Source organism: Lewinella sp. W8, assembly GCF_004375085.3.
GTDB lineage: Bacteria > Bacteroidota > Bacteroidia > Chitinophagales > Saprospiraceae > Neolewinella.
Map to the genome: position 1 here is coordinate 346029 of NZ_SNAQ03000002.1, position 57671 is coordinate 403699.

General features: G+C 57.0%; 48 protein-coding genes (1 of these 48 only partly in view). 20 read left to right on the forward strand and 28 right to left on the reverse strand.

Annotated elements, in window-relative coordinates; genetic code table 11:
• Positions 1-179 precede the first annotated feature (179 nt).
• The 9 genes from E1J53_RS03850 to E1J53_RS03890 all read right to left on the reverse strand — a co-directional run bounded on the left by E1J53_RS03850 (position 180) and on the right by E1J53_RS03890 (position 8783).
• Entirely contained in the window at positions 180-1286 is a 1107-nt protein-coding gene (locus tag E1J53_RS03850; protein ID WP_173021355.1) for a two-component regulator propeller domain-containing protein, read from the reverse strand.
• Positions 1287-1400: 114 nt separating this feature from the next.
• Complete coding sequence (locus E1J53_RS03855; protein WP_134271480.1) at positions 1401-1979, reverse strand: hypothetical protein; 579 nt, start codon at positions 1977-1979, stop codon at positions 1401-1403.
• Between the two features lie 560 nt (positions 1980-2539).
• Positions 2540-3928: a hypothetical protein gene (locus tag E1J53_RS03860; RefSeq protein WP_134271479.1), complete on the reverse strand. Its 1389-nt coding sequence runs from the start codon at positions 3926-3928 to the stop codon at positions 2540-2542.
• Between the two features lie 357 nt (positions 3929-4285).
• A complete protein-coding gene (locus E1J53_RS03865) occupies positions 4286-4723 on the reverse strand; it encodes a hypothetical protein (RefSeq protein ID WP_134271477.1) in 438 nt (145 codons plus the stop codon).
• A gap of 142 nt (positions 4724-4865) precedes the next feature.
• Positions 4866-5465 carry a hypothetical protein gene (locus tag E1J53_RS03870; RefSeq protein ID WP_134271475.1) on the reverse strand — a complete coding sequence of 200 codons (600 nt, stop codon included), beginning with the start codon at positions 5463-5465 and terminating at the stop codon, positions 4866-4868.
• An 84-nt stretch (positions 5466-5549) separates the two neighbouring features.
• Positions 5550-6194 carry a hypothetical protein gene (locus E1J53_RS03875; RefSeq protein WP_134271473.1) on the reverse strand — a complete coding sequence of 215 codons (645 nt, stop codon included), beginning with the start codon at positions 6192-6194 and terminating at the stop codon, positions 5550-5552.
• Positions 6195-6199: 5 nt separating this feature from the next.
• Positions 6200-6700: an RNA polymerase sigma factor gene (locus E1J53_RS03880; protein WP_134271472.1), complete on the reverse strand. Its 501-nt coding sequence runs from the start codon at positions 6698-6700 to the stop codon at positions 6200-6202.
• Between the two features lie 212 nt (positions 6701-6912).
• Positions 6913-7731: a DUF1415 family protein gene (locus E1J53_RS03885; protein ID WP_134271470.1), complete on the reverse strand. Its 819-nt coding sequence runs from the start codon at positions 7729-7731 to the stop codon at positions 6913-6915.
• Entirely contained in the window at positions 7728-8783 is a 1056-nt protein-coding gene (locus E1J53_RS03890; RefSeq protein ID WP_134271468.1) for an RluA family pseudouridine synthase, read from the reverse strand. Before E1J53_RS03890 ends, E1J53_RS03885 begins: the two co-directional genes overlap by 4 nt.
• A gap of 300 nt (positions 8784-9083) precedes the next feature.
• Between E1J53_RS03890 and E1J53_RS03895 the strand changes: the two genes are divergently transcribed.
• Complete coding sequence (locus E1J53_RS03895; RefSeq protein WP_134271466.1) at positions 9084-11462, forward strand: TonB-dependent receptor; 2379 nt, start codon at positions 9084-9086, stop codon at positions 11460-11462.
• 116 nt (positions 11463-11578) lie between these two features.
• Here E1J53_RS03895 and E1J53_RS03900 read toward each other — a convergent pair whose 3' ends face one another.
• Positions 11579-13123, reverse strand: coding sequence for an amidohydrolase family protein (locus E1J53_RS03900; protein ID WP_134271464.1), 1545 nt, complete (start codon positions 13121-13123; stop codon positions 11579-11581).
• Between the two features lie 1217 nt (positions 13124-14340).
• Here E1J53_RS03900 and E1J53_RS03905 point away from each other — a divergent pair.
• From E1J53_RS03905 to E1J53_RS03925, 5 genes are all read left to right on the forward strand, one after another.
• Positions 14341-15522 (forward strand): PLP-dependent aspartate aminotransferase family protein, encoded by a 1182-nt coding sequence (locus E1J53_RS03905; protein WP_134271462.1) that lies wholly within the window; start codon positions 14341-14343, stop codon positions 15520-15522.
• Between the two features lie 76 nt (positions 15523-15598).
• The gene (locus E1J53_RS03910) at positions 15599-16342 is read left to right on the forward strand and encodes a hypothetical protein (protein WP_134271460.1); all 744 of its coding nucleotides are present in this window, start codon (positions 15599-15601) and stop codon (positions 16340-16342) included.
• A 176-nt stretch (positions 16343-16518) separates the two neighbouring features.
• Positions 16519-17169, forward strand: a complete 651-nt coding sequence (locus E1J53_RS03915; protein WP_134271458.1) for a hypothetical protein — start codon at positions 16519-16521, stop codon at positions 17167-17169.
• A complete protein-coding gene (locus E1J53_RS03920; RefSeq protein WP_134271456.1) occupies positions 17166-17489 on the forward strand; it encodes a transcriptional regulator in 324 nt (107 codons plus the stop codon). The genes E1J53_RS03915 and E1J53_RS03920 overlap by 4 nt, the downstream gene beginning before the upstream one ends.
• Before the next feature lie 76 nt (positions 17490-17565).
• A complete protein-coding gene (locus E1J53_RS03925) occupies positions 17566-19071 on the forward strand; it encodes a DUF4153 domain-containing protein (protein WP_134271454.1) in 1506 nt (501 codons plus the stop codon).
• Between the two features lie 31 nt (positions 19072-19102).
• Here the strand turns inward: E1J53_RS03925 and E1J53_RS03930 are convergent, their stop codons facing one another.
• Both E1J53_RS03930 and E1J53_RS03935 read right to left on the reverse strand, forming a co-directional pair.
• Positions 19103-19795: a hypothetical protein gene (locus E1J53_RS03930; protein ID WP_134271452.1), complete on the reverse strand. Its 693-nt coding sequence runs from the start codon at positions 19793-19795 to the stop codon at positions 19103-19105.
• 32 nt (positions 19796-19827) lie between these two features.
• A complete protein-coding gene (locus E1J53_RS03935; RefSeq protein WP_134271450.1) occupies positions 19828-22050 on the reverse strand; it encodes a DUF6851 domain-containing protein in 2223 nt (740 codons plus the stop codon).
• Between the two features lie 275 nt (positions 22051-22325).
• On the opposite strand from E1J53_RS03935, the gene E1J53_RS03940 reads away from it, so the two are divergent.
• Positions 22326-23309 (forward strand): TerC family protein, encoded by a 984-nt coding sequence (locus tag E1J53_RS03940; protein WP_134271448.1) that lies wholly within the window; start codon positions 22326-22328, stop codon positions 23307-23309.
• Between the two features lie 3 nt (positions 23310-23312).
• Here the strand turns inward: E1J53_RS03940 and E1J53_RS03945 are convergent, their stop codons facing one another.
• The 10 genes from E1J53_RS03945 to E1J53_RS03990 form a co-directional block, all read right to left on the reverse strand.
• Positions 23313-24422 carry a TRAP transporter substrate-binding protein gene (locus E1J53_RS03945; RefSeq protein ID WP_134271446.1) on the reverse strand — a complete coding sequence of 370 codons (1110 nt, stop codon included), beginning with the start codon at positions 24420-24422 and terminating at the stop codon, positions 23313-23315.
• 40 nt (positions 24423-24462) lie between these two features.
• Complete coding sequence (locus E1J53_RS03950) at positions 24463-25053, reverse strand: hypothetical protein (protein ID WP_134271445.1); 591 nt, start codon at positions 25051-25053, stop codon at positions 24463-24465.
• A complete protein-coding gene (locus E1J53_RS03955) occupies positions 25050-25715 on the reverse strand; it encodes a YigZ family protein (protein ID WP_134271443.1) in 666 nt (221 codons plus the stop codon). Before E1J53_RS03955 ends, E1J53_RS03950 begins: the two co-directional genes overlap by 4 nt.
• Positions 25716-25972: 257 nt before the next feature.
• On the reverse strand, positions 25973-26581 hold the full coding sequence (locus tag E1J53_RS03960) for a YdeI/OmpD-associated family protein (protein ID WP_134271441.1): 609 nt from the start codon (positions 26579-26581) through the stop codon (positions 25973-25975).
• Between the two features lie 53 nt (positions 26582-26634).
• Positions 26635-27747, reverse strand: a complete 1113-nt coding sequence (locus tag E1J53_RS03965; RefSeq protein WP_253929854.1) for a P1 family peptidase — start codon at positions 27745-27747, stop codon at positions 26635-26637.
• 50 nt (positions 27748-27797) lie between these two features.
• The gene (locus E1J53_RS03970) at positions 27798-28499 is read right to left on the reverse strand and encodes an ABC transporter ATP-binding protein (protein ID WP_134271439.1); all 702 of its coding nucleotides are present in this window, start codon (positions 28497-28499) and stop codon (positions 27798-27800) included.
• A 9-nt stretch (positions 28500-28508) separates the two neighbouring features.
• Positions 28509-29771, reverse strand: coding sequence for an FtsX-like permease family protein (locus tag E1J53_RS03975; RefSeq protein WP_134271437.1), 1263 nt, complete (start codon positions 29769-29771; stop codon positions 28509-28511).
• Positions 29772-29775: 4 nt separating this feature from the next.
• Positions 29776-30879 (reverse strand): efflux RND transporter periplasmic adaptor subunit, encoded by a 1104-nt coding sequence (locus E1J53_RS03980; RefSeq protein ID WP_134271436.1) that lies wholly within the window; start codon positions 30877-30879, stop codon positions 29776-29778.
• Between the two features lie 291 nt (positions 30880-31170).
• Positions 31171-32427 (reverse strand): T9SS type A sorting domain-containing protein, encoded by a 1257-nt coding sequence (locus tag E1J53_RS03985; protein WP_173021356.1) that lies wholly within the window; start codon positions 32425-32427, stop codon positions 31171-31173.
• A gap of 7 nt (positions 32428-32434) precedes the next feature.
• Positions 32435-33919, reverse strand: a complete 1485-nt coding sequence (locus E1J53_RS03990; protein ID WP_134271432.1) for a hypothetical protein — start codon at positions 33917-33919, stop codon at positions 32435-32437.
• 213 nt (positions 33920-34132) lie between these two features.
• Between E1J53_RS03990 and queE the strand changes: the two genes are divergently transcribed.
• On the forward strand, positions 34133-34774 hold the full coding sequence (gene queE, locus E1J53_RS03995; RefSeq protein ID WP_134271430.1) for a 7-carboxy-7-deazaguanine synthase: 642 nt from the start codon (positions 34133-34135) through the stop codon (positions 34772-34774).
• Between the two features lie 5 nt (positions 34775-34779).
• Here the strand turns inward: queE and E1J53_RS04000 are convergent, their stop codons facing one another.
• Positions 34780-35490 (reverse strand): flavodoxin family protein, encoded by a 711-nt coding sequence (locus E1J53_RS04000; protein ID WP_134271428.1) that lies wholly within the window; start codon positions 35488-35490, stop codon positions 34780-34782.
• 198 nt (positions 35491-35688) lie between these two features.
• Here E1J53_RS04000 and E1J53_RS04005 point away from each other — a divergent pair, with 198 nt between their 5' ends.
• Both E1J53_RS04005 and E1J53_RS04010 read left to right on the forward strand, forming a co-directional pair.
• Entirely contained in the window at positions 35689-37458 is a 1770-nt protein-coding gene (locus E1J53_RS04005; RefSeq protein WP_134271426.1) for a sodium:solute symporter family protein, read from the forward strand.
• Positions 37459-37473: 15 nt separating this feature from the next.
• A complete protein-coding gene (locus tag E1J53_RS04010) occupies positions 37474-37953 on the forward strand; it encodes a DUF2306 domain-containing protein (protein WP_173021357.1) in 480 nt (159 codons plus the stop codon).
• A gap of 138 nt (positions 37954-38091) precedes the next feature.
• Here the strand turns inward: E1J53_RS04010 and treF are convergent, their stop codons facing one another.
• A complete protein-coding gene (treF, locus tag E1J53_RS04015; RefSeq protein ID WP_134271422.1) occupies positions 38092-39711 on the reverse strand; it encodes an alpha,alpha-trehalase TreF in 1620 nt (539 codons plus the stop codon).
• Positions 39712-39869: 158 nt separating this feature from the next.
• Here treF and E1J53_RS04020 point away from each other — a divergent pair, with 158 nt between their 5' ends.
• The 3 genes from E1J53_RS04020 (at position 39870) to E1J53_RS04030 (ending at position 45836) form a co-directional block, all read left to right on the forward strand.
• Positions 39870-42206 carry a CARDB domain-containing protein gene (locus tag E1J53_RS04020; protein WP_134271420.1) on the forward strand — a complete coding sequence of 779 codons (2337 nt, stop codon included), beginning with the start codon at positions 39870-39872 and terminating at the stop codon, positions 42204-42206.
• Between the two features lie 24 nt (positions 42207-42230).
• On the forward strand, positions 42231-43526 hold the full coding sequence (locus E1J53_RS04025) for an amidohydrolase family protein (RefSeq protein WP_368671724.1): 1296 nt from the start codon (positions 42231-42233) through the stop codon (positions 43524-43526).
• Between the two features lie 138 nt (positions 43527-43664).
• Positions 43665-45836, forward strand: coding sequence for a glycoside hydrolase family 3 N-terminal domain-containing protein (locus E1J53_RS04030; protein WP_134271418.1), 2172 nt, complete (start codon positions 43665-43667; stop codon positions 45834-45836).
• 418 nt (positions 45837-46254) lie between these two features.
• Here E1J53_RS04030 and E1J53_RS04035 read toward each other — a convergent pair whose 3' ends face one another.
• A complete protein-coding gene (locus E1J53_RS04035; protein ID WP_134271416.1) occupies positions 46255-47685 on the reverse strand; it encodes a flotillin family protein in 1431 nt (476 codons plus the stop codon).
• Between the two features lie 249 nt (positions 47686-47934).
• Entirely contained in the window at positions 47935-48468 is a 534-nt protein-coding gene (locus E1J53_RS04040; protein ID WP_134271414.1) for a hypothetical protein, read from the reverse strand.
• A gap of 871 nt (positions 48469-49339) precedes the next feature.
• Here E1J53_RS04040 and E1J53_RS04045 point away from each other — a divergent pair.
• Positions 49340-49714 (forward strand): BlaI/MecI/CopY family transcriptional regulator, encoded by a 375-nt coding sequence (locus tag E1J53_RS04045; RefSeq protein WP_134271412.1) that lies wholly within the window; start codon positions 49340-49342, stop codon positions 49712-49714.
• 3 nt (positions 49715-49717) lie between these two features.
• The gene (locus tag E1J53_RS04050; protein WP_134271410.1) at positions 49718-51829 is read left to right on the forward strand and encodes a M56 family metallopeptidase; all 2112 of its coding nucleotides are present in this window, start codon (positions 49718-49720) and stop codon (positions 51827-51829) included.
• 108 nt (positions 51830-51937) lie between these two features.
• On the opposite strand, the gene E1J53_RS04055 is transcribed toward E1J53_RS04050, so the two are convergent.
• Both E1J53_RS04055 and E1J53_RS04060 read right to left on the reverse strand, forming a co-directional pair.
• Entirely contained in the window at positions 51938-52540 is a 603-nt protein-coding gene (locus tag E1J53_RS04055; RefSeq protein ID WP_134271408.1) for a trimeric intracellular cation channel family protein, read from the reverse strand.
• A 1-nt stretch (position 52541) separates the two neighbouring features.
• Positions 52542-53486: an NAD(P)-dependent oxidoreductase gene (locus E1J53_RS04060; protein ID WP_134271407.1), complete on the reverse strand. Its 945-nt coding sequence runs from the start codon at positions 53484-53486 to the stop codon at positions 52542-52544.
• A gap of 278 nt (positions 53487-53764) precedes the next feature.
• Here E1J53_RS04060 and E1J53_RS04065 point away from each other — a divergent pair, with 278 nt between their 5' ends.
• The 5 genes from E1J53_RS04065 to E1J53_RS04085 form a co-directional block, all read left to right on the forward strand.
• Entirely contained in the window at positions 53765-54223 is a 459-nt protein-coding gene (locus E1J53_RS04065; protein ID WP_134271405.1) for a PA2169 family four-helix-bundle protein, read from the forward strand.
• Between the two features lie 152 nt (positions 54224-54375).
• Positions 54376-54927: a helix-turn-helix domain-containing protein gene (locus E1J53_RS04070; protein ID WP_368671725.1), complete on the forward strand. Its 552-nt coding sequence runs from the start codon at positions 54376-54378 to the stop codon at positions 54925-54927.
• 54 nt (positions 54928-54981) lie between these two features.
• Positions 54982-55839 (forward strand): formyltetrahydrofolate deformylase, encoded by an 858-nt coding sequence (purU, locus tag E1J53_RS04075; protein ID WP_134271401.1) that lies wholly within the window; start codon positions 54982-54984, stop codon positions 55837-55839.
• A 7-nt stretch (positions 55840-55846) separates the two neighbouring features.
• Entirely contained in the window at positions 55847-56497 is a 651-nt protein-coding gene (locus E1J53_RS04080; RefSeq protein ID WP_134271399.1) for an ABC transporter ATP-binding protein, read from the forward strand.
• 8 nt (positions 56498-56505) lie between these two features.
• Positions 56506-57671, forward strand: partial view of a DUF389 domain-containing protein gene (locus E1J53_RS04085; protein ID WP_134271397.1) — the 5' portion only. It continues 307 nt past the right edge of the window; the window shows 1166 of its 1473 coding nt (coding positions 1-1166); it begins with the start codon at positions 56506-56508; its stop codon lies off the right edge, out of view.

A 57671-nucleotide genomic window follows, 5' to 3' on the forward strand; every position in this document is an offset into this window, starting at 1 on the left:
ACGGAATCGCAGATCACCAGGTACCCTAACGACCATACCACGGCCCTACCCACGTCTTGGCACCTGCGCGCTGCGGCAATTAATGAACTAAACCGAAACTCACGTCCCCACCTACTGACCAACAGTGTTCGGACGCCGCTTCACTCGGCGAGGCCTTCGTAAAGCAGGCTTCCGACCAATTACCGCAAAAAGAAGCCTACGGGCACGTTCTCGACCCCGTCGCCCCGCAGCCGGAACAGGCCACCCGAGCAGCCGAACCAGTGGTTACCCCGGCTATCCTCGAGCATACTCTGGATCCCCATAAAGGCCACCTCGGGTCCGAGCGGATTAAGGTCCTTGCACTGCCGGTAATTCGTAAAGTCAGTGCCATCGTAGCGGTAGACGCCCTCCCCGATGGTGGAGACCCAGAGATCCCCGGCCCGGTCTTCGTAGAGGGAGTAGGTATCCGCGTGGTGGAGGCCGGGGTGGTCCGGAAAACCCTGCATGCTTTTCCCGTCGTAGCGGATGAGACCACCCTCCCCCTTACGTTGCTCCGGATCGGGGTGATCGCGTTCGGCCACCCGGGTACCGAACCAGACATTGCCCGCCCGGTCGTGGTGGATTTCCTGCACGTTATTGGAGGGAAGCCCGTCGGCTTCCGTAAAGTGGGTCCAGGACTGCCCGTCGTAGCGGGCGGCGCCGTAGCCGTCCCGACCGAACCAAAGATTGCCCGCCGGGTCCTCCTTCATGACGGTGACCCAGTCCATGGTCGTTTGGTAGTCCAGTAGTTCCACGTTATCGGGAATGGGCAGTTCGAGGGGGACAAAAGTCTCTCCGTCGAAGAAGGCCACACCGCCCCAGGTGCGTACCCAGAGGATGCCCTCCCGGTCCAGGAGCAAGCCGGAGAGGCGGAAGTGCGGCAGTCCGTCGGCCTCCCCGTAGTTGGTGAAGGATTCTCCGTCGTAGCGGGACAAACCCTCGTGGGTGGCAAACCACAGGTCACCCTCCCGGTCTTCCACGATGCTGACCACGGCGTTGTCGGCCAGGCCGTCGGCCTTGGTCCAGTACACCAGCGTATCACCATCGTAGCGCGCCACGCCCTTAGACAGCGTGCCGAACCACAGGGTTCCCTGCCGGTCCTCGAAGATTTCCACCACGTACTTACCGACTTGCTCCGGAGCTGCCGCCGCCACCGGAGCGGGGGCATCATCGGACTCGGTGGAAACCGCCGCGGGGCCGCAGGAGAACAGGGTTGAAATGAATAGACAGACGAGTAGGGCCAGGCGCCCGCAGGAATCGAAGTTCATGGAAAATTGATTTGCGCCAAACCTACGGGATGCCCGGGTAAAGGGATGTAAAAGCTTGTAAAGGGCTTCTTCAACACTATGCTGAAGGCGGAGAACCACCGCCCGAAGCATCCGTCATTTACCAACGGCAATCTGCCCGCAGGGCAGGGCGTCTATTTGCGGCAAAAGATTGTAAAACAGCTCCTTCCCCCGCAAAATAAATTCTGCCCGGTTGCCGCCCCGATCTTCGTTGAAGGCCCCCGGGTTGGCCTGGTAGAAAAGGGCTACCGAATAGAACAGGCAGTCTTCGTGGGGACCGATTGTCCTATCGAAACTTGTCGGCTCATCGAACGACGCGAGTTGGGTTATTCCGTAGCTAAATTTATCCCGTTTGTCCAGGGTCATCGTGTCCGACGGCAGGAAGACCTTGACGAAGGTATTCGGGGAGTTGGGGATGGAGATGGAGTCGGCGGAAAAACAAACCGACAATTCGATCGGGTGCTCCGTCTCGTTCACTATCCGCGAATAGAATACGAGGTAGCTGTAATTGTGGTGCTTATCCGTGGGTCCGGGATAGGGTCCGCCACGGGGATAGCTGTTTTGGATGGTGACGCCATCGTATTCCCGCTCGCTGTACCATTTCATGCCAAGGCTTTGGCCCTTAGCAAAGGTGCAGAAGAGCAGTAAAAAGAGTGTAGCGAAGGTGAATTTCATGGCCGATCAGTAAGGATGAACGAGACTTCAACTGCCGCAAGCAGCAATGGAAACGATTTCCCCAAACCTACGGCGGATGGTCGTAAAGGGGTGTAAAAGCTTGTAAAGCCGGGGCTGGGGGGCTATTCTTCCAGTCCCCGCTTGCGAAACTCCCCCAGTTTCAGCGCCATGTCGCTGACCGAGATGCCCTGTTCGTAGCGATTGGCGCAGTAATGATCTGCGTCTCGCTAAATCGTTTATTTTTCATAACAACTCGAATTTAAAGATTTTCAAAAAACGAGCTGTCCAGTTTTTGGGGAAGGCTACATAAGGTGCTCTGCGCAGTATTGAAATTATAAAAATTGTGTCGAGCGAAGCTCGAAAAAAAATTTGTAATTTGGAAATTGCCGCAGGCATGATGTTGGCGGAAGGGCGCAGCAGCGCTCTTCCGCTGACTTCATGCGCAGAGCTCCTTACTGCTAGAGAGAAGGGCGGAGCGCAGGGGAGACTTTTTCTTCAACTCCCAGCCGCAACGCAGTGCGACTGAAAGGAGCATTGTCGATGCGGCAAAGTTCTGCGTTTTATATATCAATTCTCATGCTTTTAAACTCCTCCCTAAAGTGTGACGTCCAATTTCCTGTATCCCAGCTAGTGTTTTCTCTAAACACTATAACCAAACGGTCTTTATCTAAAAAAGCCAGATGAGGCTTTAGTAATTCAAGTATATTGAACATTCGAAATGCGTATCGGCTCGACCTAATCTGTTCTATCAATGCATTTAGGAGGTACTTAGAGGGGACTTTAATTGATTCACTTAGCATTTGAAGAGAGTACAAATCATGAGAATTCATATTTCTCGCGCTGTTGATAATTACTTCAGCCTTAATACTATCAGGAAGGTATTTTAGTTCTTGGAAAAAAGCCGTCTTCAAATCAAACTCATAGTCTGAACAAACAAAACTAAATTCTCCCTTACCATTTATTACCCCGTCAAGCAGAATCTCTTGTATTTCCTTATCCTTATTTGACTTCAAATGTCTAAATCCCGCGTCATCGATTTCTCTATAATTTCTCCAATTATACTCAATTAAAGCATTAACTGGCTTACTAAAAGTATACATAGCACTTGAAATAAGTAAATTACGAATCTGGATATGAGTACATTCACTTGTTAGCTTGGTGATGATTCTATCAAATGAGTTTCCTGTCATTAAATACCCGGCCAAAGTACGGCTGTAGCCTTCTTCACCGCACTCATAAGTATTCATCTCATTATTTAGAATTTCACGGAAAGAATGATGAGGGAAATGAACTACAATTTCAGGGATCAACTCTTTCTGTTCATGCAAAAACTCTAAATCATGTTCTTTTTGAAATCGGGCTAAGTGAAAAATGGCAGTTCTATTACCAGAATAAGCTATTTCCTTGATCAAGCTATAGGATTTTCTCTGTTCTCCACTTTTCTGCATTACCCTGTAAAACAATCTGTCTCTAAGAGAACTACTCAAGATTATACTATCAATCGAATTAATTGTAGTTGAGATATAGCCTAGTTCATTGTCATCATAACTTTCTATGATTAGCTTATCGTACAAGATATTACTTAATACATCATCACTCACAATACAACCTGACATCATAGCTACTCTGGTTGTATCAATTCGAACCTTTTCAAAAAAATCCACAAATTGATCGTAGCGCTTATCAATCAATGCCCACCCCAAATATCCTTTAAAGACTGGATTATTCGTTTCTTCATAATAAGTTAACAACGCTTCAACTGGTAATTTCTTTAACTTTTCATAATCTTTATATGATCTGTCAGTAGTACCAGCATATCCTGTGAATTGATATGATAATAAATTGACTCCCTTTAACCGCAACACTGAATCTTCAGTTGACTGACACCCCTGGATTATTACAGAAGACAACAACAATACAGTTAATAAAAAGCCTGGCAATCTACACATAGGTTACTAATTACTGTGGTTTCACGATATTATTATTGACTTTCATTATCTAGTTTCGCAGAACGTTGTTATATGCGCATTGCGTAAACACCGGCTATAGGCGCGAAATAATTGCGCATATCCCAACCTGCGGTCACCAAAATACGCAACTCTGCAGTTAACAATGACCCAATTGACGTATTTACCCAAATTAACGTGTATCCCCCGCCCGGGCGGGGGATACACGCAACGCATAAATCTTCAATATCCTCGCTTCATCCGTCCCAAGCCTTCATAAACGCCTCGCCCGAAAACACCTCCCGCATCCTTTGAATATTCCGCTTACTACCCCACAAACTAAAGGTCAGCAACTTCCAATCACGGAAAATTAAAGAACCACTCAACCAAAACACCTAGCACTACACTGATCGTGGCCGTCAAATAAGACAACCGCTTCAATTTAAATGGATTGGCAAACGCCAACCATAGGCACAGCAGTCCACAAACCAACAGCGTGATGGTTCCGTACAGGGGCACGAGGCTATCGAACAGCCCTAAGTGATCAAAAATCGGATCCAGTAAAGCCGTAAATCCAAAGAGGGCCAGCGTGAAGTTGGTCTTTTCATCTCCAACCAATAAGTAGTAGCCCGCAATGAGGAGTTCGACGCTAATGACTAATGGGCCAAATTGGCCGTAGTACTCCCGGCTAAGGTAGGCCTCCAGTCCCTGAGGAAATTCAACCGCCCAAAAAAAGGCCATACTCAAAGAAAGCCCCACAGCCAACAGCAACCATGCGATAATTTTTCTATTCCCCATAAGGCTTTTTACGTTTTTGGCGTACCGATCGGGCTATGCGCAGCACCGCGAAAGGTTTTGTTGAAGGACTTCTCTAGTTTAACGCTTGGTGTTCAATGAAGAAGATTGGGTCCGTACGCTGAACGTGAAGCGTCCTTCGTTTTTATTTTGGCTTAGCGTAGTCAATCAATTCCTCCACGTACCGAAAATCACCCTGGATTTGCGTTAGCTTAATGAAATTCTTTACTGCCGGAGCGTACAACCAGACTTCCTTTTCTTCCGCACGGTAACCTCTGGAATTAGAAATCGTCCCGGTATACTCAATCGTGTAGGCCATAAAGGTTCCCGCGCCCACCGTTTCTTCTCGGTACGAAAGTACTTTGGCGGTTTGACTTTGGTTCCCGGTGGTTCCATCCTGACTCGTCCAATTGTTTTCGTATTTCCATTGCTTACCCACTTCGAGCGGCCAGTCGTACTTCGGGGTTTCGCTGTCCTCCGGGGTAACAATTTGGGCCACGGGGGTGGTATCCCTGCCGTTACCGCTAACCATACTTAAAGCCCCGTCAAGCCGGATGACTTCACTCGTATCCGTTCCGTCCGAACGCACTTCTCCTGCGGTGGTTACGCCCTGATATTTCCAGACCCATTTTTCGCCCACCGCATAATCAGCTAAGGTAGGTTGCGGGGTAATACTGGATTCATTGTTGGCAGTACAGCCACTAAGCATGGCCAAAGCAGCCAGGATAAAAAACGTATTTCTCATCGTTAATTTTTTAGTTTGAAACGAACTAAGCGGATTAAAAAAATTGGCAAAGGTTGCTAAATTCCTCATCGCTTACCGTTGATTTTATTGTTCGAATTCCTTTATCTGCTCCAGTATGGCTGCCGATTTGGTAATTGGCTCCCATTCACTCCCCGACAGAAAGAAATCCCTAACCTTTGACGCTCCCTGATGGTCACTTAGCTGCCGGAACAGCCAGAAAGAAATAAAGGTGAGCACAAGGAACGCCAGTAAGTTGACGCCGCCGTAGACATATGGACTGGCCTTCAGCGCTTCGATGCTTATCCAGCATACCGACCAAAAGGGCAGCTGAAAGACGGAGAAGTTCAGGGCGTTGAAACTCGAAATCCTCAGTTTCGATAATTGCTTCTGTGTAAAGAGCACATCCTCACTGTTTCGGATTTCACTAATCAAGTGCAACTGATAGAAATAATTCCCGAGCACTACTGCCATAATCAGGGATATCGCACCAAAACCAATGGCCACGAAGTAGGCCTCGGAAAACGCCGCGACTACCGTAATGCTGAACAATAGCATTGTATAGGGCACGCCAATCAGCACCCCCGTCCATTTCGGACGGTTGAGTTTACTGATTTGTCTATCCAGCTTCTGCCGCGAAAGATTTAAAGCAATCTCCTTATTTATGGTGAGGACACTTTGCATCTTCTGGTCGTAGGACCGCCAAATGTTTTGCAATTCCATGCTATCCATTCTCTTTACTTTTTGTGATTTTGAAACTTGAGTTTAAGCTTCTTCCTGATTCTGGAAATTTTGGTGGTTACGTTGGTTTGGGTGGTGGCCATAATGTCCGCAATCTCCTGGCTGCTCAGTCCTTCGAGATGCAGGAGGATTAAAGCCTTATCAATTTCTCGGAGTTCCCGGATGAATTTTCTTAGCAAGACAAAATTTTCGTCATCGGGAGATTCGTCATCCGCGTTTGGCACTTCAATTATTTGGCCAAGGCCTACCGTTCTCGCCCTACGTGTGCTGTTCTTCCGATAAAAAGAAATTGACGTATTCAAGGCGATCCGATAAATCCAGGTCGACCACTTATACTCTTCGCGATAATTGTCGATTGACCGCCATATCTGCAGAGTGATTTCCTGAATTAAATCATCCCGGTCGGATGCATCATTACAGTAGGTGTTAGCAACCTTGTAGATGATGCCCTTGTGACCGTCAAGAACCGATAAGAATATTCTTTCTTTTTCGTCCAAACTGGATGCTGTTTAGTCCATTATTCGGCCCAACGATAGATTTGTCACACTTCTCCCCCTTTTTCTTCCCGCTACCGGGATGGGCGACGCCTTCCGTGACCTTTCGCTGTAAGCACAAATTACTGCATCGAGCACCACCAGTGCATCCCACGCCGCACGAACCTGCGGCCCAAGTGCTTCAACCACCCCCTGACCAGACTTACCCTAAAACTCTACTCCTCCTCCCTAAACACCTCCCGCATCCGCTGAATGTTCCGCTCGGGGATGGCCTCCACGTCGGGGTAGTGCTCAATGGCGCGGGCTACGCCCGCGACGCGGAGGAGTTGCACCACCGGATAGGGAGCCCGGTTCGTGCGGTTGGCCGCATCCTTGAAGGAAAGGTCCGCAAACTGGTACTGGGGATGAAAATGGGCCAGCTGCACCAGCTGATCGGCCCCGGTCTCGGCCAGCACGTCTTCGAGGGTGGCGACAAAATCCAGAAAGGTGGGAAAATCCCGGAGGGTGCGGGAGAAGACCAAGAGCGTAGTTTCGGGCGCTGCGGGCCGCGATACATCGGATGACCCTTCGCTGCGCCCCGGAGACATCCGATGAACGCTACTTTCGTCTTCCTTCTTTTTTCTTCCTTCTTCTTCCTTAACCTCCGTTTCCCTAAATCCTGAATCCTGAGTCCTCAATCCTTCCTCTCCTCCCCCGCTCGGCCGACCAGTCAGCTCGTGCCTCGCGCCTGGGCGGACGAGCTCTCCTCCCTCTTCTTCCTTCTTCTTCTCTACTTCTTCCTTCTTCCCTCTTCCTTCTTCTCCCTCCGTTTCCCTAAATCCTAAATCCTCAATCCTAAATCCTAACCCTGGCTCCTGAGCCAGGAAACTTTGCACCTGCGTCATCGCCATCTCAAAAGCCGTCGGAATGTCCGGTGCATCGATTTCCAGAAAGGCGACCTGACCGTTGCGTAAGGGATGGGCGGCGAAGGGACAGAGGCCGAAGCCGACCACCACGGTGTGCACCCAGTCCGTGACCGCCGCAGTGGGACTCATGATAACTGGTCGTTCTGCCGGCGGGGGCCCACGTAGGCGCGCCAGCGATCCAGGCAGGCGGTCATGTCTTCGGGCAGCTCACTGTCGAAGGCCATGCGTTTGCCCGTCTTGGGGTGGGTGAAGGCCAGACTCTTGGCGTGCAGGGCCTGCCGCGGACAGAGCTCGAAACAGCGCTCGGCGAAGGTCTTGTACTTGCTGTAGATGGTGCCCTTCACGATCCGGTCGCCACCGTACCGACTGTCGTTGAACAGCGGGTGCCCCATCCACTTGAAGTGGACGCGGATCTGGTGGGTGCGGCCCGTTTCCAGCTTCAGCTCCACGAGGCTGACGTAGTAGAGGGGCTCCAGCGTCCGGTAGTGGGTGATGGCGTGTTTGTGGTGCTCCTCGGGCTCCTCGTAGACCCGGTAATTCTGCCGGTTCTTCACGTCCCGCCCCAGGTGGGCGTTGATGGTGCCGGTGGGTTCCTCCGGCTCGCCCCAGCAGATAGCCTGGTAGGTGCGGTCGATGGAGTGATCGAAGAATTGGCGCGCCAGGTGCGTCATGGCGAAGTCCGTCTTGGCGATCACCAGCAGGCCGGAGGTGTCCTTGTCGATGCGGTGTACGAGGCCGACGCGGTCGTTGTCGTTGCCCGGCAGCACGGGCAGGTCCTCCTTCTGCAAGTAGCCGGCCAGGGCGTTCACCAGGGTGCCGGTCCGGTGCCCCACGCCCGGATGGACGACCATGCCGGGGGGCTTGTAGACGACCATGACGTCGTCGTCTTCGTAGCGGATGTCCAACGGGATGTCTTCCGGGATCAGGCTCGGCTCCCCCTCGGCGCGGTAGCGCGGCGTAACGACCGTGATCAGCTGCCCGGGCATGAGCTTGTGGTTGGGGCGCACGGAGCGGCCGTCCACGCGAATGGAGCCCGCCTTGATGCCGTTCTGCACCCGGCTGCGGCTGACGCCCGCCAGCTTATCGGCCAGAAACTTGTCGATCCGGACGGGCTTCTGCTTGGGGTCCACCAGAATCTGGCGGGAATCAAAAAGTTCGTCTTGTTCCTCCTCTTCGGACATGTTGGGATAAATAAGGCTGCAAAGTAGATAATTTATTTGCGTCCGAAAGGTTGAATCATGCCTCCGAGCCTCCGCATCGTTTGGGCGCGACGTCTTTAGGTTGGGGGCAACAAGTGCAGGTGCCAAGAGTCTCCTCCAAAGCCAGATTATCCGGTTGCTCCCCGGCGGGAAGCGGTCGTTCACCCGGGACCGCTGCTCACGCCCCGTTGATCACCAACCCAAATTCGTCGTTCACCGATTTTAGTGGTTTGCTAGCCGCCGAAACCGGTTCTTTGCCCCATCGTTTTAAAGTGCAACCCCATGAAATCACTGGTCCTTACGTTCTTTACGCTTATTCTCGTAATCCCCGCTGGCCTCTTCGGCCAGGCCACCGACATCACCCTCACCGGCCAGGTCGTGGACCCCGCTTCGGGCACGCCCGTGGAGTTCGCCACCGTCATGGTCGGCGACCGGAACAATCGCCAGGCCATCACCGGCACCACCACGGACGCTGACGGACGCTTTACCGTGGCCACCGACCGCCAAAATATCTTCCTCGAAATCTCCTTCATCGGCTACGACAAACTCACCATCGAAGAGATCCCCGCCGGGCAGAAGGTGGTGGACCTCGGGACGCTCTCCCTGGCCAGCCAGTCGGCCATGCTCGACGAAGTGACCGTCCGGGCCGAAAAGTCCTCCACCGAGTTCAAGCTCGACCGCCGGGTCTTCAACGTCGGTAAGGACCTGAGCAGCACCGGCGCCAGTGCCCTGGAGGTGCTCAATAACGTCCCCTCCGTGAACGTCAGCATCGAGGGCGACATCAGCCTGCGCGGCAGCACGGGCGTGCAGGTACTGATCAACGGCAAACCCTCCGTCATCGCCAGCGAGCAGGGCAACGCCCTGGGTACCCTGACGGCCGACATGATCGAGTCCGTGGAAGTCATCACCAACCCCTCTGCCAAGTACGACGCCGAGGGCACCTCGGGCATCATCAACATCGTCCTGAAGAAGGAAGAGCGCAAGGGCATGAACGGCTCCATGACGCTGAACGTCGGTGCCCCCCACAACCACAGCCTCGGCCTCAGCCTGAACCGCCGCACGGAAAAGTTCAATCTCTTCAGTCAGCTCGGTGCCGGCTACCGGGAACTGCCCAACGACACCCGCTCCATCAACCGCGACCTCACCACCGGTAACGTTCTCTTCTCCGAAGGGGAGGAATTCCGTAACGAGCAATTCTACAACTTCGTGCTGGGCACGGACTACTACATCGACGAACGTAACGTCATCACCCTTTCGGGCAACTTTGCCTACGAGGTGGAAGACCAGCCGTCCAGCACCGAGTTCCGCCTGGAAGACGTCAATGGCGACGAGATTTCCCGCTGGGCCCGCTCGGAAACCACCGAAGCCACCAATCCCAAATGGCAGTACGAGCTGAACTACAAGCGGGACTTCAAGGACGACAAGGACCACGATCTCGTTTTCAGCATCCTCGGCCGCTACTTCGGTAAGGATCAGACCTCGGCCTTCCTGAACACCACCATCGAAGGACAGGACCGCGACGGCGAGCAACAGACCCGCACCGACTTCCTCGAAGCCGAAAACACCTTCAAGCTGGACTACACCCGCCCCTTCGACGACAAGTGGACGCTGGAAACCGGAGCGCAGTACGTCATCAAGGACGTCAGTAATGACTTCGCCGTCCGGAATCTCGAAAACGGCGTTTTCGTAGACAACCCCGACCTGACCAACGTCTTCAACTGGAACCAGAACGTGCTGGCCCTCTACGGTACGGGAGCCTACGAATTCGGTAAGTGGGGCCTCAAGCTCGGTATGCGGGTAGAGAATACCGACCTGCGTACCCTCCTCGAAACCACCGGGGAAAGCAACAACCAGAATTTCACCGACCTCTTCCCCAGCGCCCACAGCAGCTACAAGATCAACGAGGGTTTCTCGGTGCAGGCGGGCTACTCCCGGCGGATCTTCCGTCCCCGCCTCTGGGACCTGAACCCCTTCTTCAACATCCGTAACGATTTCAACATCCGCGTCGGCAACCCGGACCTCCAGCCCGAGTACACCGACAGCTACGAACTCACCAGCATCTTCATCTTCGGGGAAGCCTCCCTGAACGCCGGTGTCTATCACCGCTACACCACCGACGTAGTGGAGCGGGTTTCTTCCTTCGCCAACAACGTCAATACGGTGATGCCCATGAACATCGGCACCAATGCCTCGACGGGACTGGAAGTGAACGGCAAGTACAGCCCGGGCAAGAAGGTCTCCTTCATGGGCGATTTCAACTTCAACTTCTTTCAGCGGGTCGGGGAGCTCGAAGGGCAGTCCTTCGATTTTTCGGCCGACCAGTGGTCGGGCCGCATCACGGCCAAGATGAAGCTACCCGCCGATCTGGAGGTTGAGGTGACCGGGCAGTACCAGTCCGCCTTCCAGACGGTACAGAGCACCGTGTCCGATCAGCTCTTCGCCGATATGGGGGTCCGCAAGAAGCTGCTGAAGGGACGGGGCGCCCTCAACCTGAGTGTCCGCGACGTCTTCGTTTCCCGCATTCAGGAGAGCCAGATTATCCAGGAGGACTTCACCATCTACAACCGCCGCTTCCGCGGACGCTTCATCACCCTCGGCTTCAGCTTCGGCTTCGGCAAGGGGGAAGCGATGGAATTCTCGGCCCAGAAACGGCACTTCTAGCGCAGCATTTGGCCGTTCTTTCCGCAATGCTTCGCAAACCTTGAAGCTGTTTTAATTGGGCCGTTGGACCAAAATGCTGCTCCCGGGTCTCGGTGGGTGAGACGCAAATCACGTAGCTAACGCTCACCCCGCCGAACGACCTCTCCCGCCAATTCGCCCGTAAATTCTCCTGCTTCCACCACCACCTGACCGTTCAGGACGATGTACTCCATACCCGTACTGAGTGCGTTGGGGTCGGTAAAGGTGGCGTGGTCGCGGACCGCTTCGGGACGGAAGACCAGCAGGTCCGCAGAATACCCGTCCTTCACCTTTCCCCGACCGGGCATCCGGAAGGTTTCGGCGGTTAGTCCCGTACTGCGGCGCACCATCTGCGCCAGGGTAAGTACCTCCTTGTCCACAACAAACTCCCGCAGCTTTTTGGAGAAGGTGCCGAACTTGCGGGGATGGGCCACGGTGCCGTCCGAGCAGGTCATCACCCACTCCTGCGCCATGAAGCGCTGCAGATCTTCGGGGATCATGTTGAAGGAGGCCACGTTCGCGCCCCCGGATTGCATCACAGCAATGGCCGCCTCCACCGGCGGCAGTTGGTAGGCATCGCTAATGTCGCGCAGGGTCATTCCGTTGAGGCTATCGACCTTCGCGAAGACGATCAGCAGGGATTCAGCGCCGCCGCGGCGGCGCAGGTTCTCGGCCATGTCGGTCTTGATGCGGGGCAGCAGTTCGGGCTCGTCAAATTTCCGGGTGTAATCCTCAAAACCGGCGAAGACCCACTTCGGGAGCAGGGCCTTGCTCAGGGAAGTGCCCGAGGCGAGGTAGGGGTACTGATCGGCGGTGATCGTCAGTCCGCGGCCGCGGGCCGCCTCGATGGTGTCGATGATGGCCTGGCTTTGTCCCCACACGTCCACCCCCAGGCACTTGATGTGGGAGATGTTGGCCGGCAGGTCGGCTACTTCGGCCACCCGGATGGATTCTAGTACGGCGGCCATCAGTCCGATGTTGTAGCTGCTCTCGTCCCGGATGTGGGCGTCGTAAAGGCCGCCGTAGGCGGCGGCAACCTTGGCCAGCTCGATGACCTCTTCGGTATCCGCGAAACTCGCCGGTGCGTAATACAGGCCGGAAGAAAAACCCAGGGCACCGGCTTCCATCCCCCGGCGGACCATCGTCCGCATTTGAGACAATTCGGCCGCCGTCGGTGCCCGCTCTTCCATCCCCATGATGCGTTTACGGATGTTGCGGTGGCCGGTCAGGATAGCGGCGTTGGTGCCGATGCCGTTTTCCTCCCAGTGTTGCAATTGGGCCGCAATGTCGTCCACGCTATTGCCGTCGCTGCCCGTCACCACCGTGGTGACCCCCTGCATCAGGTAGTTGAGATTGACCCTCTTTACGGAATCGGACAGGTCCCGCAGCGCATGGGTGTGCGGATCAATGAACCCGGGAGTCACGTAGTAGCCCGCAGCGTCAATGACCCGGCGGGCGCGGCGTTCCGCCGCGGTCGCTTCCCCAACGAACGTGATCTCCCCGTCCCGTACCCCGACGTCCGCCCGGTAGGCTTCCAGCCCCTCCCCGTCAATGACGGTCCCCCCGACAATCAAGAGGTCCAGTCGGTCCTCCCCGCAGGTAAGGCATCCACAACAAAGCAGTAACAGCAGGTATTTTTTCATGGCCGGGAATTTCTCGGCCTAAGGTAAGCAGTTCGGCCTGGCTCGTTCGGGCATCACGCGGCACCTGCGGTCCCTCGCCCCGAAGATCATAGTGAGCAGCTGACTTCCCGACAACAGGTCGCGGGGCCCTTGCCGTTCTGCGAACGGACCGCAGACCCCGCTCCGCAACAAGGAACGGCCTTCCAGGCCGATGGGGGGTGGTCGTTCGTCACTCCGGGAAACTTCCCCACAAGCTCACGATGCTTTCCTTCTTCAGTCTTCCTTCTTCTTCGCCTCAGCCTTCGCCCACTTGCTCTTTCAACACCAGTTTTTGATTGCCCATAATAACCGTTTGCCGACAATGGTCGCGGGGCCCTAACCGTTCTGCGAACGGACCGCGGACCCCGCTCCGCAGCAAGGAACGGCCTTCCAGGCCGATGGGGGGGTGGTCGTTCGTCACTCCGGGAAACTTCCCCACAAGCCCGCGATGCTTTCCTTCTTCAGTCTTCCTTCTTCTTCGCCTCAGCCCACTTGCTCTTTCAACACCAGTTTTTGATTGCCCATAATAACCGTTTGCCGACAATGGTCGCGGGGCCCTAACCGTTCTGCGAACGGACCGCAGACCCCGCTCCGCAAAAAGGAACGGCCTTCCAGGCCGATGAGGGGTGGGCGTTCGTCGCCCCGGGAAACTTCCTCACAAGCTCACGATGCTTTCCTTCTTCAGTCTTCCTTCTTCCTCAACTTTAGCCCACTTGCTCTTTCAACACCAGTTTTCAATTGCCCATAGTAATGGTTTCCCGACAATGGTCGCAGGGCCCTAACCGTTCTGCGAACGGACCGCAGACCCCGCTCCGCAACAAGGAACGGCCTTCCAGGCCGATGGGGGGTGGTCGTTCGTCACTCCGGGAAACTTCCCCACAAGCCCGCGAGGCATCGGATGATCCCTCGCGGTGCTCGGGAAGCATCCGATGAACGCTGCTTTCCTACTTCATCCTTCCTCAGCCGTAGCCTATCTACTACCAACTTCTATCTGTCTTGTCAGCCTTAGCCTTTGTCCTAAATCCTCAAGCCTTGATCCTAAACCAGCGACCGGCCTGCGGAGCAGACCTTTTCCGAAATCTCCGGCTTCCTTCTTCAGTCTTCCTTCTTCTTCGCCTCAGCCTTCGCCTCCGTCCTAAATCCTCAAGCCCAAATCCTCTTTACCTTTACCCCCCAACTTCCAACCTTACAACTTCCCCATGCATCTCTCCTCCCGCGCGGTGCGCGACCCCCAATTCCCCGAGCTGAACCCTCCCCACCAAATTCCCCTGGTGGCCGCCTCGAGTTTCATCTTTGATTCCATCGAACAGGGTATGGCCATCTTTGGCGGAGAGGAGCCCGGCCATATTTACGGTCGGTTCGGTAACCCGACCATCGACGCAGCGGCCGAGAAAATTGCCGCCCTGGAGGGACACGACCTGGAGACGGCACCGGCGGGACTCTTCTGCGCCTCCGGCATGGCCGCGATTGCAACCGTCTTCCTGGGGTGCTGTGCGCCCGGACAGGCCGTGCTCACCCAGGCCGACCTCTACGGCGGCACCACCGGACTCCTCGAACAACTTGCCCCCCGCGGCATCACGACCATCACCGCAGATTTACGGGACCACAATGCGGTGTCGGAGCTGCTGGAACGCCATCCCGAAATCCGGATCATCTACGTGGAGACCCCCTCCAATCCCACGCTGCGGGTGACGGATCTACGGGCGCTGGCCGAGCTGGCCCACGCCCACGGCTCCCTGCTGGTGGCCGACAATACCTTCGCCACGCCCTTCGTCCAACGGCCGCTTTCTCTGGGGGCGGATATTGTGGTGCACAGCACCACCAAATTCATCAACGGCCACGGCACGGGCATCGCCGGAGCGATCGTGTGTAAAGACCCCCAACTGCTGCGGGAGCAGCTCATTCCGGTCTACCGGCTCTACGGCGGCAACGGCAACCCCTGGGACGCCTGGCTCGTCCTGAATGGCCTGAAAACCCTTCCCTTGCGTATGGAACGCCACAGCGAAAACGCCCTCGAGGTGGCGCAGTACCTGCAAAAACATCCGGAGGTGGCCCGGGTGAACTACCCCGGATTGTCCGACCATCCCGACCGGCCGGTGATCGACCGGCAAATGGAACTCTACGGGGGGATGCTGAGCTTCGAACTCCGTGGAGGCACCGCCGCCGGCATGGCCTTCATGAACAAGATCAAGTTCTGTACCCTAACCCCCACCCTGGGGGACGTAGACACACTCGTATTGCACCCGGCTACCATGAGTCACCGGGGCGTGGCCCCGGAGGTCCGGCTAGCGCACGGCATCACCGATGGGCTGGTTCGGCTGTCCGTCGGCGTGGAAAAGGTGGAGGACATTATTGCGGATCTGGCCCAGGCAATTGGTTAGTCTGCCGCCCATTTGGGAAAAGGGGCCAACGAACCGGAGAGATTTGAACGTCTATCGGGTCAAAACACCCCCCCTTATGCAATTCAAGCTCCCCTTATTCCTAAGCCTTCTCCTTTTTCCCTTGGTGCTCTCGTCCCAGGACTTTCACCTCCGCGCGGAACTGGGCAGCAGTGCCTTCACTGAATCATCCGTCGATGCGGCGCGAGCCTTCGACCTTGGGCTGGAATACCACCTTCCCGCCGGACAAAAGCTCACGGTTTTTGCCGGTCTGGGGTGGCAGCACAACCGCTACCGCGACGTCAGTCGGGAAAATATCCCCTGTGACTTCCCGCTCGGCATCAAGGTGATCACCTTCGCCGAAGACGAGACCTATACCATACGACGGCACGACCTCACGGCGACCGTTGGCGCAGCATACGCGCTCGGACGCATCAATTTCCGGAGTCACTTCACCCCCGCTTTCCGGATTGCGGACCGGGTCACCTACACCAGTGAACTGGACTTCAATACGCCGGGCCGTCCCAATAATTTTGTCTCCCTCACGCTACGGCCGGGAGAAATTCGGCGAGAAGGAAGTGTCGGTAGTACGATCGATTACACCAGCCGCTGGAATTTCCAGGCCGGGGCCGACCTGCTCTATCGGGTCGGTGGACGTGGTCAGGTAGGCGTTTCCTACCGGCAAATCGTATCAAATTTCCGGCTGTTCACGAAGACCGTGGAGTTCTGCGGCGCAAACGGCTGTGAACCAGTAGATTTTGAAAACTCCTCGGTAGACGCGGCCATCAGTACTCTTTCTCTTCGCTTCCTCTACCGCCTGTAAAAAATTGCATTAGGGCGATCACCGCAGGTGCAGTGAAGCGAAATTCCGGCCCAGCCGGGATGAAGTGCAACGGAATCCTCGTGCTCGGCCGGGATGGAAGACGAGTCTCGTGTAGCCGGGAAACCCGGTTTGTAAATGTCCGGAGCTTCCCGTAGCTTTGTTTTTCAAAGCACTTTATGTCAAAGGCAATTCCAAACCCGATCAGTGACCTTCGCGAAATTCGCTCCCTGATGGAGCGGTCCCGTTACTTCATTGGACTCAGTGGACTTTCGGGCATTGGCGCGGGCCTCTCGGCCCTCCTTGGAGTGGGGTTCGTAGTCGCTTACCAGTGGGCCGGGGGGCACGATCTGGTCTTCATCAGCCGCTCCCTGCGGCTGACTGCGGCCCATCCCTGGGGTATCGCCCCCCTACCCTTCCTGACCCTCACCGCCCTGGGGGTACTGCTGGGCGCCGTGGGGAGTGGATACTTCTTCACCGTCCGACGGGCGAAGCGTTTAGGGCAATCCCTGAGTGATCGGAAAACCTACCGTCTGATCTTTCATCTGGCGGTACCGCTGACCGTCGGGGCCCTTTTCTGTCTCGCTCTGGTGTACCACGAGCACGGGGGCTTCATCGGTCCCGCCACCCTCATTTTCTACGGTCTGGCTTTGCTCAATGGCAGTGGCTACGCCCGCGAAGAACTAAGTTACCTGGGGTACCTGGAAATTACCCTCGGACTCATCAGCTGCTTTTTCATGGGTTACGGCCTGCACTTCTGGGCGCTGGGCTTCGGGGTGCTGCACATTGCTTACGGCATCTGGATGTACCAAAAATATGACCGGGCATGAAAGAAGTAAAAATACCGGCGGCCCTGTCCATTACGGGGCTCAACAAACTTTTCAACCACCGCACCCGCATGGGAATTATGGCCATCCTCATGGTCAATGACTGGGTGGATTTCGTGAGCATCCGGGATGGCCTCGGGGTCACCGACGGCGGCCTGGCGAGCCACCTCAAAGCCCTGGTCAGGGAGGAACTGATTGAAGTCGACAAGCAATTTGTCGACAACAAGCCCCGAACTACCTACCGGGCCACGCCCGCCGGGCGGGAGAGCTTCGAACAACACCTGGCCGAACTCGAAAGCTTCATCAAGCGAATTGATAATTAAGCAGGCAGGCGTACCATCGCAATGCCTATTTCTGAATCCCAAAACTTTGATTTTCAAAGTACTTTAACAACACCAAATGACTTTTCTAAAAAACGCCTCTCCCTTTCTCTTTTCTGCACTGGCTTTCGCAATCCTGTTCCGCCACGGCGAGCTGGGTCTCAACGTATTTCTGTTTGATGCCGTGGTGCTGATTGCGGCACTCTGGTATCGCCCGGAACTCAGCAAACACCGGGCCTTTACCTGGGCGGTGGGCGGACTCCTTTTTTCCGCCGGAGCGGTCGTCATCGTCCACGGCCCCGTCAGCTTTCTGGCCCACGGCATTAGTGCGCTGCTGGTGCTGGGCTTCGCCCAGGCCCGGGAATTGCGGTTCGTCTGGTTTGGGGGCCTGCTGGGAATCACTTCCGTTTTTACCGGAGCGGCCCGCTGGCAGCAACTCCGCGACCAACCCCAAGGCAGTGCTTCCAGCGCCCATCATGTTCCGGCCTTGCGGTGGTTGCGGCAGTCACTTATACCGCTGCTCATTGCGTTGCCCTTTTTTGCCCTGTACGCCCTGGCCAGTGAGCAATTTGGGGCCATTTTCGGCGAATTATCCAGGTTTAAGATCTTCTCCCGACTGTGGTGGGATACCCTCACTTTCTTCCTACGCTTCGGCCTGGGTGCCCTGATCATCACACCCCTTTTTCTCCTGGCGCAACGGCCTTCGGTTCTGCTGGAAATCGCGGCAACGTTCCGGGACCAGCTACCACGACGTCATCTGGAGAGGACAAAGCGACCTTTCTTTTCTCCCATTGCCCTAAAAGAAGAATACCGCCGGGGAGTACTGACCTTTGCCGTCCTGAACCTTTTGTTGGCGATCGTTAACGCCATGGATCTACGGTACGTATGGATGTCTTCCGAAGATTTATCCGCGGCGACGCTAAGCCAGTACGTTCACGCCGGCACCTATAGTCTGATCTGCTCCATCCTCCTGGCGATGGTCGTAGTGCTGTACTTCTTTCGGGGAAATCTCAATTTCTACACCCGGGGGGAATGGCTCGGGCCGTTGGCCCGGCTCTGGATCGCCCAAAATGCGCTGCTGGCCGTCTCCGTTGGCTGGCGCAACTACCACTACATCCGGAAATACGGTCTGGCGGAAGGCCGAATCCTGGTGGTCTTCGTCCTCCTACTACTGCTCTTTGGGTTGCTGACGCTCTTCCGTAAAGTCCGGCATAAGTTAAGTGTGACCTACCTGTTGCAGGCCAACGGCCTGGCCGTCTGGTTTGCCCTCCTCCTTTTCGGGGCCATCAACTGGCCGGGGGTCATTACCCGCTACAATCTGGCGGCTACAACCCGCAGCGAGGTCGACTTATACTACCTCACCCACGGCCTGCCAGGTGACAATACCTTTCTGCTGTTACAATCGGAAGTAATCAACTACATCGACCTTCCCTACCGCAAAAGGAGAGATGCCATCTCTGCCCCGAAAAGCTGGCGATCCTGGAACTACGCCGACTGGCGGAATATTCGGGCGCATAAAATCCATCGCGCAAAATTCCCCGTCATCAAGCGGGACAACCCCGATACCCAACCTTGGACAGACTAACGGACAATCAACATGACGGGTAACCAACCCGTTATTGCACGATACTCACCTCTTCAATCACCGGGCGGTAATTACTCGTCACGCTCCCCCCCACCGCGGGGGCTTCCACGCTGGTGTTGGCCCGGCTGCGGTCCAGGATGAGCCGAACGGGAATGGAGGGCAGAGAGACCAGATCCCGTGGCACCACGATCTGGGTAGCACCCACCGTATCCTGGGTCCACAAACGGTCGGTGTAGATGGGATCGTTGAGGATCAGGCTCAGGAATACAACTTCGTTGTCCGCCACCCCGTCGCCATTCCAGGGAAGTACGTAGTCTTCTCCCGCGACGATGTTCGCTACGGAGTCCTGAAACTCGATGGGTACAATGGTGGTGGAGTTGGTAAATTCCCGTCCTTCCTCATCGGTGTAGACGAAGGTGCCGCTTGCTTCAAAACCATCGCGGTTCAATTCGTAAATGGAGAGCGCCCGGTTGAAAACGAGGGCCTCACCGTTCAGGGTGATGGACGCCCCCTCCCCCAACTGTAGCAGGGAGCCATTCGGCCCGCCCAAAGCGAATCCCGCCCGGGCGTAGGTGATGTCTTCATTCGCGTCATAGAGGAGGTCGAGATCCGGATAAATACGGTCGGGAGAAACGGGCTCACTGGTATCCAGTCCACAGCTGCTCCAAAGGCTCAATAACAGAAACGCCAGGCACCCGGCTAACGGAAAATGTTGCACTTTCATTCAAACGGTAAATTGGGGAATCATGAAGTCAATCAGTTTACTTGGAAAAAACCTCCCGCCTGATCATCAGGAGAGAACAAATAGTAGGTACCCGTGGGTAAATCACGCGTTGGCACGGTAGCGCGCGGTCCGGCGGACCATTGCTCCAACAGCCGCCGCCCGTTGAGGTCGTACACCTCCAGGGTACGGCTAAAGTTGGTGTAGGGATCCAGCTCTACGATAACGTCCTGGCCCCGAGCCACGGGGTTGGGATAAAGTTTTAGTGGCTTCACCGTATTTGCCACCGGGTCCACGCTGCTGAGTGATCCATTAAAAATTTCCTGCGCCCGGTCAAAGGCGTCGCTACCAATGTCCATGCCAATGATGCGACCATGGACGTCATCCGCCGGGGGGTGAATCCCACCCCATATCCGGCTGAGGCTGGTTTCGTCCGAGGCGTCCCGGTAGGTCGCCCACTGCAGAACAACGTCTACGCTCGGCCCTTCTTCAAAGACCAGAAATTCATTCTTTTTGGCCACAAACTCTCCGACACCACCAGGGAAGTAGGGGCTCCCGGTAATTTCCTCCAGCACGGTAGCCGCCGCACTGCTGAAGGTAGAGTGCCCGGAAATATATCCGGCGAAGTTGGGGGTAACGAAGTTGGGGCGCTGATAGGGCATCCAGACGATGGGGTCAATCCAGCCTACGCCCGCCACGTCCGTTTCGGGGTCTTCCACGTTATCGGGGCCCTTCCAGGCCCAGGCCTTGATGTTGGAAAACACCACGGGGCTGGCCACGGTATCCCCCTGTTCAAATCGCTCGATGTAGCCCGAGTCGTAGCGCATTCCTCCCGGATTGTACCGGGGAGCACCGGGATCACTGGCCTGGCCTTCTTTAGCCAGGTAACGGATGGCGGAGATCGGTCGGAGGTAGTCGTAAGCTCCCTTAATGCTCCAGGCCGTAATGGCCGCATCGTGCATGGTTCCGCCCAGGGTCAGGTAGGCCTTCACGTCGTATTCGAGCGGGTCCAGCTCCGGGCCCTGACCATTGAACCTCCGTTCAAAGAGCGGATGATCCATCACCTGATTGAAAATAGCAAACCAGTGCCCCGGCGGCGTTTCGGAGGCCGGGCCATCGGCCCAGAATTCCGCCAGGACGCGGGTGTAATCCCCGCGGGGAACGACGTTCGCTGGGTAGGGCTCTCCCGTTACGGGGTTTAGCTCCCGGCCATTCGAGCCAAAAATACCCCCTTCGTGCTCCCGGTAAAATTCCGGATAATCCGCAAAGTCCGTGGGGTAATCCCCCTGGAAGTTCCCCAGCGCTCCGGGAGAGATGTCCCACATCACACTATCCGCCGGATCCAGGTGGCTGCTCCACTTAAGGACTAGCTCAAATCCCCAGCGGTACTCGTCCAACTCTTCCTGATCGTCAAACTGAAGCCGAGGCGGCGGACCAGGATCATGGTACACCGGGTTGTTCCCCCGGACGGGATTCTCGGGGGTAGGGTCACGGCGATCCTCGGCCGAAAGGGCAAAGGGCGTAACCTGGCCCCAACTGGCCCCAAGAAATGGAAGTACGCCGTCACCGATAACGTTGCCGGACTGATCCACGAAGGTCCCGGGGAAGGCCAGCGTTTGCCAGTGGTTGGGATCGAATAGCTGAAAAATGGAAAACCAGCGGGTGAATTCCAGAGGCGTGTTGACCGGCTCGGGGTACCCCACGTTTTCGTAATCGTTGCTTTCGTTCGCACCGTCACTCATGCCGTAGGCGATGATTTCCTGGGCGACGTAGTTCCCCAGGGCGGCTGCGGTCCCGTTCTGGTAATCCGTAGAAATGATGTTCTTGTCGTAGCCCAGGACGTCCATCAGGCTGTCCAGACGGGGCTCAATGTTTTCCCACCGGGGGGCATTCTGGTAGCGGTGGCGCAACATCCGGTAGGCAGCATAACTTACTGCCTCCCGGGAGGCAGCTTCCCGATCTTCAAAATCCGGAATTCGCCAGGTTTCAATGTCCAGGCTTACGTTGCCCTGCACCGTCCCCATCAGGGCGGGGCTTCCCTCCCGATTGATGAGCGACCAGCAATCGTACATGGCCGCCGAGACGTGGTAGAGGTTGCGGGCGTGGACCGTCGGACGCGCAAAATCATTACGGATGGCGTTGAGCATCTCTTCGTTCCACTGGCGGGCAACGGAGTGGTCTTGCGCCAGCAGGCCCGAGGTGGATAACAAGGCAAAAACGAGGGCAAAAAGGTAGACGGGTAAGGATTTCCGGGGCATACTTAAATCTTGATCGGTGGATCGCCAAAGATACGATAATGGGTAACTTCGGGCGGAGGAATACCCCAATCCCGAATCAATTACCCCGGCAGGAATCGGCTATTGACCGCGGGCTGACCATCAGGACTGGCTGGCCTGCGTAATTTTTGGGTCAATACGCGCATATTTCAGCTTTTCCGTCTGGTGATGGGTAATCATTGGTCCGAAAATTCGCTCGGCGAAGAACACAATGCCTTTCTTTACGGGTTCAAATAACAACGCAACTCCTCCCCTTCATGTCTGCCCTCTGGATTGGCTTCTTCATTTTTGTAGCAGTCTTGCTCTTTTTCGACCTCTTCGTCCTGAACAAGGAGGACCACGTTCCCCGTACGCGGGAGGCCCTGGGGTGGACGAGCATGTGGGTAACCATTGCCCTGGCCTTCAGCGCCGTTATCTACTTTGCCTACGAAAACGGATGGGTGGTTTCGGAGCTTACCGGACGCAATGCGGTGATCAAATACATCACCGGTTATCTGGTGGAGTTATCGCTGAGCATGGACAATGTCTTCGTCATTGCCGTGATCTTCAATTACTTCCAGGTCCCCCCGAAATATCAGCACCGGGTGCTGTTCTGGGGTATCCTTGGTGCCGTCTTTTTCCGGCTGGCCATGATTCTGGCCGGGGTCTATCTGCTTCAGCAATTCGACTGGATGTTTTATGCCTTTGGGGCCCTGCTACTCTACAGCGCCTACAAAATGCTGAACCAGTCCGAGGAGGTTCACCCTTCGGAAAACCCCGTCGTTAAGGCCGTGAAGCGGATGTTTCCGGTAACGAATGATTACCACGGCCATGATTTCTTCGTCAAGCGCCAGGGCATCACCTTCGTCACCCCGCTCTTCATCGCCCTGATGATGGTAGAAACCACGGACGTTATTTTCGCCGTGGACAGCATCCCCGCCATCCTGGCCATCACCACGGACTCCTTCCTGGTGTTTTCCTCCAACATTCTGGCCATTCTGGGACTGCGTTCCCTCTACTTCGTTCTTTCTTCGATGATCAACAAGTTCGAGCTGCTGAAGTACAGTCTGGCCCTGATCCTGGTGTTCGTTGGCGTTAAGATGCTCTTGCACGAAGTCTGGCACCCCGCCGAATGGGTTTCCCTGGCCGTCATCTTCGTCCTGCTAACCGGAGGTGTATTGCTCTCGCTGCTCAGCCCGGCACCTGCGTCCGCGCCAGATATTGAAGATCCCACCAAACTGACCCCGGAAAAGGAGGAATAGAGCTTACTGGATCAGGCTGTTGTAAAAACGGGTTTCGGTCATCGCGCTCCATGGCCTGGCCAGCTCCCGGAATCGCTTGATGGAGGCATACACCTTGCCGGCAACGGGGTCTTCGGCGGCATAATCTTCGATGACCCGGACGGCGGCCTTGCGGGCCGTTTCGATCAAATCATCGGGGAAGGGACGAATGGACAGGGTGTCCACCGCCCGGAGCTTTTCCAGATACTCGGCATTTTTTGCCTCGAAGGTAGAGATGGTGTACATGTTGATGTAGTGGGTCGCGACCGCAAAAATGCGCTGCAAATCCGGCGGAAGGCTCTCGTACTTTTCCTTATTTACGAAGAATTCAAAGGCCGTCCCCGGTTCGTGCCAACCGGGATAGTAGTAGTATTTGGCGATTTCGTGGAAGCCCATGATGTAGTCATGGTAGGGCCCCACCCATTCGGTGGCGTCCAGGATGCCCCGTTCCAGTCCGGTATAGATTTCGCCGCCGGGGAGGAGCACCGGCGTGCCGCCCAGCGCTTCCAGCACCCGGCCACCCAGGCCGGGCATCCGCATTTTCAGTCCCCGGAAGTCTTCAATACTGTTGATTTCCCGATTGTACCAACCGCCCATCTGCACGCCGGTATTGCCGCCCACGAAGGGCACCAGATTATAGTCGGCGTACAATTCGCGCCACAATTCCATACCACCTCCGGCCAGGAGCCAGGCGTTCATCTGCTGGGCGTTGAGCCCGAAGGGATAACCGGCGAAAAACTGGGCGGCCGGCGCTTTGCCGGCCCAGTAATAGGCCGCGCCGCTACCCACCTCCGCGGAACCCTGCCGGACGGCATCAAAGGCCTGCAGAGCCGGCACGAGTTCACCGCCGCCGTAAACGGTGATGTTGAGGCGGCCGCCACTCATCTCCCGACACAGGTCGGCCAGTAACTGACATCCTTCGCCAAGGACCGGGAAGCCCGGTGGCCAGGTGGTGACCATTTTCCAGTCGTAGCGCTTGCCGCTGACCAGTCGCTCCGTTTCGGGTGCCTGCGCCTTGCCGCCCAGCAGACGCAGGCCGACCGGCAACGCCAGGGTGCCCGCCGCCAGGCCCTTGAGGAAGTGGGATCTTTTCATCTCCGGGAGAGTTTTCCCACCAAGGTAGGCATTGGTGTGCTTACTTCAGACGAAATACCCTCCGTCGAATGATGGCCAGCGTAACGGTAGCACTTTTGGGGTACCAGCCGGAGGAAAAATTCTTATTGTGGCTATCAATCATTGACCAAAAAGAAGGTGTACTTGAATTGACCAGTACCTCCTCCTTGGGAGATTGAGTCGGAATACCAAATTCATCACATAAATCAGATAAGTAGTACTTGAAGTCTCCAAAGATCGTTGACCGATTTCCACCCAAAAAGGTTTCCGCTAGCACTCCAACCTCGTCTCTGACAATGATGGAGTAGGTGTCTTCTCTGCCTAGTTCAATTAACTCAAATCCAATATCGCTTTGGAGGAGTTTCAGGACTTCCCAGGGGCTTCTACCCTCAGTGGATAAGATTTCAAGGTCATATTTGAGGTAAAATTCATGTTTCCAGTCACCTATCAGGTAATCTCCGTTCTCAAACAACGCTTGAAATAATCCCGTCATCAAGCTCCCCCGAAAACCCATAAGTCTGTCCTTCGGTAAATATTGTCTACCGATATGTAATGAAGACCGGTAGGTTACTCTTGGCCTATCTCCGGCAAAGGGGATTATCCTGTACTTCATAATGATGTCTCCTCCAACACCTCCACGTCCAGCCCCTCCACTTCGTAGTCCTCGTCCACTTCTTCCAGGTAGACCCCGGCCACGGCGGCCTTCAGCTCCCGGAGGCGGGCCGGCACCGTGGAGCGGGGCAACTCCAGTCGGACGGTAGCCGTATTCCCGAAGTCCTGTTCGGCCATCTCCAGGCCGAGTTGACTGAGGGCGGACATCACTGGCGACATCAGTTCGTACCCGAAGCGGAGAATGACCGACCTGGTGAGCGGCTGCCAGGTCGTCTCCACCGCTTCGAGAGCCGCAACGGCTCCCGCCCGGTAGGCGTTGATGAGTCCCGAAGTACCCAGTTTGGTGCCCCCGAAATAGCGGGAGACAATGATGACCACGTCGCTCAAGCCCGCCTTATCTATTTGTCCGAGGATGGGCTTTCCGGCCGTGCCGGAAGGCTCACCGTCGTCGTTAGCGCGGTAGCGGTCCCTTCCCGGACCGAGCCGGTAAGCGTAGCAGTGGTGGTTGCACTTAGGGTGGGCCTTCTGCTGTTCCTCCACGGCAGCCAGGGCCTCCGCTTCCGTACGCACGTGCCGTAGCTCCGCCACGAACTTGCTGCCCCGGTCGCGAAATTCCCCCGACGAGGAGCCCGCAGGGATCAGGTACTGATCAGGATTTGTCATGCCACAAAAGTAAGTGGGGCAGTTTACTCTGCGGGGTGAGTTGGGTATTCTTAATCCTCCTCGGGGAACCAATGAATGATTGGGAAAATGGTAGGGTCGCCTTTCGGGCTTGCACGGCCAGATGGACGGGGAAAGGCGGCACCCAAAATGTATTCCTGTGAATGACGGGTCGTCAAGGCATGCCTTGACGCTACGGTAACCACCAATCATCCGCCGCGATTCCGATGGAATCGCCGAACCACCTCCCCGATCATTTTTCAATCCCGCTGGTTGGCCGCCTTCATGTAGGTGTTCAGCTCCTTGTAGTCCAGCTTACCGCCCACGGCCTTGAGGTAGTCCATGATCTGAACGGCCTTCTTGATGCGGGTTTCGCTGCGTTTGGGTTTGGCAATCACGTAGATCAGTCCGCGTTGCTTGCCGGGCGTCAGGGTGTGAAAGACGTCGTAGGCTTCCTCGTCCAGGGCCCAAAGCTCGGCCAGTTCTTCGGGTAGTGGCATCCCGTACTCGCTTTCGTCCGGACTGATGGTCAGCTCGGCATCATCCCCCTCCTCGATGCCAAATTTTTTGCGCACTTCCTTGCTGATCGTAATGAAGTAGTTCCCCTTACCGTCCGGCATCAGTCCGCTGTGGATACTGCCCTGTCCGTTGATGGTCACGATCACCCTCCGGTCCGTTTTGCCTTCCTGCTCAACGATGGGCGCGACGGCACTCCGCTTGATGGGGAAAACCGTGTAGTAAATGCCCCCGTAATTGAGGTCTTCGTCGGCGAGTTGAAGGGTGGCCGTAATGGAAATCATGGTCTGTTTAAATTGGGCGCGGAGCGCAGGTGCCCTGCCGTCACAAGATAGCAAGGCACCTGCGTTCATCGCCCAAGTTTTCAAAAGATACGCGGAAAGGATGCATTACACGAGCTAATCCACTACCGTTTCAGCAATTCCATCACCTTATCCACCGGTAGGGCTTCTATCCGGTGGCCGTCCCGGCCAACCATGGTTTCGGCGGCAAAAAGGGAATTGATGATGGCCTCCTCCGTCGCCTCGATCGTGGCCAGGAACAGGGGAGACATCCCAGCGTTGCGCAACTCGGCTACCGTTCGCACCCGGTCCTGCCCCGCTACGATGCGGTTTTCCTCCGCCGTGGAAAAGGCGATGACGTAATCTCCGCTACCGTTGCTGGCGATGCCCCCCGTGCGCGCCAGTCCGAGCATCGCGCGCTTGGCCAGGCGCTCCAGGTTGCGGGCGCCCAGGGGCGCATCGGTGGCCACCACGATCATGCAGGAGCCGTCGGCCCGTTCCTCCAGTTGGTCCCTGAAGTAGTACTGCCCCAGCTCGGGGCCAATTGGCACGCCAGCGATCTGGAGCACACCCCCGAAGTTGGTTTGCACCAGCACCCCAACCGTGTATCCACCCAGGCTTGCGGGAAGTTGGCGGGAAGCCGTTCCGATGCCGCCCTTCCAGCCAAAACAAACGGTGCCGGTTCCCGCCCCGACGTTCCCCTCAATCACCGGGCCACCCTCCGCTACGGACAGGGCGTCCAAAACATCGCGTTCCGTCACGTGGCGGCCGCGAATGTCGTTGAGGTAACCGTCGTTGGTTTCCCCCACTACGGCGTTGACGCTGCGCACGCCTTCGTTTCCCGGAGCCGACAGGCAGTGCGTAACCAGTCCGCGGATACCGGTGGCCACACTCAGGGTATTGGTGAGGATGATGGGGGTCTCCAGATTGCCCAGTTCCCGAACCTGACTGTATCCCGCCAGTTTTCCGTATCCGTTGCCCAGGTAGATGGCGGCCGGCACCTTCTCCCGGTACAGATCACCGGCGTGCGGAAGGATGGCCGTCACGCCCGTGCGCACCGCTTCGCCCTCGATCCTGGTGACGTGCCCCACCCGGACGCCCGCCACATCGGTGATGGCGTTGTGCTTTCCCGGGGGCATCACTCCGATGATTATTCCCCGCTCCCGGGGCCGTTCCTGTGCCATGAGGGATAAGGTAAGGAGGAAATAAAATACACTCAGAGCGAGGGTCTTTTGCATCGGAGTAATCGTTTCCCGACAAGATAAGACGAGCCCGAAAGATGACCGGATCAGGAGGCGGGGGCCGGGGCGTGACCGCCCCCCAGAATCATCCCGTCGCCCATTTCGATGATCCGGTCCGTGCGGCGGGCAAAATCTTCGTCGTGGGTCACCACCAGGAGGGAAAGGCTCCGGCTGACGCTGAGGTCCCGAAAAACCTGAAATACGTTTTCGGAATTTTTACTGTCCAGGTTGCCGGTGGGCTCATCCCCCATGATGATCTCTGGATCATTGATCAGGGCCCGGGCGATGGACACCCGTTGCTTTTGCCCGCCCGAAAGCCGGGCGGCCTTCTTGTGCGCCTGGTCATCTACCCCGAGCAGGCGCAGCTTCGCCATGGCGTCTTCCCGCACCTCTTCGGTACTCTTCTCCCCCAGCTTGAGCCCGGGCAGCATCACGTTTTTCAGGACGGTAAATTCCGGCAGTAGGTAGTGAAACTGGAAAACGAATCCGATCCGCTTATTCCGGATGTGCGCCAGTTGTTCGCGGGATTGCCCCGTCACCTTTTTCCCGGCCAGGTAGAGCTCCCCGGTGTAATCCGTATCCATGGTGGACAGAATGTAAAGGAGCGTGGATTTACCACAGCCCGACTTCCCCATAATGGAAACGAATTCCCCGCGGTTTACGGACAGGGAAATGTCCTTGAGGACGTGAAAGCGAACGGGTTGTTCGAAGTATTTATCCAGGTGTCGTGCTTCCAGAACGTAGGCCATGGTTTGGGTTTATTGTCCGCGAATAATTTCTACCGGATCAATCTTCCGGGCCCTACGGGCGGGCAGGAAGCCGGCAAAGAAGGTGGAAATCATGGCGAATACGATCCCGATGATGTAGTACGCCGGGTCAAAATTGACCGGATACGTTTTGATGGTGGGTAGCGCCTCGGTCACGAAGGGAGTATTGTCGATGAGTACGGAAACGCCGAAGCCGATCACGAGGCCAATCAGACCACCCACCAGGCCGATGATGAGGGCCTGGCTGATGAAGATCACGTTGATGTCCCGTCCCGTGAAGCCTACGGCCTTCAGGATGGCGATGTCGTTCATCTTCTCGTAGATGAGCATGTTGAGGATGTTGTAAATCCCGAAGCCCGCCACGATGAGCAACGTAATGGATACGGCGTAGGTAATCAGGTTTCGGATCGTGGTGCCGGTCTCAAACTGGGCGTTGGCCGTCTGAATGTCCAGCGCCGTCAGGTCAAACTGATCACTGATTCGCCGCGACATGGGGCCGGCCTCGTCGATGTCGTAGAGCTTTACGTGAATGTTGGATACGTAGTCTCTACCCTCGCCCAGCAGTTGTTGGGCCGTCCCCAGGTTCACGTAACTCTGGACGTTATCCACTTCGGCCAGCCCGCTCTGGAAAATCCCGACGATCTTGAGAGAAAACAGCCCTCCCGCTACCGTACTTACCTGAATGCGGTCCCCCACGTCAACGGACATATTCCCCGCCACCCCGGCGCCCAACAGGATGCCGTTGCGGGTGCGCAGCAGGTCTTCCGGACTCCCCCGCACGATGTAATCTCCGAAATTAAACAGGCGAATTTCTTCGTTGACGTCGATTCCGTTGACCAGTCCGTTTAGCTGAATGGAGCCCGCCAGGTAGAACACCCGGGCGTTGACCTGGGAAGTTGCCCCCCGAACGGAGTCGTGCCCCTTCAGGTAATTCAGGATGGCGGCCCCGTTGTGAATCCGCTCCTGCGTTTGCCGTGGTTTTACCGAGCGGACGACGTTGAGGTTATCGGCAAAGCCCTCGTACAGGTCAACCGGTTGCCGTTCGCTGGGCTTGATTTCGTTGTAGATCTGGATGTGGGGTGTGCGGTTGAGAATGAGGCCATCCAGGAGCCCGTTCAGTCCGGTCATGAAACTGACCATGATGATGAAGGTACCGATCCCGAAGGTCACCCCCAGGGTGGCAATGGCCGTCTGCTTAAAGCGAGATAGTAAGTGGGTACGGGTAACGTCCAGCAGTATCCTCAGGTCCTTCATCGCATCAGGGTTTACGCAGCACGGTACTCGTGTCAATGCCGCCGAGAATTTCCACCTGCGTTAAGCTGCGCAGTCCCGTTTGTACGACGACCTCCCCGGTGTCGGTGAGTACGCGATTTTCCCCAATCAGGTATTCTGCCGGAATGACCAGCGTTTTCGCTTTTTCGCGCAGCACGATATTGGCTTCCCCGGAAAGCCCCGAATAAAGCCGGTCCGGAACCTCCAGAAATTTCCCCTCCACGAGATAGGTCTGCGTCCGGGAGTCTTTGGTGGGATAAATTTTGGTGACCTCCGCCCGAAAGGCCCGCCCCCGATAGGCTTCCAGACTGACGAGAATGGCCTGTCCGATCCGAACCTGGGTGATGTCCATCTCGTCAATTTGCATTTCGAGCACAAACTGATCGGGTTTGCCGATGGTAGCCAGCACTTCCTGCCCACCGATGAGCTCACCTACTTCTTTTTGCAGACTGTACACCTTGCCGTTCATCCGGGAGTCAATCACAAAATCATCCAGGTTTTCCCGGGCCTGCTGCAGTTGGTTACGGGCCTGTTCGTAGGCCACCTGATTGTCTTCCTGCAGCTGAGCGTATTGTTGGCGGAGGACGATAAGTTGTTTGCGGCTGCTCTCCAGTCGCAGGGCCCGCTGTTCTACTTGTTGTTTGGAGCCGATTTGTTGGTCCCAGAGCCGCTGCTGTCGGGCGTAATCCGTCGAATCCTGCGTAATCTGCCGCCGCTGCTGGCTGATTTCTGCCCGTAGGTTGGCTAAGCTCGCCGCATCCCATCGCGCGTAGCGCTCGGCCTTCTCCAGACTGAGGCGGGCGTTGTCTACGGCCAGTGCCTGACCGGTAGCCTCGATCCTGGCCAGTGGCTGGCCACGGGTAACCGTATCCCCCACTTCCACGTAAAGTTGCTCCACGATCCCTCCCCGCGGAGCGAAAACGGAGTAAACGCCCTGCGGGACTACGGTTACGGAGGCGTAAACGGACTCCGTAACGCCGCCCAGGGCCGGCCGGATACCGGCCGTCTCTTCTTCACAAGCCAGCAGAATACCGCCAATTCCCAGTAAAAGGATCACGTAGCGTATGGCTCGGGTATACAATGGTCTCATATTTCGATTAATGCCCGGAAAGGTAGGGAGCGTCGTACGGGAACTCCAAGGTCCTGCTGCCGGGCAGCCGATGATTTATATCAGCAATCGACCAAAATGGGGGCCAAATATTTATTTCGGGATTCCCACGAACACCGCCGTCACTTTCACGTTACAGGGTGAAAACGGAGCGGTGAGTCCAATCCGCTGTTCCAAAGACATACTATCGTGGTAACGAAGACCGGCCCGGATTGCTCCGGGTCGGTCTTTATCGTTTACCGGGTCAGGCCAGGTAATCCTTCCGGACGGACATTACTCTCCACCACCAACGAGCAGAATCTTGGCCTGGGTCTCCCCCGTCTGGGGTTGGGCCACCCGAATCAGGTAGGATCCCGAGGGTAATCGGCGGGTGAGGTCAAAACGGGAGGCTCCACCCGGAACGGAAGTAAATTCCCGCTCCAACAATTGCTTCCCGTTGGCGTCGAATATCTGCAGACGCAGTGGCGCCTGATCCGAGACCCCTTCCGTCCGCAGGCTGAAGTGCCGGCCGGTATTCGGGTTCGGGAAGAGGGTAAAGCCCCAGTCGGCAACCTGGGAGTAGTTCACCTCCACGAGGTGACTGAGGCTGATGGTGCCGTCGAAATCGGTGGTCTTGAGTCGGTAAAAGGACGTTCCCTGGTAGGGCGCTTCGTCGCGCATACTGTAGTGCAGTCGTTCGCCGGGCTCACTGAATCCGGCGGCGGGCGTCTCCCCTACCCAATCGAATGAACTTCCGTCCCGGGTTTTTTCGATGGTGAAAAAGTCCGTGGACACCTCGTCTTCCGTTACCCAGCGGAGTAATACGAAATCATCTTCCGGAAAGGCATCAAAGCTGATGAGCGTGAGCGGCAGCGGGATGACCCCGTCGAACGTGGCTTTGTCGAAACCGTCGCCGGCCCCACCGCCGTAGAGAATGGCCAGGCTCTGTCCACTCAGCGCAAAGGCACCGGTATTTTGGTCGAAACCGTCACCGGGACCGCCACCAAAGAGGGCGTCAAACATGGTCCCGTCGAGGGCCAGGGAGGCCATTCGCTTGTCAAAGCCGTCACCGGCACCACCGCCGTAGAGTCCCGCAATGGAGGCTCCGTTCAGGGCGAAGTTATCCGAGAATCGGTCGAAGCCGTCGCCACCGCCACCCCCGTAGAGGACACTGGTGGAAACGCCTCCCAGGGAAGCATTGACCAGGGAGCGATCAAAGCCATCGCCGGCACTTCCTCCGTATAGGGCCGCAAGGTTCTGCCCGCTCAGGCCAAAGGTGGCGGCGTTTTGGTCAAAGCCATCGCCGGCACCGCCGCCAAAGAGGGCGGCAACGGATTGGCCGCCGAGGGCGGCCGAAGCCGTCCGTTGGTCCACCCCGTCACCCGGGCCACCGCCGTAAAGCGGGCGCAGGCCGGAGGGAATTCCGTCCAGGGTAAGCTGTGGGCTATCGGAATAATCCAGACCGTCACCCCCTCCGCCACCGAATTGGGCCAGGAGGGGTGGTGAAAGCCCCCACAGCAGGACCAGTAAAGTTATTATCAGGCATCGCATGGCTACGCTATTGTGCCGTACGTACGCCCCGGAAGCCGATTCGTCCGTTGGTGCCCGAGAAGGAGTTGGCCGCATCGTTGCGGTCGGAGACGAAGAGGAATTGCGCCTGGTTCGGGTAAGATCCGCCCCGGTAGCCGATGCCCGCATCGGTGCCCGGCCATCCCGAAACGTTATGGCGACCATTGCCGGGGATTTCCCCGTCTCCGTGGTTGCCGGTAAAAGACCGGCCCTCCGGATTGCCGACGGAAATGGCCCGCTCGTATACGTTGCCGGTAAGTTCCATGATGCCGTAATAGGAGCCACCCGTTTCTTCCCGATTATTGACGCCCGCACTGGCCGGGAAAATACCACAGCGCTTAGGGCCAGCAGTCAGTCCGTTGGTTTCCTGGTAATTGGCGTTACCCGTTCCACTTCCGGGATTGGTGATGATTTCGTTCTCGGTACCCGCCCCGGCAAGTTCGTAGGCTTCCCCGTGGATATTGGAGGTCCCCCAGGCAAAGCCCCCCACGATGGAGGACAGCGTGCCGCGGCAGGATTTCTCGTATTCCGTTTCCGTCATGGGTCGCAGGCCGGCCCAGTCCAGGTAAGCCAGTAGAAACTCGTTGCGCACGTAATTCATCGGAACGTTAGGTAGCGTGGTCGTCGCCGAGCCGGCGTCCGGCCAGCTGATGGCGTTGCGGATAAACTCGTCATCGGAGTTCTTACCCTCCGGACCGGTAACGTCCAGGTTGGTCTTCTGAGTGGGCGTAAGGGTGTTGAAGAAGCTGACCCACTGGTCCTGGGAGGTTTCGTACTTCTGGCAGTAGTACGCCGCGAAGCCCTTGGGGAAGGCGGCGGGAATGGGGCCAAGCTGGTCCCCACCGTTGACGGTATTCTCGTAGTACAACTGCCCCGCAGTATTGCCCACCGTAATGGCGTCTTCGGAAGAAACGGTGTAGGGTAACCGCCCGAGGATGGCCACGCTGGCCGGAGTATAGAAGTGATCGATCTCGGTCGTGGTGTTATTGATCAGGGGTCTACGCACGCCAATCTGGAAGGCCCCCTCGGGCACGTACACCATCTCGATGGCAAAAACCTGCACGTCGACCACGGCATTGTCGTCCACGCCGTCGGCACCGTAATCCCATCGCAGCTTGAGGTCGGAGAAGCTGACGTCTCCGCTCCCGTCTCCCGAGCGGTAGATGAAGGCACCGACATTGTCGGCGGTAACGTCGATGGCAGCGCCGCCGGACGGGATACCACCGATGATCGTAGCGTGCCGCCAGGCGTCTCCGTTGACGCGGTACTTCACGAACACCCAGGCGGCGTCCCAGTTGGCGGGTCCTACGCTGATGCGCCAGGAGTTTTCCCAGGACAGGTCAAAGCCCACCTCGGTCACCTGGGTATCGGTGTTCTGACCGTTGAGGGTGATGTTGGTGACGGCGATGTTATTGGCCGCCAGTGATAATTGGAACAGTCCGAACAGACTGCAGATAAGGAGAAAGTTTTTCATAGTAGAGGGAATTATGTATGGCTTTATGGCGGGATTTTCCGCCCCGTTACGGTATGCCCAATTAAATTAGTCCCTAAACCCACTATGCGTCAGACCTTTAACGTTCCGAACGACTTTGGCACCTGCGCTCCGTCGCCCCACCCTGCCCAACATTGACCGATCAAAAGGCCACCCGGCGCAAACCCAAAACAATGCTCGGGTGTATTCTTGTCCATGTCCCGCACACGTACATACAAGGTCAAAGAATGCTTCTACACCCTGCAGGGGGAAGGCGCCCAGTCCGGGCGGGCGGCGGTGTTTCTCCGCTTCACGGGCTGCAACCTCTGGAGTGGCCGGGAGGAAGATCGCCACGACGCCGTTTGCCGCTTCTGCGATACGGACTTTGTGGGTACGGACGGACAAAACGGAGGGCGATACACGCAGGTGCAATGCGCCGACCTGGTGCAGTCGCTGTGGCCCGGAGGGGGACGCCCCTACGTGGTGTGCACGGGTGGAGAGCCGCTCCTCCAGCTCGACGAGCCCCTCATTGAGGAGTTCCACCAACGGGGCTTTGAGGTGGCCGTGGAGACCAACGGCACCGTCCCCGTGCCCGACACCATCGACTGGGTGTGCGTAAGTCCCAAAGCCAACGCCGGTCTGGTAGTTGAGCGGGGTGACGAGCTCAAACTCGTCTACCCGCAAGACGAAGCCGGCGCGCAACCGGAGTGCTTCACCGACCTTTCCTTCGATCACTTTTTCCTGCAGCCCAAAGACGAGGCCGGGCAGAATCACTTACCCGCCGTGGTCAACTACTGCCTGGAACACCCCCAGTGGCGGATCAGCCTGCAGACCCACAAGTTGATGGGAATAGATTAGCGCGCTTAACGGTATTCCGGGTTCTCAAAGCCCCACCGGCTTCCGTCATCCCAGGCTTCGCGGGAGTTTCCGTAGGCCGGATAACCCTCCCGCTCCCGGAGCATTTTGGCCAGGTGCAGCAGGTTGTAGGTCATGAAGGTCGTGTTGCGGTTGGTGAAGTCATTTTCGGGCCCTCCGGACCCCTCGTCCAGATAGCTGGGGCCAGGCCCCACCTCCCCGATCCACCCCGCATCGGCCTGGGGTGGAACCGAATAGCCAATGTGCTGCAGGGCATACAGGATGCCCATGGCGCAGTGCTTCACGCCGTCCTCGTTGCCGGTGACGAGGCAGCCCCCCACCCGGCCGTAGTACAGGTACTGCCCCTTGTCGTTTTGCTTGCCGCTCAGGGAGTACAGGCGCTCAATGAGGAGTTGGGCCACGGAAGACTTTTCCCCCAGCCAGATCGGCGTACCGATCACCAGGATGTCCGCCCCCAGAATTCGTTGAGAAAGCTCGGGCCAGGCGTCCTTTTCCCAGCCGTGCTCCCGCATGTCGGGTTGTACGCCGTAGGCCACCGGATGGTCCACCAGGCGGATGACGTCCACCGAGACCCCTTCTTTCCGCATGATTCGGATGGAGGCGTCCATTAGCCCCTGGGTGTGGCTTTGCCGTGGCGATTTTTTCAGGGTGCAGTTAACGTAGACGGCGCGGAGTTGGGAGAAATCGGGTGAGTTCATGCTGCTTGGCTTAGGGATGTATTAAGGTAGGTCAATCCGGCAAACTGCGAGCATTTAACGCAACGGATTGTCGGTAACTGACTACCGTGCACGGCTGGCTGGGGTTCGGAGGGAGGAGTATAAATACGCCGCAGCCGTTGCAGTCAGCACTTTTTCATTACCTTTCTCCGCCTTAGACCACCCATCTGCTTTACGACCATGCAACTCAACTCCCTCGACTGGGGCATCATTGCCGCCTTCTTCCTCGTTTCTTTGGGTATTGGCGTTTACGCCAGTCGTCGTAGCGGCGATTCCACCAAAGAGTTTTTTCTTTCCGGCCGCAACATGCCCTGGTGGCTTTTGGGCGTATCGATGGTGGCCACGACCTTCTCGGCGGACACCCCCAACCTGGTGACCGATATCGTCCGCAAAAACGGTGTGGCCGGCAACTGGGCCTGGTGGGCCTTCCTGCTCACGGGCATGCTGACCGTTTTCGTCTACGCCCGCCTGTGGCGGCGCAGTGGCGTACTGACGGACCTGGAGTTTTACGAGCTTCGTTACAGCGGGCCGGCGGCCCGCTTCCTGCGGCAATTCCGCGCCCTCTACCTGGGCGTCTTCTTCAACATCATGATCATGGCCACGGTCTGCCTGGCCGGCATCAAAATCGCCGGAGTCCTGCTGGACGTTGACCCGGTGACGACCCTGTTGGTGGCCTCCGTCGTTACGGTAGCCTACTCTACCCTCGGGGGCTTGCGGGGGGTTATCCTGACGGATTTCGTGCAGTTTTTCCTGGCCATGGTGGGCGCCATCTGGGCGGCCATCGTCATTCTCGGCATGCCGGAAGTTGGCGGGCTCGATGGCCTTTTCACCCACACCAACGTCAGCGATAAGTTGGACATCTTCCCCGCCTTCGACAACCCGGAAGTTTACGTTCCCCTCTTCGTGGTGCCCATTGCCGTACAGTGGTGGAACGTCTGGTACCCCGGGGCGGAGCCCGGAGGCGGAGGCTACATCGCCCAACGGATGCTGGCCGCCAAAAACGAAAAGCACGCCGTGGGTGCCACCCTGCTGTTCAACCTTTTCCACTATGCCCTGCGTCCCTGGCCGTGGATTTTGATCGCCCTGGCCTCCCTGATCGTCTTCCCCAACCTGAGCGACATCGCCGCGGCCTTCCCCGGGGTTGCTGCGGACAAGATTGGCGATGACCTCGCCTACCCGGCCATGCTTAGCTACCTGCCCAGCGGACTACTGGGCCTCGTGATCGCCTCCCTGCTGGCGGCCTTCATGTCCACCATTTCCAGTCACCTCAACTGGGGCTCCAGCTACGTGGTCCACGACTGGTACCACCGCTTTTACAAGCCGGAAGCCACCGAGAAGGAGCTCGTCCTGGTGGGCCGGATTGCGACCGTGCTCCTCATGGTCTTCTCCGCCCTGCTCGCCCTGGCGCTCACCAACGCCCTGCAGGCCTTCAATATCCTGCTGCAAATTGGAGCCGGCACCGGCCTGATCTTCATCCTCCGCTGGTTCTGGTGGCGCATCAATGCCTACACAGAGATTGCCGGCATGGCCTTCTCCTTTTTCTTTGCGCTTTTCCTGGAGTTTGCCTGGGCGCCGCTCGGCCTGCCGGAGTTGCTCGATCACCAACAACTCATTGCCGGCATCATCTTCACCACCATCGGCTGGCTGGTGGTCACCTACGCCACCCGCCCCACCGATCAGGCCACCCTGGTCAACTTCTTTAAAAAGATTCACCCCAGTGGTCCGGGCTGGGAGCCCGTTCGTCGGGCCCTTCCCGCCGACGCCTCCGTCGCCGCCGACGACAGCCTGACCCTGCGCATTGCCGCCGTCTTCATCGGGGCCATCGCCATTTACTGTATGCTTTTCGCCACCGGCTTCTACCTCTATGGCAACCTGAGCGCCACCCTGGTCACCGCCGCCATTTCCTTTGCGGGCTTCGCCTTCCTATGGGTGATGCGCAAGCGGTTGTAAGGCTTCCTGGCCATTGTGCTTGGCCCGTTCCAGTTCTCAAAACGATTCTTGCGACAACGCCCCACCCGGCATCGCCGAGTAGGGTATGCTTACGTGGTGGCCGTGGCCGTCGCCGGACTGTCGGGCCTCCTCATCGCCCAATTTGCGATGGGAGGGATCATCACCCAACTGGGCTTCTCCTCACTATCGATCCTGTGGCTGACCAGCCTGTACTTCGCGGTTTCCAGTATTCTCGCGGGCAAGGTCAACCAACACCAGCGATGGATGACGGTCAACTACGCGTTGACCTTCTCCTCCGTTACCCAAAGAACCATCCTCCTGTTCGCCTTCCTTCCCGCCCTGGATTTCCTCCCCGTTTACCGACTTTCGTCGTGGCTGTGCTGGGTGGTTAACCTGCTGCTGGTTTTCGGATACTGGAGATGGAGGGAAGGGAGCGGCGGTCAGGGGACTCCCAAGTTCCTATCTCGCGTTTCAGCTGACGACCTCGTTGGGTGAAGCCCTTGCTAAGGAAAAAATCACTGGTCCTTTTTGATCCGTATACAATCTGATACGATCAGATCCGATTTGATACGGTAATATTCGATTCCGATACGATTAGTCATTTGACGAAGGCGCAAGGCCGGTTGGTGTTTGCTACCTGATTCCACGCGCATCCTCCTGTGCCATGCGCAGGTACACCCCATTACTCCACCCGAAGCCATCCTGCACGGGGTATTCCCCCCCGCCGGCTTCCAAGCTGATGTCCTCCACGTTGTACTTCTCCACCATCTTGGTGACGTTCTCGTAGACGCGCTCGTTGTTGTCCATCCACCGTTGCCGGATGTCCTCGGCCACGCTGTTCTCGTTGTAATTCTTCAGTCCCCGGTAGGCCATCCACTGCAGGGGCGGCCAGCCGTTGGGGGCATCCCACTGCTGGTCGGTATCGACGAGGCTGGTACGCAGTCCGCCGGGGGCGAGAAACTTTTCCGCCAGGAGTTCGCCGACGATGGCGGCACGACGCTCGTTGCTGAGCTCTACGAAAAGGGGATAGACGGTGGCCAGGGTGAGGAAGCCCGTGAACTTCCCCAGATCACAATTGAAATCTTCGTAGGCACCGGTTTCCTCGTTCCACAGGTATTTTTCTACCGCAGCCCGTCGGTTTTCGGCGGCCGTAGTGAAAGCCTCGGCCGTTTGCTCGTCCGGGTGGTGGGCGCCGATGGTGGTCTCCAATTTGTACAGGAGGCTGTTCAGATCCGGGGGAATGATGTCCGTCGTCACGATGGTTGAAATGTTCTTTCCGTCGGCAAACCACCGGGCACTGAAGTCCCAGCCGGATTCGGCGCCGGAGCGCAGGTGCCGGGCAACTCGCTGGCTATCGCGCCCACTTTCCCGGATCGTCAGGACGTCTTCACGGTAACTTTCCGCCCGGGGGCGTCGTCCTTCGTCAAAGTAGCGGTTCAGCAGACTCCCGTCGGGCATGCGCACGACGTGATTCACCGCGGGCACCGTTTCACTGACGGCCTCCTGCCCCTTCATCCAGAAAGCGTGTTCGGCCACGAGCTGGGGCATAAATTCCTGGTATACCTCGGGGCCTTCCACCTCGGCCAGTACTTCCACCATGAGGCTAAAGAATGGGGGCTGGGAGCGCGTCAGGTAATAGGTCCGGTTGCCGTTGGGGATGTGGCCCACTTCGTCGATGAGGTAGGCGAAGTTTTCCACCATATCGCGGATGAGCTGATGTTCTCCGCCGGCCTGCAGGCCCAGCATGGTGAAGTAGCTGTCCCAGTAGTACACTTCGCGGAAGCGTCCACCGGGCACCACGTAATCGTTGGGCAGGGGGAGGAGGCTTCCCGCGGCGCCTTCATCGGCGCCGGCCTCGCGGGTCAGCACCGCCCAGAGCGTATTGATGTGCTCGCTGATGCTCCGCGACGCATCGCTGGAAAACCCGCTTTCGGGCTGTACGGGAGGCGAAAAATATTCCTCCACGAAGGACTTCAACTCAAAGTTCTCCAACGCTTTTTCCGCCGCGTATGCCGTCATGATTTCTTCCGGACTGGCCTTCGGAATCATATCCACGAAGGTCTTTCCGTCGGGGTAGATGCGTTCCATCTGTACCCGGCGAAACAGCTCACCGAAGAGCTCATCGGGGGCCTTGCGGTCGGCCAGGGAAACGACCGGCGCGTCGGAAACCGGAGTAGCCTCCACCGGCGCTTCGCGGCAGGCCGGGAGAGTGAGTAGGAAAACAAAGGGAAGGAGGAACGCAATGTGTTTCATGGGCGAAAAATAAGCATTCCCTTACTGGGTAATCTGCAGAACCCGTATGTCCGCCTGAAGGCTTTGGTTCGCTACCATGCTGGTCACTGGTGTAACGGATCACCTTCCCCGGGTAATGAAGGCACGTATACCTTACCTAAACCCATATCACCTGAAACATGAAAAACCTATTATCTGCCTGCCTCCTCGCGGGCCTGCTGTTGACGTTGGCTTCGTCCTGCGAAACTCCCTCCGCTTCCGGCTACACCTTTAACGGCGGCATCTCCGCCCAGGCCGGAGACCCCATCGGGCTCAACCAGAATACCCTCATCGTTTACGTCCGGGCCAGCGACGAGGGCAGCACCAACGCCCAACTCACCACCCTACGGACGAACGAACAGGACGAGTTTGATGACGTGAGCACCTTCTTCGATGAGTCCTCCTTCGGCCAGCTTTCCTTCAACTACACCCACGCCCCCAACAACGGCTGGTATCAGCTGCCCGATACCTACGACGACTACATGTGGACGCCCGCAGACATTGCGGCCGCCACCACGCCCGCCGAAACCCAGGCCGCTACGGACGGCCAGGACCTCGTCCAGGACTTCATGGGCTTCTTCACCGACGCCCTCCAGGCCGCTACGGACGACGGCTTCAACGTAGGCTCCTTTGACCAGGTAGCCGTGGTGATCATCGGTCCCTTCCACCGGGGAACTTCCTATGGTACCACTAACTTCACCCTCACCCCTCAGGGTGGCGGCAGTAACTTCCAGGTCTCCGTACCCGTCGTGATCGTCTCCACCAATACGGGCTGGAGCCGCACGGCCCACGAATTTGGTCACGCCTTCGGAGGGTTTTCTGACCTCTACACCGCCGCCAATCGCCGGATGATGCAGTGGGACATCATGGACTGCACCGACTGCACCAACCAAACGACCGGCTTCCACAAGGAGATCCGTGCCGGATGGTTTGGCCCCAACCAGGTGAAGACCATCACCCGTCCCCAGGGAACTACCCAGATTGTAGACAACACCACCCTGGTGCCGCTGGAGGAGGATAACCCGGGAGCCAACGACGTCCTGGCCCTAAAGCTCGACGTTGGTGGGGGCCTGTTCCTCTACGTCGAAAACCGGCAAACGATCACCGGACAAACGGGCAGTCAGTCGCTCCCCGCAAACGGCATCATTGTTTCCGACGCCATCGAAAACTCCGGGGACGTAAACGCTACCCGCCCGCCCATTCAACTCTTTGGCGGCCCGATTACTCCCGGCAATACGTTTACCGACAACAGCTACGGCCCCCTCAAACTGAGGGTTACGGGCACTCCCCCCAACCTGAACGTCGAAACCACCTGGGGGCCAGACCCTTATTACGACCTGACCATCACCCCCTGGGATCCCTCCCCCTGGGAAAGTGAAGACATCTGGATTGACAGTGAGGCCAATGGCTGGGACACCTACGAATTCAGTGACGCGGCGGCCAACCCCAACGTAGCCGGCAATCCGGTGCGCAACGGTGACCGCCCCTGGGTTGGTCGTGACAATCGCGTCTGGGCCCGTGTTCACAACACCGGCTCCACGGATGCCGCCAACGTCAGAGTAAACTTTTACGTCAATACGCCCCAGGGTATCGGAGATGCGGGCAACTGGAGTCTGCTGGACCGGGTAGACATTCCCCTGCTGGCCGCCGGCAGTTCGGAACTGGTGACCGTCGACTGGCGGCCGGGATCGGCGGCCGCGACCCACACCTGCCTGCAGGTTCGCATTGACCATCAGCCCGACGAGCTGAACGCCAATAACAACGAAGCTCAGGAAAACGTGACGGACTTCAACACCTCGTCGGCCAGCCCCTGGCGACAAATCATCAGCTCCGTGGAGGTGGCCAACCCCACCGACCGCCACCAGCAGGTGCGGATGGAAATGACCGGTCTGCCCCCAAACTGGACCGGCTGGGTCAGTGAGCGCATCGTTGACCTCGGTCCCAAGGAGACCAAAGAGGTGCGGTACCGCATTGACCCCAATGGCGGCAATCCCGACGGAAACGACAAAATTCGTATCGGGCAGACCTACGAGATCAGCGTGGAAGGCTGGTTACTGGAATCCGATAAGGATGACCGATACGGCGGGATCACGGCCACCGTACACACCGTCCGTCGGTTCAAATCCATCGACATCATCAGTGGGCCGGGCTTCAGCAACGGTGACCAGACCGGACCGGTAACCGTTGACGAACTCAGCAAGCCCGTGATCGTGGAAATCGCACCGGGAAGCAATTCCATGATCACCCTGGAGGTTACGGAAAAGGGGACGGGAAAACGGCAGGTATTTCGTGCGCAGGCCAAAAACGGCCAGAACGGAAAAGCCCAGGCCTCCTTCAACCTGCGCCGCCTGGTCATTGCCGGCCAGGCAGAATTCCGTCCGGGAGAAACCTACACCATGATCGCCCATCTGTACGGTGGCACCACGGTCGACGGTGGCCATGACTCCGCTCCGGTAAGCGTCACCATTCAACCCTAAGGGTAAGTTCCTCCCCGTAGGAAAGTGGCCGTCCGAAATCCTTTTCGGGCGGCCATTTTTGTTGCGCTCCTCGCCGAACTCTGCTTACCTTCGCCGGGCCTCATTCGCCCCCACATGACCTACTACAGCGCTGATTACCTCTACCCCATTACGGCTGCCCCCATCGCCAACGGCATTGTTGGCCTTGATGATGAGGGTACCATTCGGGAGATTATTGACCCGGCCCTACCCGGAAGCACGGCACCTGCATCCGTGCAAAAAATTGAGGGCATCCTCGTGCCGGGTTTCGTCAACGCCCACTGCCATTTGGAGCTCAGTCACCTCGTGGGTAAAAGCCAGACGGGCAAGACTTTGCTGCCCTTTCTCGTGGACGTGGTCACGCTCCGGGAAATGCCCCAGGAAGCCATCGATGCGGCCATTGAGGAGCAAGACAAGCTGATGTGGGCGGGAGGCATCCAGGCCGTGGGAGACATCTGCAACAAGCTGGATACCGCCCCGACGAAGCGGAAAAGCCCCATTCGCTACTACAGCTTCGTGGAGATGTTTGACTTCCTGCAACCCGAGCGCGCCGAGGGCGCCTTCGAGATGTATCTCCCCGTATTTGAGGGCCAGGCCGGCGAGGAAAGTGGCAACCGAAAGAGTGCCGTCCCCCACGCTCCCTACACCGTCAGTACGCCCCTCTACGAAAAAATCAATGCGCTCAACGAGCGTCCGGGCACCGTATCCATCCACAACCAGGAGACGCCGGCCGAAGAAGAGTTGTTCCGGCACGGCACCGGACCCTTTCACGCCTTCTTCCAGGGTTTTGGCGCCAGCCTGAGCCACTTCTCCCCCACCGGAAAGGGATCGATCTTTCACGCCATGGAACACATGGATCCCCGGCATCGCACCCTCTTTGTGCACAATACCCTCACCGATGAGGAGGCCATCAGGGGCGCCATGGAATGGGGACGGAACGGCGTTTACTGGGTGACCTGCCCGAACGCCAACCTATACATCGAAAACCGACTACCGCGCTACGATACCTTCCTCAAAATGGAAGCCAAAGTGGCCGTGGGAACGGACAGCCTTACCTCGAACTGGCAACTCAGCATTCTGGAGGAACTGCGGACCATCAGTAAATACCAGAGCTACGTCCCCTTCGCCACCCTGCTGCGGTGGGCGACGATCAACGGAGCCGAGGCCCTGCAATTTGACGATAGCCTGGGAAGCCTTGAAGTCGGGAAACAGCCCGGTCTGCTGCAGCTCCACGGATTGGAGGGCAATTCTCCGGAGACCTTCCACATTGGGGCGCGGACGCAGGTGCAAAGAATTGTGTGAGGCGGGGTTGGTGCGTTGGTCTGTTAGTTCGTTAGTCTGTTAGTCTGTTAGTCTGTTGGTCTGTTAGTCTGATGGTGCCGTGGGGTGTTGGGGGGCAGCTAAGTTTTTGAGCCGGAACCAAACGTTTATCTTGCCTTCATGAGTGAGCGCGTAGAGGACCTGCTGTCCCGGATGACCGTGGCCGAGAAAGCCGGGCAGATGACCCAGGTGACGATTGACCTGGTGAGTGAGGGTAAAGCCTATAAACTGCGGAAACCCCTGAAGCTATCTCCGGAAAAGCTGCGGGAAATTATTGTCACCCGGGGAGTGGGTTCCATCCTGAACGTAGGTACTTCCGCCCATACGCCCACCCGCTGGCGCGAGATCCTGCAGGACATTCAGGCGGCAGCGACCGATACCCGACTCGGGATTCCGGTCCTATACGGCATCGACAGTATCCACGGGGCCAATTACGTCATGGGAAGCACCCTGTTTCCGCAGCAACTGGGCCTGGCCGCTACCGGCAATCCGGAATTGGTGGAGGAACTCTTCGCCCTTTCCGCCCGGGATACGGTGACGGCGGGTATCCCGTGGCTGTTCAGTCCATCGGCCGACTTTTGTCGCGACCCTCGCTGGCCCCGGCTGTGGGAAACCTTCGGCGAAGACGTACGTACCGGGGAGGTACTGACCGCGGCGGCGGTACGGGGCATCGAGCGGGTCCGGCCGGCGGCCTCCTGCCTGAAGCATTACCTGGGGTACGGCGCTCCGGTGAGTGGTAAAGACCGTACGCCGGCCTGGGTTCCGGAACGGCAACTGCGGGAATACTTTGTCCCCGCCTTCCGGGCCGGCATCCGGGCCGGGGCGCCCTCCATCATGGTCAACAGCGCCGAAATCAACGGCATTCCGGTGCACGCCAACCCGAAGCTACTCCGGGAATTGCTCCGGGACGAACTGGGGTTTACGGGAGTGCTGGTGACGGACTGGGAAGACATCGTCTTCCTCTACGATCGCCACCGGATTGCGGATTCTTACCGGAGTGCCGTCCGGATCGCCATTGAGGCGGGCATCGACCTGAGCATGACCCCGCTGGAAACCGAGTTTACCGACCACCTGATCGACCTGGTGGCCACCGGAGAAATTCCGGAATCCCGGCTGGACGAGTCCGTCCGGCGAATCCTCACGCTGAAGGAGCATTGTGGTTTGTTTGATGCCCCAATTCCTCCTGCTTTCCCGCAATCCCCCGAGCGGGATCGGGCGCTGGCCCGGCAGGCGGCGGAAGAATCCGTGGTTCTGTGCAGAAATGAGGCTGCGGCACTCCCCCTCCGATCCGACGAAAAAATCCTGGTGGTTGGCCCAACGGCCAACAGCAAGCGCAGCCTGCACGGGGGATGGACGTACACCTGGCAGGGGGAGCAAACGGATGAGCTTGACCCCGAGGAGCACCCAAGCGTACTGTCGGCCATTGAGGAGGAATTTGGCGCCGCCCAGGTAAATTTCTTCCCGGGCTGCACCCACGAAGCCGGGTCACTGAACCTGGAAGGATTTGCCGAAGCTGCCGCAAAGGTGGATACCATCGTGCTGTGTCTGGGAGAGTCAAGCTATACCGAGTTCTTCGGCAGCCTGAACGATTTGTACCTCCCCGATGATCAGGCGGACCTGGCTCGGGCGGCCGTCCGGTCAGGAAAGAAAATCGTGCTGTTGTTGCTCGAAGGGCGGCCGCGGGTGATTTCTCACTTCGCGGACGACATTCCGGCGGTTCTGGTGGCCTTCCTCCCCGGGCACGGCGGCCCCGCCGCGATTGCGGGGATCTTATCCGGACGCGTCAATCCTTCCGGTCGGCTTCCCGTCACCTATCCCCGCTACCCCAACAGCCTGACGCCCTACGACCATAAGTCGTCCGAAAACCGGGAAATTCAGGGGGCGCCCATTGCCTACCAACCGGAATTCGAATTCGGCACCGGACTGAGTTACACCGACTGGCAATATCAAGACCTGAAGGTGAGTAAAACACGGTTTTCTCCCGAAGACCCCCTGGAGGTTTCCGTTACCCTCATCAATGCGGGTGATCGCGACGGCGAGCATATTGTGCAGCTCTTCAGCACCGATCATTATGCGAGCGTAGCCCCTAGTGTCCGTAGGCTGCGGAAATTTAAAAGAATTCGGCTGGAGGCCGGGCAGCGCACCAAAGTTTCCTTCTCGCTCACCGCAAGAGACTTGGCCTTCGTAGGTCTCCACCACCAATGGATCGCCGAAGCGGGCGACTTCAGCTTGCAGGTAGGAGCGCTTACCCGGAGGGTTTTCCTTACTGAGACGCAGGTATCTTCCTCCTAAGTTCGGCATGTTTCGAGGTCCGGTGAAAGTTCTTTTCGGGATGTAGGTTTAAGGCCTTAGTGCTCATTGGATGCGTTCGAGCGTAGCGGCGCTCGTCCAGTTAATGATTTAGTTTGGAAGTCTTCAGTGCTCCTCGGATGCGTCGCAGCGTAGCGGCGCTCATCCGAGGTGTCACGCCGCCAATAATCGATCCCCTCTCCCGCTCGACGCATCGGATGGCCCCTCGCGGTGCTCGGGAGACAGCCGATGAGCGAGCAATAGGCATCCAGTATCCATGATGAATTTCAGCTCGACCGCCGAGGAGAGTCCCGGTCGGCGGATGAACCTGCTCGTGCCTCGCGTTTCGGCCGACGACCCCTAAAAAACAAAGCCCATCCCCCAGGACGGGAGATGGGACTTTGCAAGACTGCGAATCAAACTACTCAATAGTCGTCTGCTCCGGCGCTTCCGGTTCCGGCGCGTGGCCGTTCTGGGAAGCAGCGGGCTTTTCGATTTTCTGCTGCACCAGGGCCTGCGGCAGGCTCATGCCGCTCTGGTTCAGGAAGTCGTTCAACTGGGGCACCATGCCGTAGAGGCCCTGGACGAAGTTGCCCACGCCCTGGCCGTTTCCGTTGTCGTACACGACCACCTTATCGATTTCGACGTCCTTGATGGCGTCGGTCTGGATTTTAGCCAGCTCGGTAAGCTTCTCGATCATCAGGAAGCCGATGGCGCTCTGGGCGTCGCCGTTGGCGGCGCGCACCAGCTTATCGAATCCTTCGGCCTGTTTGTTGAGCAGTTCGGCCATACCGTCGGCTTCGGCGCGGTAGCGCGCCAGGACGGCGTCCGCCTCACCCCGGGCGATCTCCCGGCGCTTCTCGGCTTCGGCCTGGGCGGCAATGACGGCCTTCTGGCGGTCGATGTCCGCCGCCACCACTTCTTCGGCCTCCATACGGGCCTTCTCGGCCAGAGCACGGGCGACTTCGGCCGACTGCTCAGCCTTGTACGCCTCCTCCCGGGCCTGGGCGGCGGCTACCTTGCGGGCCGCTTCGGCCCGGCGATTGGCTTCGGCCAACTCGATGTCACGCGCGGCGTTAGAGTTGGCGATCTTGATGGCACTGGTGTTCTTACCCTCGGTGGCTTTGGCTTCGGCCACGGCCTCCCCGATGGACGCCCGGCTCTCGGCGTCGGCTACTTTCGTGCGCTGATCCTGGCGGGCCTCCGCCTCACCGATACTACCGGTCCGGACCTCATTGGCCACCTTGATCTTGGCGTCGTTGATGGCCTTGGCGGCAGCTTCCTGACCGAGGGCCTTGATGTAGCCGCTTTCGTCCTGAATGTCGGTAACGTTCACGTTGATCAGCTCCAGACCGATCTTGTGCAGCTCGTCTCCCACGTTGCTGTACACGGAGTCCACGAACTTGTCGCGGTCGGTGTTCAGTTCCTCGATGTCCATGTTGGCGATCACGAGACGCATTTGTCCCATGATGATGTCATGGCTCAGGTTGGTGATGCTCTGGCGGTCCAGGGCCAGCAGACGCTCGGCAGCCGCCAGCATCAGGTGGGGCTTGTTGCTGATACCGACCGTGAACTGAGCGGGTACGCTCACGCGGATGTTTTGCTTGGAAAGCGCATCCTGTAGGTTAACGTCAATGGACAGCGGCGTTAAATCCAGGTACTTGTAATCCTGGATGACGGGCCAGACGAAGGCCGCACCCCCGGCGTAGCATTTCGCCGAAGCCTCTCCTCCCGTTTTACCGTACACGACCAGGATTTTATCCGACGGACAACGTTTGTAGCGGCTGACGAAGAAGAGAAAGACCAGGAAGAAGACAAATACTACCAGTCCAATTGGCAAGAGAAGTTCCATAGGTGTAAAATTTTGTGTGAAGAATAGGGTGTGTTTATTTCCAGACCGGGATGGGAGGGAATCCCGGGTCATTGCTTATTTGGTTAAGGCTCGGCATTCCGGCTGAGCACGAGGATTCCATTTCATGGCACCTGCGTCCTCGCCCCAATTGACGGATTGATGGACAAATTGATTGAAGGAGTGAATGATTGAATGATGGAAGGAGTCAATTTTTATATCATTCAATCCATCAATCCTTCAATCCTTCCTTCATTCATCATGGGGGCTCACCACGACGATGCCGTCGGACTGGACGTCTTCCACCAGCACCGGAGTACCCGTGGGGATTTCCTGTCCTTCGGTCGCCCGGGCCCGCAGTTCACGGTAGGTGCCCTTCAGGTCTACCTTGACGATGCCCTCCCCGTCGGGAGGAATTTTCAGGTACACCTTACCCGGCCGCAGCAGGGCGTCCTGCGCGGACCAGTTCACGTTTTCCTGCTGGGAGAGCAAAAATTTGAGAAACAGGCTGAGCAGATAAACCGCTACTCCACCGGCGGCAATACCTACGGTGAAGGCGATTACGGGATCCAATTGCGAAAGAAGAAAAATTCTTACCGTCCAGGAGCCGATGGAGAAAAAAGTCAGGAATCCTTTGAGGATGCCTAAACCTCCTCCTCCGTCGACTTCCACGTCGCCAAAGTCGAGATCCAGGTCGAGATCCAGGCCACTGAAAATGGAGAGGAGCAACATCAGGATGAGCAGTCCGCCGGTAATCAGGGCAACGTAGGTGAGTACGGTAATCATTTGGGTGTTTCGTTTTTACGCTTTATTAACGTTTGGCACCCGGGGTTTCGTTGTGCATAAAATTTGGCATTGGTCGAGTTCGGCGGGATGTTAGTCGAAGGGGAGCAGCAGCCGGAGGCTGCAGTAGGATGTAGGAGGAAGGCTTGAGGATTTAGGGCGGAGGCTAAGGCTGTGCGTTTGGAGTAGTCTTGCTCGGCAAGCCGGTCGTAAGGCGAAGGCTAAGGAGACAGTTTAGAGCGGGTAGCGGGCAGGAGAAGGAAGAAGGAAGACCGAAGAAGAAAGTCGGAGATTCTGGAAAAGGTCTGCTCCGCAGGCCGGTCGCTGGTTTAGGATCAAGGCTTGAGGATTTAGGACAAAGGCTAAGGCTGAAAAGACGGTTAAGAGCGGGTAGTAGGTAGGGTAAGGCTGAGGAAGAAGGAAGACCGAAGAAGGAAGTCGGAGATTTTGGAAAAGGCTTGCTCCGCAGGCCGGTCGTAAGGCGAAGACTAAGGATACCGTTAAGAGCAGGTAGCGGGTAGTAGGCAGGACAAGGATAAGAAGAAGGAAGTCGGAGATTCTGGAAAAGGTCTGCTCCGCAGGCCGGTCGTAAGGCGAAGGCTAAGGATACCGTTAAGAGCAGGTAGCGGGTAGTAGGCAGGATAAGGATAAGAAGAAGGAAGACTGAAGAAATCTTGGGGAAGGCTTATTTCCCAGTCCCATTACGTTAGGCCGGACAAGCGCAAGCCGGTGGTAAGAAGAGGAAGGAAAGTTTCTTTTTGGGAGACGAGGGAAAGAAATTTCCTTAAAAGCACAATTAAATACGACAATTGTAGTTAAACTACTTGTGTAGTACTACGGTTGTAGTATATATTTGCCGCATAACCCATCAATCATGTCAAAAATCCCCCTGCCTTCGGAGGCACAACTCGAGATACTGGATTTGCTGTGGCAGCAGCAGCCGGCCACGGTGCAGGACTTGCACGAGCGGCTGACCGCCCGCCGTCAGGTCAGCTACAACACAGTATTGACCCAACTGCAGCGGATGACCAAGGCGGGTTTGGTGAAGCGGGACACGAGTCAGCGCACCCACGCCTACCGCGCCGCCGTGAAGCGCGAGCAGGTGGAGCGCCGGCTTTTTCACCGTCTGGCCGATACGGCCTTCGGGGGCTCCACGGTAAACCTTGCCCTGCGTGCCCTGGGTAGTGAAAAACCTACGCCCGAAGAGCTGGACGAACTCCAGCAGTGGATCAACGAGCAAAAGCAATAAGTCATGGATTGGACATCGACCCTACTTCCCATGGCCACGGCCTTCGGAATGGCGCTGCTGCACAGCCTCTGGATTGGCGCCCTCCTCTACTGCGTGGTGCGTACGATCCTCCCCTTCCTTCCCGGACCGGGGGCACGCCACAACCTGGCGTACCTGGCGTTGCTGGGACTGGGAGCCAGCTTTGTTGTCAGCCTGTTTTACCTGTACGAACCCGTGGTGGAATGCAGTGCCGAAGCCGTTGCCACCAACCTGTTCATTCTGGGGCCTGCGGCGCCGGAGGCGGCCACGCCGACCGAGAGTCTACTGAGCAGTCTTCAGTCCTATGCTCCCTGGTTATCAGCCGCTTACGTCCTGGGGCTCCTTCCGGCGACGCTGCTGTTGGTACGCGACCAAAAACGCAGCTGGAACCTTCGGCACCAGGACACCCTAGCCCTTCCCGAAGCCTGGCGGGCACAATTCCGCCGTGAGCTTGACCGCTACCCTATGCTGGCGCGGGTTCGCTGTCAGATCAGCGAGCGGGCCGGGGAAGTTATGACCCTCGGGTGGTGGTCGCCGGTGATTGTCTTTCCGGTGGCGCTGGTCAATGAACTGACGCCCGAAATGGCCCGCACCATCCTGCTGCACGAAATCGCCCATTTGCGGCACTACGACCATTTTCTGAATTATCCCCAACAGTTACTGCGAACCCTTTTCTTTTTTCATCCGGCGGCCCACGCCCTCTGCCACATCATCGATCAGGAGCGGGAGCACCGCTGCGACGACTGGGTGGCGGCACGTTGTGACGACCGGCGGACTTACGCCACGGCCCTGGTAACGGTGGCCCGATCTTCCATTCAACCCCAAAATAAATTAGCCATGAGCGCAACGAAAACACCCTTTACTTCCCGTATTCAACGGCTTTTCGGAGGTGATCACCAGAAACGAGACGGACAGTACGCCCTCTCCGTCCTCATGATCGTTTTCCTGGCCGCCGCCCAGACCGGGTTTGCTCAGTTGGGCGCGGACGCAGGTGCCACGGATTGTCCCGAGGAGCCCGCTAAAGTGGTTGCCGACATTACCGACGCCACGGCCATTGCCGACCTTAGTCCCGTAACCATAACGGCCTCCGCCACGGCTAAACCGGTAGCCCCGGTAGCCGCCACCCTGGCGGCGCCCGAAACGGCGGCCGATCCGGTACCGGACTGTTGCGATGATTGTCCGCCCCAGCCACCCGTGAGCAATGACGCGCGGGCCCAGGAGATGTACCGTCGGGCCCTCAACCGTTACGCGCAGAGCCGCTCCAATACGGCTCCGGTCATCATCAACGGATCGGCCCGGATGAGCAAGACATTGGACTGTAGCAGCACCAGTCTGGCCGGCATCGTTTCCACGAACGATGAGCTCCTTACCCTGGCCACGGCCCCGCGCCTGATCGGTAGTACCGACGCCGCAATCAGCCTTTCGGCAAACCCGACCATCATCAGTGGGCAGCGTTCCCGCGGGCTGGCCAGCAGTCCGGTTATCATTAACCGGGCCTCCATTGGGGGCACCGCTACCGTACTGCCGAGTCTGGCCAGGACACTTTCCATTGGCGGTATCGTTGACAGCCTTCCCGAGCCCACGAAAATTACCATTAAGACCAAAGAGGAAGTAAAAGCCAAGGGAGCCGTCCGGATCAAGACCAGTAATATGGAGGGTGATAACGTCGCCTACTTCATCGACGGCAAACGACTCGAAGAAGGGGAGGTCGCCGATCTTGACCCCGACAAAATTGCCACCGTCAACGTCTACAAAGGAGAGAAACTAACGGAGCTCGACCTGGAGGGATACGACGGAGCCGTGATGATTGTCACCAAGAAAGGGGCCAAAGCCGTAAAAGGAGAAGTGAAGAAAACGCGGGCCGTGCGGATCAACGCAGGTGACCTGGACAAGGACAACGTTGTCTACTTCATCGATGGCGAGCGCCAGAAGGACGGTGACATCACCGAACTCAGTCCCGAGGACATTGCCACCGTCAACGTCTACAAAGGCGACAAGCTCGTTGAGCTTGACCTGGAGGGCTACGATGGTGCCATCATGATCGTCACCAAAAAGGGGGCGAAGAAGGTCAAAAAAATTGAGAAAAAAGAAAACTAATTCATCAAGCTACCACCACTATTCCACCCAAGGATTTAAGGTAGTTTAATTAAGTCTCAAATAGCTGTTTTAATCACCCCGCGGAGCGCATCTGCGGGGTGCTTTATTTTACGTCTCCAGCGACAGAGACCAGCGTCGTTTGACGGCCAGCACCCGAATGACGAAGACGAGGGCAATGGAGATGAGCATGGCAATCGATTCATTGATGAGCGCATCGAGGGCCAGGAAGCAAAGCGCTCCGGCCAGGCAGGCCGACGCGTAGATTTCCTTACGGAAAATCAGGGGTACCCGGTTGGCCATGACGTCCCGGGTGACGCCCCCAAAGACGGCGGAAACCACGCCCATCAAGACCGCGGCGGTGGGCGATAGTCCCACGTCCAGGGTTTTCTGCAATCCCAGGATGGTGTAGAGTGCGATGCCGATGGTATCAAAGAGGAACATCCCCCGTTTCCACCGGACGGCTACGTCCTTGAGCAGGTAACTAATCAATACTCCCGCCAGGACCAGATAGAGGTAATGGGGGTTGGTGAGCCACCCTACCGGAGTGCTGCCGATGAGTACGTCGCGGAGGGTTCCACCGCCGATGGCGGTGGCTAGTGCCAGGATAAGGACGCCAAATACGTCGAAGCGTCTTTCGAGCCCAACGACCGCACCGCTGATCGCAAAGACCAACGTGCCGAGGTAATCAATTCCAAAAATGAGAGTTTCCAAACTATCGGCTTTCCAGGTAGTGCATTATTTTCTTGAAGAGGGTCCGCGCGTGGCCTTCCTCAGCCTCATCGCTCCAGCCGGCGATATGGGGCGTCAGCACCGTATTGTCCGCCTCCCGGAGGTAATGAAAAGGGCCGGGGAGATTTTCAGGATCCAGGTGGACAAACGACTGCTCTTCGTATTCGATCACGTCCAGTGCCGCCCCGAGAATTTTCCCCGACTGCATGGCGGCAACCAAATCTTCCGTATTCAGGATCAGGCCCCGGGCCGTATTGATGAGGTAAAAGGGTTTGGCAAAGGCATCGATCCATTCCCGGTTGACGTAGTGGTGGTTGCCTTCGTAGAAGATGTGTAGAGACACCAAATCGGCCCGCTGCTGAAGTTCTTCGAGGCTCACTTCCCGGGCGTATTCATCGCCGTAATTTTCGCGGTATTTATCGTGGGTGATGACCCGGCAACCAAATCCCGAGAGCCGGCGGGCGGTCATTTGCCCCATATTTCCGTAGCCGATGAGTCCGACGGTCAGGTGGCCCAGTTCCCGGCCGCGGTTCCCCCCCCGAATCCACTGGCCGGCGCGAACTTCCCGGTCGGCTCTCCCCAGGTGGTTGAGGAGCATCAGGGCCATGCCTACGGTATGCTCCGCAACCGTATGCTTGCTGCCTTCGGGGCTGTTGAACACCCGAATGCCGCGGGCCGCCGCGTAGTCCAGGTCGATATGCTCGGTACCAACGCCCCAACGAGCGACAAATTTCAGGGAAGTGCCGGCATCCAGCAGTTCGCGATCAATCTTAAGTCTTGACCGGACCATGAGCCCATCGTAGTGGGGCAGAATATTCAAAATTTCTTCCCGGGGGGTGCCCTGGTGATCATCTACGGTATGGCCCGCGCCTGCGAGGGCCTCGCGGAGGAAGGGGTGAGCATCGCGGTCAACAAAAATGATTTTCATGGGACAAAGCTAGGGCCTTTGTCAGTAGTATTTATCATCCGATCGGTGGGTAATCCGAAATTCGTTTCTCCGCGTAAATATCCCGCAATATCCCCATCCTGCCCTGCCTTCTATGGGGCCAATCGTGGCACCTGCGGTCCCCCGCAAAAAAATCGATCATTCACCGAACGCGAGGAGGGTCAAAACGGTTACATTAAACGAAAACACCATTATAAAAACCTATTAATCAGTTTTTTAATTACAATCAGGCCACTAGAGCCATTCCCAAAAAAACCATTATGGAAACCATCAGCGAAGCCTTAAACAACAAATTAAACAGCCTTTTGACCACCCTGTATGACGGTGAGAAAGGTTACCAGGAAGCCGCCGACAACGTAAACAACGAAACCCTAAAGAGTAGATTCACCACGCTCAGTAAGCAGCGGTACGATTTTGGTCATGAAATTAAAGAGATTATGACCAGATTTGGCGTGAAGCCAGACAAGGGTACCAGTACCATTGCCGACATTCATCGCTTTTGGATGAGCCTGCGGACCGCCATCAGCAACCAGGATGAAGAAGTTATTCTGAACGAATGCGTCCGTGGCGAATCAAGTGCCGTGGAGACGTATGAGGACATTCTCAGCGACCTCAACCTTCACGGAGAAATCAAGCAGATTCTGGAAAATCAATTGGTGAAAATCCGTCAAGCGAAGAAAGAAATGAACGAACTTAAGGAGGCTTTTGCCATTGCCTAAAGAATTAGTTCATTGAGACTTTTTACGCTGCGCTGCCGTCATGAACCTGACGGTAGCGCATTTTTATTGTTATACTATATTGAAGAAAGTCCCTGGCAATAAGGGGTTAAGCAATAGCAACCACAACAGTAGATGTGCAAACACGTTGTTATGTGCCAGTTTATGCTTATTTTCGGACTGTCTCTTGTTTAGAATCAATCATTGCCTTGAAGAAATCTGTCATTGGTCAAAATATTCGTTTTCTGCGAAATTCTCGTGGAATGAGTCAGCGTGCCCTGGCTGATGATTTAGGGCTGAAAAGAAACAACATTGCCTCCTACGAGGCGGGCATTGTGGAACCCAGAGCGGCTACTTTCGTGCGGATTGCCGAGTACTTTGGCATTGAGGCCCAGGACTTACTCGTCACCCCGCTGGAAGATCGCCCGGATATACATCGTAACGCCAAGCCCACAGCAAAACGGTCGTATACCGCATCGGTGGTCAACGAGCAGTTGCATCATTTGGAGCGCCGGACAATTGACATGGAAAAAGTGCTGGTTGGGTTCCGGGAGTTTTACCGTCAGCGGCAGCGTCAGGGGGCGATATCCAGCGTTGGTCAGGGTACTGATTCGGACATGGATCGGCTCATTAATATGCTGGAAGATCTGCTGAATACCAACCGGGAATTCATCGATCAACAGTTGGAGGATCAGGACCCGGGCTAGGGGCAGGAGCAGAGCGAGGAAATACCTATCTTGCCCCGCCAAACGCGGATACCCTTGACTAATAGCGCCATACTACTCATTCACTGCCCGGACCGGCCGGGCCTGGTGGCCCTCGTGACCGAGTTTGTACACAAAAATCGTGGAAACATCATCAATCTGGACCAGCATGTGGACCGTGATCTGGCGCATTTCTTTATGCGGATTGAGTGGGACCTGACGGATTTTGTGATTCCGAAAGAGAAGATTAACGATTATTTTGCCACTCTGATCGGGAAGACCAATGAGATGAAGTGGCAGCTCCACTTTACCGACCGTAAGCCCCGGATGGCCCTCTTCGTCAGCAAGGCGAGTCATTGTCTTTTTGACATTCTGCAGCGATACGGCTCCGGGGAGTTTGACTGTGACATTCCGGCGATTATCAGCAATCACACCCAGCTGCAATACATTGCTGATCGGTTTGAAATTCCCTTTCATCACATCCCCATCACCAGGGACAATAAACCCGAACAGGAAGCAAAAACCATTGCGATACTGGAGGAATTGGAAATTGATTTTGTGGTACTGGCCCGGTATATGCAAATCCTGTCGGACAATTTTTGCGCCCAATTTTCCCACCGGATCATCAACATCCACCATTCCTTTCTGCCGGCCTTCAAGGGGGCCCGCCCCTATCACTCTGCCTTTGAACGGGGGGTAAAGCTGATCGGTGCGACCAGCCATTACGTTACGGCGGACCTGGACGAGGGGCCCATCATTGCTCAGGACGTTGAGCGGGTCAGTCATCGTGACGGTATTGCGGACCTTAAAAGAATCGGTAAGGACGTTGAGAAGCGGGTACTCAGCCGGGCCATCTACCTGCAACTCAAGCACCTGGTACTTCCCTTCGGCAACCGTACCGTAATTTTCAATTGATACAGCTATGATCCGAGCGACAAATATCACCAAAAGCTTTGGCGACCTCCAGGTCTTGCGGGGCGTTAACCTTTACGTTGAAAAGGGAGAATTGGTGAGTATTGTGGGAAAGTCTGGTGCGGGAAAAAGTACCTTGCTGTACATTTTGGGCACCCTGGCCCGTCCCGACGGTGGTGATCTGGTTATTGACGGAAAGAATGTATTCACCCTGCGAGACCGTCAACTGGCGGCCTTCCGGAACGAACAGATCGGTTTTGTTTTCCAATTCCACCATCTCCTGCCGGAATTTACGGCGCTGGAGAACGTCTGTATCCCTGCCTACATCAACAAACAGGAGGTAGCCAGCACCCAGCGCCGAGCCATGGAATTGCTTGATTACCTCGGGCTGGCCGACCGGGCCACCCACAAGCCCAACCAACTCAGCGGCGGAGAACAACAGCGGGTAGCCGTAGCCCGGGCGCTCATTAACCAACCCGCCATCGTGTTTGCCGACGAGCCAAGCGGAAACCTGGATTCCGCCAGCTCGGAAGAATTACACCGTTTACTCTTCAAGCTGCGTGATGATTTCGCGCAAACCTTTATCATTGTAACCCACAACGAAGAGCTGGCCGGCCTGAGTGACCGCCGCCTGGAAATGATCGATGGCCTTCTCAACTAAGATACTCCGTGATAGCAGAGCAACCAGAAAAAGAAAACGAGAACGGTAACGGTAGTGGCCCCATATATCAGAGCTGGGGGCTACGGGAATGGTTCGAAGACTTTCTGGATCTCCGGGAGGGGATGGACCGTCAGGGTACCATCAAGAGTATTGTCGAGGGCAAGAAAATGCGGGGGGCCAACGCCTGGATGCTCGTTTGTTCCATCATGATTGCCAGTCTTGGCCTCAACCTAGATTCGGCGGCCGTGATCATTGGTGCGATGTTGATTTCCCCGCTGATGAATCCCATTCTCGGGATTGGTCTGGCGGTGGGTACCAACGACCGGGATATGCTCTGGGTCGCCCTGCGCAGCTTTGGGGTTTCCATTGCCATTGCGCTGGTGACCAGTATTCTGTACTTCTCCCTCACCCCATTTGATACCTTTACTCAGGAGATGCAGAGCAGGACGGCCCCCAATTTGCTGGACGGCCTGGTGGCGATTTTTGGTGGACTGGCCGGAATTATCTCGGTGTCCCGGGCCGACAAATCGAACGCCATTCCGGGGGTAGCCATTGCAACCGCGTTGATGCCGCCACTTTGTGTGGCGGGTTACGGGGTGGTAGCCGCCGTGAGTCAGGGTGAAAGCTGGACAATTTTCTTACAGGCGTTCTACCTGTTTTTTCTGAACTCCTTCTTTATCGCTACGACGGCCTACATCATCATCCGGCTGCTGCGCTTTCCGTACAAGAAATACATTAACCGGAAGGAGGCCCGCCAGAGTCAAATGATCATTGGACTGGTGAGTATTTGTATGATCATCCCCGGATACATCACGATGCGGAAGGCCATCCGTAACCTGAATCAGTCTCAGGCCGCAGAACGCTTCGTAGAGGACTTTTTCCTCGACGACTGTGTGGACTACAAATTGATTGACGTTCCCCCAGACAGTCATCTATTGGTACTTCAGTTGGTTGACCGGCCGATAACGCTGGACAGTATCGCTTACTTCAATCAGGTGCTGACCGGTGAAAATTACCGACTCCCCAATGCATCCATTCGCGTCATTCAGGACAACAGTCTCAACCTCGAACGGCTGGACCGCATGCAATACGAACTGAATACACTGGATGATCTGGAGACCAAGCTTTCGGCCATTGAGGAAAGCAATCGACGGGCCGTGGCTAAGTCAGAGCG

Excerpts from the sequence above, each read along its gene's own strand:
- E1J53_RS03975 (WP_134271437.1), bottom strand. The coding sequence starts at position 29,771 with ATGAAGGACCTGAGGATACTGCTGGACGTTACCCGTACCCACTTACTA.
- E1J53_RS03960 (WP_134271441.1), bottom strand. The coding sequence starts at position 26,581 with ATGAACGCAGGTGCCTTGCTATCTTGTGACGGCAGGGCACCTGCGCTC.
- E1J53_RS04065 (WP_134271405.1), top strand. The coding sequence starts at position 53,765 with ATGGAAACCATCAGCGAAGCCTTAAACAACAAATTAAACAGCCTTTTG.
- E1J53_RS03965 (WP_253929854.1), bottom strand. The coding sequence starts at position 27,747 with ATGCAAAAGACCCTCGCTCTGAGTGTATTTTATTTCCTCCTTACCTTA.
- E1J53_RS03905 (WP_134271462.1), top strand. The coding sequence starts at position 14,341 with ATGCATCTCTCCTCCCGCGCGGTGCGCGACCCCCAATTCCCCGAGCTG.
- E1J53_RS04060 (WP_134271407.1), bottom strand. The coding sequence starts at position 53,486 with ATGAAAATCATTTTTGTTGACCGCGATGCTCACCCCTTCCTCCGCGAG.
- E1J53_RS04045 (WP_134271412.1), top strand. The coding sequence starts at position 49,340 with ATGTCAAAAATCCCCCTGCCTTCGGAGGCACAACTCGAGATACTGGAT.
- E1J53_RS03925 (WP_134271454.1), top strand. The coding sequence starts at position 17,566 with ATGACTTTTCTAAAAAACGCCTCTCCCTTTCTCTTTTCTGCACTGGCT.
- E1J53_RS03920 (WP_134271456.1), top strand. The coding sequence starts at position 17,166 with ATGAAAGAAGTAAAAATACCGGCGGCCCTGTCCATTACGGGGCTCAAC.
- E1J53_RS04050 (WP_134271410.1), top strand. The coding sequence starts at position 49,718 with ATGGATTGGACATCGACCCTACTTCCCATGGCCACGGCCTTCGGAATG.
- treF (WP_134271422.1), bottom strand. The coding sequence starts at position 39,711 with ATGAAACACATTGCGTTCCTCCTTCCCTTTGTTTTCCTACTCACTCTC.
- E1J53_RS03895 (WP_134271466.1), top strand. The coding sequence starts at position 9,084 with ATGAAATCACTGGTCCTTACGTTCTTTACGCTTATTCTCGTAATCCCC.
- E1J53_RS03875 (WP_134271473.1), bottom strand. The coding sequence starts at position 6,194 with ATGGATAGCATGGAATTGCAAAACATTTGGCGGTCCTACGACCAGAAG.
- E1J53_RS04080 (WP_134271399.1), top strand. The coding sequence starts at position 55,847 with ATGATCCGAGCGACAAATATCACCAAAAGCTTTGGCGACCTCCAGGTC.
- E1J53_RS03900 (WP_134271464.1), bottom strand. The coding sequence starts at position 13,123 with ATGAAAAAATACCTGCTGTTACTGCTTTGTTGTGGATGCCTTACCTGC.
- E1J53_RS03915 (WP_134271458.1), top strand. The coding sequence starts at position 16,519 with ATGTCAAAGGCAATTCCAAACCCGATCAGTGACCTTCGCGAAATTCGC.
- E1J53_RS03955 (WP_134271443.1), bottom strand. The coding sequence starts at position 25,715 with ATGACAAATCCTGATCAGTACCTGATCCCTGCGGGCTCCTCGTCGGGG.
- E1J53_RS03870 (WP_134271475.1), bottom strand. The coding sequence starts at position 5,465 with ATGAGAAATACGTTTTTTATCCTGGCTGCTTTGGCCATGCTTAGTGGC.
- E1J53_RS04030 (WP_134271418.1), top strand. The coding sequence starts at position 43,665 with ATGAGTGAGCGCGTAGAGGACCTGCTGTCCCGGATGACCGTGGCCGAG.
- E1J53_RS04000 (WP_134271428.1), bottom strand. The coding sequence starts at position 35,490 with ATGAACTCACCCGATTTCTCCCAACTCCGCGCCGTCTACGTTAACTGC.
- E1J53_RS04035 (WP_134271416.1), bottom strand. The coding sequence starts at position 47,685 with ATGGAACTTCTCTTGCCAATTGGACTGGTAGTATTTGTCTTCTTCCTG.
- E1J53_RS03890 (WP_134271468.1), bottom strand. The coding sequence starts at position 8,783 with ATGTCCGAAGAGGAGGAACAAGACGAACTTTTTGATTCCCGCCAGATT.
- E1J53_RS04040 (WP_134271414.1), bottom strand. The coding sequence starts at position 48,468 with ATGATTACCGTACTCACCTACGTTGCCCTGATTACCGGCGGACTGCTC.
- E1J53_RS03940 (WP_134271448.1), top strand. The coding sequence starts at position 22,326 with ATGTCTGCCCTCTGGATTGGCTTCTTCATTTTTGTAGCAGTCTTGCTC.
- E1J53_RS03865 (WP_134271477.1), bottom strand. The coding sequence starts at position 4,723 with ATGGGGAATAGAAAAATTATCGCATGGTTGCTGTTGGCTGTGGGGCTT.
- E1J53_RS03935 (WP_134271450.1), bottom strand. The coding sequence starts at position 22,050 with ATGCCCCGGAAATCCTTACCCGTCTACCTTTTTGCCCTCGTTTTTGCC.
- E1J53_RS03950 (WP_134271445.1), bottom strand. The coding sequence starts at position 25,053 with ATGAAGTACAGGATAATCCCCTTTGCCGGAGATAGGCCAAGAGTAACC.
- E1J53_RS03855 (WP_134271480.1), bottom strand. The coding sequence starts at position 1,979 with ATGAAATTCACCTTCGCTACACTCTTTTTACTGCTCTTCTGCACCTTT.
- E1J53_RS03910 (WP_134271460.1), top strand. The coding sequence starts at position 15,599 with ATGCAATTCAAGCTCCCCTTATTCCTAAGCCTTCTCCTTTTTCCCTTG.
- E1J53_RS03885 (WP_134271470.1), bottom strand. The coding sequence starts at position 7,731 with ATGAGTCCCACTGCGGCGGTCACGGACTGGGTGCACACCGTGGTGGTC.
- E1J53_RS03945 (WP_134271446.1), bottom strand. The coding sequence starts at position 24,422 with ATGAAAAGATCCCACTTCCTCAAGGGCCTGGCGGCGGGCACCCTGGCG.
- E1J53_RS03930 (WP_134271452.1), bottom strand. The coding sequence starts at position 19,795 with ATGAAAGTGCAACATTTTCCGTTAGCCGGGTGCCTGGCGTTTCTGTTA.
- E1J53_RS03980 (WP_134271436.1), bottom strand. The coding sequence starts at position 30,879 with ATGAGACCATTGTATACCCGAGCCATACGCTACGTGATCCTTTTACTG.
- E1J53_RS03860 (WP_134271479.1), bottom strand. The coding sequence starts at position 3,928 with ATGTGTAGATTGCCAGGCTTTTTATTAACTGTATTGTTGTTGTCTTCT.
- E1J53_RS04005 (WP_134271426.1), top strand. The coding sequence starts at position 35,689 with ATGCAACTCAACTCCCTCGACTGGGGCATCATTGCCGCCTTCTTCCTC.
- E1J53_RS03970 (WP_134271439.1), bottom strand. The coding sequence starts at position 28,499 with ATGGCCTACGTTCTGGAAGCACGACACCTGGATAAATACTTCGAACAA.
- E1J53_RS03985 (WP_173021356.1), bottom strand. The coding sequence starts at position 32,427 with ATGCGATGCCTGATAATAACTTTACTGGTCCTGCTGTGGGGGCTTTCA.
- E1J53_RS03850 (WP_173021355.1), bottom strand. The coding sequence starts at position 1,286 with ATGAACTTCGATTCCTGCGGGCGCCTGGCCCTACTCGTCTGTCTATTC.
- queE (WP_134271430.1), top strand. The coding sequence starts at position 34,133 with ATGTCCCGCACACGTACATACAAGGTCAAAGAATGCTTCTACACCCTG.
- E1J53_RS03990 (WP_134271432.1), bottom strand. The coding sequence starts at position 33,919 with ATGAAAAACTTTCTCCTTATCTGCAGTCTGTTCGGACTGTTCCAATTA.
- E1J53_RS04020 (WP_134271420.1), top strand. The coding sequence starts at position 39,870 with ATGAAAAACCTATTATCTGCCTGCCTCCTCGCGGGCCTGCTGTTGACG.